The sequence below is a fragment of the Arthrobacter sp. 05N425 genome (assembly GCF_056397125.1).
Genome location: NZ_JBFTMU010000004.1, coordinates 278438 through 336108 on the forward strand (window position 1 = coordinate 278438; position 57671 = coordinate 336108).

Annotated in this window: 48 protein-coding genes, 2 tRNA genes and 1 pseudogene (2 of these 51 running past the window's edge); 31 read left to right on the forward strand and 20 right to left on the reverse strand. The window is 66.0% G+C overall.

Annotated elements, in window-relative coordinates; all coding sequences use genetic code 11:
- Both AC1DGE_RS08965 and AC1DGE_RS08970 read left to right on the forward strand, forming a co-directional pair.
- Window positions 1–125, forward strand: partial view of a hypothetical protein gene (locus AC1DGE_RS08965; protein WP_476917302.1) — the 3' portion only. 814 nt of this gene lie to the left of the window's left edge; only the last 125 of its 939 coding nucleotides appear in the window; the start codon falls outside the window, past its left edge; it ends in the stop codon at window positions 123–125.
- A gap of 155 nt (window positions 126–280) precedes the next feature.
- Entirely contained in the window at window positions 281–1156 is an 876-nt protein-coding gene (locus AC1DGE_RS08970; RefSeq protein WP_441419126.1) for a glycosyltransferase family 2 protein, read from the forward strand.
- A 42-nt stretch (window positions 1157–1198) separates the two neighbouring features.
- Here the strand turns inward: AC1DGE_RS08970 and AC1DGE_RS08975 are convergent, their stop codons facing one another.
- The 12 genes from AC1DGE_RS08975 to dnaA form a co-directional block, all read right to left on the reverse strand.
- On the reverse strand, window positions 1199–2113 hold the full coding sequence (locus tag AC1DGE_RS08975) for a DMT family transporter (protein ID WP_441419127.1): 915 nt from the start codon (window positions 2111–2113) through the stop codon (window positions 1199–1201).
- A 120-nt stretch (window positions 2114–2233) separates the two neighbouring features.
- Window positions 2234–2309: transfer RNA gene (locus AC1DGE_RS08980), tRNA-Ala, on the reverse strand.
- A gap of 71 nt (window positions 2310–2380) precedes the next feature.
- Window positions 2381–2524 (reverse strand): DLW-39 family protein, encoded by a 144-nt coding sequence (locus AC1DGE_RS08985; RefSeq protein WP_476917303.1) that lies wholly within the window; start codon window positions 2522–2524, stop codon window positions 2381–2383.
- Window positions 2525–2556: 32 nt separating this feature from the next.
- Window positions 2557–2630, reverse strand: a tRNA-Ile gene (locus tag AC1DGE_RS08990).
- Between the two features lie 98 nt (window positions 2631–2728).
- A complete protein-coding gene (locus AC1DGE_RS08995; protein ID WP_476917304.1) occupies window positions 2729–3355 on the reverse strand; it encodes a DUF3566 domain-containing protein in 627 nt (208 codons plus the stop codon).
- Window positions 3352–6060, reverse strand: a complete 2709-nt coding sequence (gene gyrA, locus AC1DGE_RS09000; protein WP_476917305.1) for a DNA gyrase subunit A — start codon at window positions 6058–6060, stop codon at window positions 3352–3354. The genes AC1DGE_RS08995 and gyrA overlap by 4 nt, the downstream gene beginning before the upstream one ends.
- Window positions 6061–6118: 58 nt before the next feature.
- A complete protein-coding gene (gyrB, locus tag AC1DGE_RS09005; protein WP_441419130.1) occupies window positions 6119–8206 on the reverse strand; it encodes a DNA topoisomerase (ATP-hydrolyzing) subunit B in 2088 nt (695 codons plus the stop codon).
- Window positions 8207–8627: 421 nt separating this feature from the next.
- Entirely contained in the window at window positions 8628–9185 is a 558-nt protein-coding gene (locus AC1DGE_RS09010; protein ID WP_476893471.1) for a DciA family protein, read from the reverse strand.
- A complete protein-coding gene (gene recF / locus AC1DGE_RS09015) occupies window positions 9182–10384 on the reverse strand; it encodes a DNA replication/repair protein RecF (RefSeq protein WP_476893472.1) in 1203 nt (400 codons plus the stop codon). Before recF ends, AC1DGE_RS09010 begins: the two co-directional genes overlap by 4 nt.
- Before the next feature lie 22 nt (window positions 10385–10406).
- Window positions 10407–11291, reverse strand: a complete 885-nt coding sequence (gnd, locus tag AC1DGE_RS09020; RefSeq protein WP_441419133.1) for a phosphogluconate dehydrogenase (NAD(+)-dependent, decarboxylating) — start codon at window positions 11289–11291, stop codon at window positions 10407–10409.
- A 126-nt stretch (window positions 11292–11417) separates the two neighbouring features.
- Window positions 11418–12542, reverse strand: coding sequence for a DNA polymerase III subunit beta (gene dnaN, locus AC1DGE_RS09025; protein WP_175323034.1), 1125 nt, complete (start codon window positions 12540–12542; stop codon window positions 11418–11420).
- Between the two features lie 589 nt (window positions 12543–13131).
- Window positions 13132–14553 carry a chromosomal replication initiator protein DnaA gene (gene dnaA, locus AC1DGE_RS09030; protein WP_441419134.1) on the reverse strand — a complete coding sequence of 474 codons (1422 nt, stop codon included), beginning with the start codon at window positions 14551–14553 and terminating at the stop codon, window positions 13132–13134.
- 466 nt (window positions 14554–15019) lie between these two features.
- Between dnaA and rpmH the strand changes: the two genes are divergently transcribed.
- From rpmH to AC1DGE_RS09070, 8 genes are all read left to right on the forward strand, one after another.
- A complete protein-coding gene (rpmH, locus tag AC1DGE_RS09035; RefSeq protein ID WP_003800212.1) occupies window positions 15020–15157 on the forward strand; it encodes a 50S ribosomal protein L34 in 138 nt (45 codons plus the stop codon).
- A 41-nt stretch (window positions 15158–15198) separates the two neighbouring features.
- On the forward strand, window positions 15199–15609 hold the full coding sequence (gene rnpA / locus AC1DGE_RS09040) for a ribonuclease P protein component (protein ID WP_175323036.1): 411 nt from the start codon (window positions 15199–15201) through the stop codon (window positions 15607–15609).
- Window positions 15602–16009 carry a membrane protein insertion efficiency factor YidD gene (gene yidD, locus AC1DGE_RS09045; protein ID WP_441419135.1) on the forward strand — a complete coding sequence of 136 codons (408 nt, stop codon included), beginning with the start codon at window positions 15602–15604 and terminating at the stop codon, window positions 16007–16009. The genes rnpA and yidD overlap by 8 nt, the downstream gene beginning before the upstream one ends.
- A gap of 16 nt (window positions 16010–16025) precedes the next feature.
- Window positions 16026–17000 carry a membrane protein insertase YidC gene (yidC, locus tag AC1DGE_RS09050; RefSeq protein ID WP_441419136.1) on the forward strand — a complete coding sequence of 325 codons (975 nt, stop codon included), beginning with the start codon at window positions 16026–16028 and terminating at the stop codon, window positions 16998–17000.
- A complete protein-coding gene (locus tag AC1DGE_RS09055) occupies window positions 17000–17611 on the forward strand; it encodes a Jag family protein (protein ID WP_441419137.1) in 612 nt (203 codons plus the stop codon). The genes yidC and AC1DGE_RS09055 overlap by 1 nt, the downstream gene beginning before the upstream one ends.
- A 17-nt stretch (window positions 17612–17628) precedes the next feature.
- Window positions 17629–18279, forward strand: a complete 651-nt coding sequence (rsmG, locus tag AC1DGE_RS09060) for a 16S rRNA (guanine(527)-N(7))-methyltransferase RsmG (protein WP_476893473.1) — start codon at window positions 17629–17631, stop codon at window positions 18277–18279.
- A gap of 85 nt (window positions 18280–18364) precedes the next feature.
- Window positions 18365–19432 carry a ParA family protein gene (locus tag AC1DGE_RS09065; protein ID WP_441419139.1) on the forward strand — a complete coding sequence of 356 codons (1068 nt, stop codon included), beginning with the start codon at window positions 18365–18367 and terminating at the stop codon, window positions 19430–19432.
- 67 nt (window positions 19433–19499) lie between these two features.
- Window positions 19500–20834: a ParB/RepB/Spo0J family partition protein gene (locus tag AC1DGE_RS09070; RefSeq protein ID WP_476893474.1), complete on the forward strand. Its 1335-nt coding sequence runs from the start codon at window positions 19500–19502 to the stop codon at window positions 20832–20834.
- Window positions 20835–26330: 5496 nt separating this feature from the next.
- Here the strand turns inward: AC1DGE_RS09070 and trxA are convergent.
- The 5 genes from trxA to AC1DGE_RS09095 form a co-directional block, all read right to left on the reverse strand.
- Window positions 26331–26657 (reverse strand): thioredoxin, encoded by a 327-nt coding sequence (gene trxA / locus AC1DGE_RS09075; RefSeq protein WP_441419141.1) that lies wholly within the window; start codon window positions 26655–26657, stop codon window positions 26331–26333.
- A gap of 37 nt (window positions 26658–26694) precedes the next feature.
- A complete protein-coding gene (gene trxB / locus AC1DGE_RS09080) occupies window positions 26695–27651 on the reverse strand; it encodes a thioredoxin-disulfide reductase (RefSeq protein ID WP_476893475.1) in 957 nt (318 codons plus the stop codon).
- A gap of 189 nt (window positions 27652–27840) precedes the next feature.
- The gene (locus tag AC1DGE_RS09085; protein ID WP_476917306.1) at window positions 27841–29406 is read right to left on the reverse strand and encodes an ABC transporter substrate-binding protein; all 1566 of its coding nucleotides are present in this window, start codon (window positions 29404–29406) and stop codon (window positions 27841–27843) included.
- Between the two features lie 171 nt (window positions 29407–29577).
- Entirely contained in the window at window positions 29578–31671 is a 2094-nt protein-coding gene (murJ, locus tag AC1DGE_RS09090; RefSeq protein WP_441419181.1) for a murein biosynthesis integral membrane protein MurJ, read from the reverse strand.
- A gap of 117 nt (window positions 31672–31788) precedes the next feature.
- Window positions 31789–32337 (reverse strand): NUDIX hydrolase, encoded by a 549-nt coding sequence (locus AC1DGE_RS09095; protein WP_441419144.1) that lies wholly within the window; start codon window positions 32335–32337, stop codon window positions 31789–31791.
- Window positions 32338–32507: 170 nt separating this feature from the next.
- Between AC1DGE_RS09095 and AC1DGE_RS09100 the strand changes: the two genes are divergently transcribed.
- From AC1DGE_RS09100 to AC1DGE_RS09120, 5 genes are all read left to right on the forward strand, one after another.
- Window positions 32508–33980, forward strand: a complete 1473-nt coding sequence (locus tag AC1DGE_RS09100) for a CCA tRNA nucleotidyltransferase (RefSeq protein ID WP_441419145.1) — start codon at window positions 32508–32510, stop codon at window positions 33978–33980.
- Window positions 33981–34565 carry a histidine phosphatase family protein gene (locus AC1DGE_RS09105; protein WP_441419146.1) on the forward strand — a complete coding sequence of 195 codons (585 nt, stop codon included), beginning with the start codon at window positions 33981–33983 and terminating at the stop codon, window positions 34563–34565.
- A gap of 665 nt (window positions 34566–35230) precedes the next feature.
- Entirely contained in the window at window positions 35231–35371 is a 141-nt protein-coding gene (locus tag AC1DGE_RS09110; RefSeq protein WP_441419147.1) for a hypothetical protein, read from the forward strand.
- Window positions 35372–35520: 149 nt separating this feature from the next.
- Window positions 35521–37002 carry a glycosyltransferase family 87 protein gene (locus AC1DGE_RS09115; protein ID WP_476909576.1) on the forward strand — a complete coding sequence of 494 codons (1482 nt, stop codon included), beginning with the start codon at window positions 35521–35523 and terminating at the stop codon, window positions 37000–37002.
- Window positions 36995–38467, forward strand: coding sequence for a phytoene desaturase family protein (locus AC1DGE_RS09120; protein ID WP_476909575.1), 1473 nt, complete (start codon window positions 36995–36997; stop codon window positions 38465–38467). Before AC1DGE_RS09115 ends, AC1DGE_RS09120 begins: the two co-directional genes overlap by 8 nt.
- On the opposite strand, the gene AC1DGE_RS09125 is transcribed toward AC1DGE_RS09120, so the two are convergent.
- A complete protein-coding gene (locus AC1DGE_RS09125) occupies window positions 38464–39162 on the reverse strand; it encodes an ABC transporter ATP-binding protein (RefSeq protein ID WP_476909574.1) in 699 nt (232 codons plus the stop codon). The two genes, AC1DGE_RS09120 and AC1DGE_RS09125, sit on opposite strands and share 4 nt — an antisense overlap.
- A gap of 59 nt (window positions 39163–39221) precedes the next feature.
- The gene (locus AC1DGE_RS09130) at window positions 39222–40319 is read right to left on the reverse strand and encodes an ABC transporter permease (RefSeq protein WP_476917307.1); all 1098 of its coding nucleotides are present in this window, start codon (window positions 40317–40319) and stop codon (window positions 39222–39224) included.
- A 199-nt stretch (window positions 40320–40518) separates the two neighbouring features.
- Between AC1DGE_RS09130 and AC1DGE_RS09135 the strand changes: the two genes are divergently transcribed.
- The 11 genes from AC1DGE_RS09135 (at window position 40519) to AC1DGE_RS09185 (ending at window position 54837) form a co-directional block, all read left to right on the forward strand.
- On the forward strand, window positions 40519–41790 hold the full coding sequence (locus AC1DGE_RS09135; protein WP_476917308.1) for a sensor histidine kinase: 1272 nt from the start codon (window positions 40519–40521) through the stop codon (window positions 41788–41790).
- Entirely contained in the window at window positions 41787–42443 is a 657-nt protein-coding gene (locus AC1DGE_RS09140; RefSeq protein ID WP_476909572.1) for a response regulator, read from the forward strand. Before AC1DGE_RS09135 ends, AC1DGE_RS09140 begins: the two co-directional genes overlap by 4 nt.
- A gap of 77 nt (window positions 42444–42520) precedes the next feature.
- Window positions 42521–44500: a penicillin-binding transpeptidase domain-containing protein gene (locus AC1DGE_RS09145; RefSeq protein WP_476917309.1), complete on the forward strand. Its 1980-nt coding sequence runs from the start codon at window positions 42521–42523 to the stop codon at window positions 44498–44500.
- Window positions 44501–44538: 38 nt separating this feature from the next.
- Entirely contained in the window at window positions 44539–46221 is a 1683-nt protein-coding gene (locus tag AC1DGE_RS09150) for an ABC-F family ATP-binding cassette domain-containing protein (protein WP_441419155.1), read from the forward strand.
- A gap of 65 nt (window positions 46222–46286) precedes the next feature.
- Complete coding sequence (locus AC1DGE_RS09155; protein ID WP_476917322.1) at window positions 46287–47060, forward strand: DeoR/GlpR family DNA-binding transcription regulator; 774 nt, start codon at window positions 46287–46289, stop codon at window positions 47058–47060.
- Window positions 47057–48244 (forward strand): MFS transporter, encoded by a 1188-nt coding sequence (locus AC1DGE_RS09160; RefSeq protein ID WP_476917310.1) that lies wholly within the window; start codon window positions 47057–47059, stop codon window positions 48242–48244. The genes AC1DGE_RS09155 and AC1DGE_RS09160 overlap by 4 nt, the downstream gene beginning before the upstream one ends.
- Before the next feature lie 66 nt (window positions 48245–48310).
- Window positions 48311–49813 carry a bifunctional phosphatase PAP2/diacylglycerol kinase family protein gene (locus AC1DGE_RS09165; RefSeq protein WP_476917311.1) on the forward strand — a complete coding sequence of 501 codons (1503 nt, stop codon included), beginning with the start codon at window positions 48311–48313 and terminating at the stop codon, window positions 49811–49813.
- Window positions 49814–49945: 132 nt separating this feature from the next.
- Complete coding sequence (locus AC1DGE_RS09170) at window positions 49946–50890, forward strand: ABC transporter ATP-binding protein (protein WP_476909568.1); 945 nt, start codon at window positions 49946–49948, stop codon at window positions 50888–50890.
- A gap of 3 nt (window positions 50891–50893) precedes the next feature.
- The gene (locus AC1DGE_RS09175; protein WP_476893488.1) at window positions 50894–51799 is read left to right on the forward strand and encodes an ABC transporter permease; all 906 of its coding nucleotides are present in this window, start codon (window positions 50894–50896) and stop codon (window positions 51797–51799) included.
- A gap of 239 nt (window positions 51800–52038) precedes the next feature.
- Window positions 52039–53481: an amino acid permease gene (locus AC1DGE_RS09180; protein WP_441419160.1), complete on the forward strand. Its 1443-nt coding sequence runs from the start codon at window positions 52039–52041 to the stop codon at window positions 53479–53481.
- 24 nt (window positions 53482–53505) lie between these two features.
- On the forward strand, window positions 53506–54837 hold the full coding sequence (locus tag AC1DGE_RS09185; RefSeq protein ID WP_476893489.1) for a M18 family aminopeptidase: 1332 nt from the start codon (window positions 53506–53508) through the stop codon (window positions 54835–54837).
- On the opposite strand, the gene AC1DGE_RS09190 is transcribed toward AC1DGE_RS09185, so the two are convergent.
- On the reverse strand, window positions 54834–55520 hold the full coding sequence (locus AC1DGE_RS09190; RefSeq protein ID WP_441419162.1) for a DUF1345 domain-containing protein: 687 nt from the start codon (window positions 55518–55520) through the stop codon (window positions 54834–54836). The genes AC1DGE_RS09185 and AC1DGE_RS09190 overlap by 4 nt on opposite strands.
- Before the next feature lie 248 nt (window positions 55521–55768).
- Here AC1DGE_RS09190 and rpsF point away from each other — a divergent pair, with 248 nt between their 5' ends.
- The 5 genes and pseudogenes from rpsF to AC1DGE_RS09215 form a co-directional block, all read left to right on the forward strand.
- The gene (gene rpsF / locus AC1DGE_RS09195) at window positions 55769–56074 is read left to right on the forward strand and encodes a 30S ribosomal protein S6 (RefSeq protein WP_056428835.1); all 306 of its coding nucleotides are present in this window, start codon (window positions 55769–55771) and stop codon (window positions 56072–56074) included.
- Window positions 56075–56128: 54 nt separating this feature from the next.
- A complete protein-coding gene (locus tag AC1DGE_RS09200) occupies window positions 56129–56698 on the forward strand; it encodes a single-stranded DNA-binding protein (protein ID WP_476893490.1) in 570 nt (189 codons plus the stop codon).
- A 125-nt stretch (window positions 56699–56823) separates the two neighbouring features.
- Window positions 56824–57063, forward strand: coding sequence for a 30S ribosomal protein S18 (rpsR, locus tag AC1DGE_RS09205; RefSeq protein WP_003800144.1), 240 nt, complete (start codon window positions 56824–56826; stop codon window positions 57061–57063).
- Window positions 57064–57080: 17 nt separating this feature from the next.
- On the forward strand, window positions 57081–57533 hold the full coding sequence (gene rplI / locus AC1DGE_RS09210; protein ID WP_441419164.1) for a 50S ribosomal protein L9: 453 nt from the start codon (window positions 57081–57083) through the stop codon (window positions 57531–57533).
- Window positions 57534–57649: 116 nt separating this feature from the next.
- A pseudogene (locus tag AC1DGE_RS09215) lies at window positions 57650–57671 on the forward strand (PhzF family phenazine biosynthesis protein) (it continues 832 nt past the right edge of the window).

The window sequence follows — 57671 nt, forward strand, 5'->3', positions numbered from 1 at the left end:
CGGCGGATGCCGCTGACGCCGCTGCAGCCAAGTCGGGGGATTCCTCCGCGAAGGTTGCGACCGACGCCAAGACCGCGGTTCGCAATATCGCAGCGAGCCTGAACGGCGACGACAAGAGCAAGTAGCTCCTGGGCTGCCGGTGAACCAGCCGGCAGCCTGAGGACTGCACTTCAAGGAGGGGTTCCGCCGCCGGCGGGGTCCCTCCTTTTGGTTTGCCTTTAGCGGCCCGGGATGCCCGTCAACAGGCCGCAAGAACGGTGCAGGTGCTAAATTTGGGGGGATGTCACCCGATGAACCCTCTGTGGATGCCCCACACGATGCTGAGCAGCCCCCGGCTGTCTCCATCGTTATTCCGGCGTACAACGAGGAAAGCGTCATCCGGCAGTGCCTGATTGCCGCCGTCTACCAGTCCGTCCCGGCGCACGAGATCATCGTGGTGGACAACATGTCTAAGGACCGCACCGCGGAGATCGTCCGCCAGATGCAGCTGGAGTACCCGGAGAGCCCGATCATCCTTCTCAGCCAGGACACAGACCAGGGCCTCATCCCGACCCGGAACTTCGGCCTGGACCACGCCAGCGGGGATGTCCTGGGCAGGATCGACGCCGACTCGGTGCTGGAACCGGACTGGGTGGAACAGGTCCAGCAGGCCTTCGCGGACGCGTCAGTGCATGCCGCCACCGGGCCCGTTGTCTACTACGACATGCCAATGCGACGCTTCGGCCTTAAGGCCGACGACAAGATGCGCCAGCTCATGCTCAAGCTGGCCAAACACCAGTACCACTTCCTGTTCGGCTCCAACATGGCCCTGCGCCGTTCCGCGTGGGAGACCATTCGGCTGGAGACCTGCCGCGATGAGAAGGATGAGATGCATGAGGACATCGATCTCTCCCTTCACCTTGCCGACCACGAGCTGCGGATCCAGTACTGGCCGCAGATGGTGTCCGGGATGTCAGCGCGCCGGCTCGAGGATTCGCCCCGCGACTACCGTTACTACGTCACACGCTTCGACCGCACCTACAAGGCGCACAACGTCAAGAAAATGGCTCTGAAAGCGCCCATGGTGGTCTTCTTCTCGGTGTACTTCCCGGCGAAGCTGCTGCGCGCCATCCACACCGTCAACACCGCCCAGCCGGCCCGCCGCGGCGGCCAGTAAGGCCCCTAAGGCCCGCCGGCGCACCCGCGGCCGCCGCCGTCGTCAGTCCGTCCCCAGCTCCGCCAGCCGGGCGGCAGCACGCCGCACCGCGCGGGAGCGTCGCTGGCCCATCACGACGACGGCGAGTCCCACCAGGATCATGCCCAGGCCGGCATAGGTTCCGGCCGGCAGCGTCTCGCCCAGGAAGGCCGCCGCCAGCAGCGCCGCCCCCGGGATCTCCAGCAGGATGATCATTGAAACCAGCAACGGGCTCATCGTGGCGAGCAGGTGGTTGAACGCCGTGTGGCCCACCAGCTGCGCGCAGACAGTGATGGCCAGGATGCCCAACCAGCCGGTCGCGTCGAAGCCCGCGAGCGGCTGCCCGGTGGCCAGGGCCAGCACCGCCACGACGGCGGCACACATGCCGTAGCAAAGCGTGGTGTAGACGCCGGTGCCCATGGTCTGGCGGGCCTTGCCGCCGGCCAGCGTGTAGATGCCCGCCAGCACGCCCCCGGCAACGGCGAGAAGATCCCCAACCAGGGCCTGCGGCGAGCTGCCCATGTCGAAGCCGGTGATGGCCACAACACCGCCGAAAGCGAGGCCGAGACCGGCGAGGACCTGCCAGCGGTGCCGGACCCCGCGGAAGAGCTGGAACACGGCGATCCAGCCCGACTGCAGGCAGACCAGGGCGGTCGCTGCCGCCACCGACGTGAGCTGCAGGGACGTGATGAAGCAGGCGAAGTGCAGTGCCAGTGCCACCGCGGCCGCCAGCGACCAGCGGAACTCGCTGCCCGTGACCCGGCCGAACTGGCGGGGCTGGCGAACCAGCACGGGCCCGGCCATCACGGCCGCTCCGATGGCGTTGCGCCAGAAAGCGATTGCGAGGGCGCTGACGGACGTGGCGCCCAGGGTGGCGGCGATCAACGGGCCGGAGGAGGCGACACCCAGCACGCCGAGGGCGGCGAGGAAGAAGTTCACGCTCCAACAGTAGTGTGCCGGCGGGGGCGTCCAGGTTCCGCGCCGGCCCGTTACGGGAAGCCTCGAGGGCTTAACGCAAAAGGTCCCGGCCAGCGTTTCCGCTGGCCGGGACCTTTCTTATGGTGGAGGCACGGGGACTCGAACCCCGAACCCCCTGCTTGCAAAGCAGGTGCGCTACCAATTGCGCCATGCCCCCATAAGAAGCAACCCGTCAATCATACCCCGCTGCCGGAGAGCCGTTGCCAGCTTTCCTGCCGGGGTTCCGGGCTAATCAACCGTGTCGGTCGACTCGCTCCAGACTGCCTTCCGGGCTTCGGATTCCTGCACCTTCCTGTAGAGCAGGACGCCTGCGATCGTGGCTGCAACAACCAGCAACTTCTTCACATGCACCCCGTTCCGGTCCCGTTTCACGTGGACCTTTACAGGAACCAGTACAGGTTCCGTGGGCGTACCAGGACTTGAACCTGGGACCTCTTCGTTATCAGCGAAGCGCTCTAACCGCCTGAGCTATACGCCCCGATGCCTCATCGGGCCGAGATATGACTTTACAGCACATCCCGGCCCGATCTCAAATCGAGGCATTTCCCCGGAGAATATCCGGGAAAACTACGGGTTCTAGTCGTCCGTAAGGGTGACGCCGATGCCGCCCACGAGGGTGGCGGCGATGTTGTACAGCACCGCCGAAAGCATCGACAGGGCCGTCAGCAGCACCACGTTGATCACCGCGATGATCACCGCGAAGGAGGCAACCTGGCCGAGGGACGCGACCTTCTTCAGTTCGAAGCCGCCGCTTTCGGAGCCGGCCAGGGTTCCGAGGAGCCCGTCCACCTGGTCGAAAATGCCGGTCAGGTCCAGGACGGTCCAGAGCACGATCGCGGCGACGACGGTCACGATGCCGAGCGCCACCGAGAGCAGGAAAGCCATCTTGAGCACGGACCAGGGGTCGACCTTGCTGATCAGCAGGCGCGCGCGGCGGACTTTCGCCTTCGGCGCCGGCTTAACCAGTCCCGGAGTTCCCTGGGCAGGGCGCTGGCCGGAGGCTTCCGGGCGCTGTCCACCTGCTGCGGGACGCTGGCCCGGAGCGGCCGGCCGCTGTCCTGGGACAGCGGGACGCTGGCCGGGGACGGCGCCGGCCGGTCGCTGCTGCGGACGCGACGGGGCGTTCACCCGCGGGGCGGCAGCCGGCTGCCGCATCCCGCCGGGGCCGCTGCTCGACTTGGGATATGAGTCGGAATTGCTCACGCGTTACCTCCGGTATTGTCTTCGTCCAGCTCGGCATGGCCTGATGACTCATCTGACTCCGGGGCCGGTACTGATTCTGTCTCTGCGGACCCCTCGTGTGATCCGGTCTCTCCAGCCAACGTTACGTCATCCTGCTCCGTAGCCCGACTTTCATCCCCGCTTTCGAGGGCTGTTTCGTCGGTCTCGAGGCCGCGTTCGCTGTTGCGGGCCACCGCGATGATGCGGTCGTTCTTGTCCGGTTTGGCAAAGATCACGCCCATGGTGTCGCGGCCCTTTGCGGGGACCCCGGTCACGGAGGAGCGGACCACCTTGCCGCCTTCCATGACCACCAGGACTTCGTCTTCCTCGTTGACGATCAGGGCACCGACGAGGTGTCCGCGTTCTTCCTGGTACTTGCCGACCTTGATACCGAGTCCACCGCGGCCCTGGAGACGGTATTCCTCCACCGCGGTCCGCTTGGCGAAGCCGCCTTCGGTGACGATGAAGACGAACGATCCGTCCTGTACGACGTCGGCCGCCAGCAGTTCGTCGTCCTCGCGGAACTTCATTCCGGTGACGCCGGACGTTGCCCGGCCCATCGGGCGCAGTGCCTCATCCGTGGCCGTGAAGCGGATCGACTGGCCCTTGCGGGAGACCAGCATCAGGTCATCCGTTTCGGACACCAGCTGTGCCGAGACCAGCTCATCGCCGTCGCGCAGGTTGATGGCGATCACGCCGGCGGAGCGGTTGGTGTCGTAGTCCTCCAGCCGCGTCTTCTTGACCAGGCCGCGCTTGGTGGCGAGCACCAGGTACGGGGCGTGCTGGTAGTCGCGCAGGTCCAGCACCTGGGCGATGTGCTCGTCCGGCTGGAAGGCCAACAGGTTGGCCACGTGCTGGCCCTTGGCGTCGCGGGCCGCTTCCACCAGTTCGTACGCCTTGGCACGGTACACACGGCCCAGGTTCGTGAAGAACAGCAGCCAGTGGTGCGTAGTGGTGACGAAGAAGTGCTCCACGACGTCGTCGCCGCGCAGCTGGGCGCCCTTGATGCCTTTGCCGCCGCGCTGCTGCGACCGGTAGTTGTCGCTGCGGGTGCGCTTGACGTAGCCGCCCCGGGTGATCGTGACGACCATTTCCTCTTCGGGGATCAGATCCTCGATCGACATGTCGCCGTCGTAACCCATCAGGACCTTGGTCTTGCGGTCGTCGCCGTGCTTGGCCACAATTTCGGCCAGCTCGGTGCTGATGATCTCCCGCTGGCGCTCCTCGGAGGCAAGGATCGAGTTGTATTCGGCGATCAGGGCCTCGAGTTCCGAGTGGCGGTCCTGGATCTTCTGCCGCTCCAGGGCGGCAAGCCGGCGCAGCTGCATGTCCAGGATGGCCCGGGCCTGCAGTTCGTCGATGTCCAGCAGTTCCATCAGGCCGTCGCGGGCCGCTTCGGTGGTGGTGGAGGCCCGGATCAGGGCGATGACCTCGTCCAGAGCGTCCAGCGCTTTGAGGAGGGCGCGCAGGATGTGCGCTTCCTCCTCCGCCTTGCGCAGGCGGTACCGGGTGCGCCGGGCGATGACGTCCATCTGGTGCGTGACCCAGTGCCGGATAAACGCGTCGAGGCTGAGCGTGCGCGGAACCCCGTCGACGATTGCAAGCATGTTCGCCGCGAAGTTGTCCTGCAGCTGGGTGTGCTTGTAGAGGTTGTTCAGCACCACCTTGGCGACGGCGTCGCGCTTGAGCACAATGACGAGGCGCTGGCCGGTGCGGCCCGAGGTCTCGTCGCGGAGGTCGGCGATGCCGGAAATCTTGCCGTCCTTGACGAGTTCGGCAATCTTGATCGCCAGGTTGTCCGGGTTGGCTTGGTACGGCAGCTCGGTGACCACGAGGCAGGTGCGGCCCTGGAGTTCCTCGACGTTGACGACGGCGCGCATGGTGATGGAGCCGCGGCCGGTCCGGTAAGCGTCCTCGATGCCCTTGTGGCCCAGGATCGTGGCGCCGGTCGGGAAGTCGGGACCCTTGATCCGCTGGATCAGTTCTTCGAGCAGCTCTTCGCGGCTGGCGGTCGGGTTGGCCAGGTACCACTGGACGCCGTCCGCAACCTCACGGAGGTTGTGCGGCGGAATGTTGGTGGCCATGCCGACGGCGATGCCGGACGAACCGTTAACCAGCAGGTTCGGAAAACGCGCCGGCAGAATGGTCGGCTCCTGGTTCTTGCCGTCGTAGTTGTCCTGGAAATCAACGGTTTCCTCATCAATGTCCCGGACCATTTCCATGGCCAGCGGTGCCATCTTGGTTTCGGTGTACCGGGGAGCCGCGGCGCCGTCGTTGCCGGGCGAACCGAAGTTGCCCTGGCCGAGTGCCAGCGGGTAGCGCATGGTCCAGTCCTGGATCAGGCGGACCAGGGCGTCGTAGATCGCGGTGTCGCCGTGCGGGTGGTACTGGCCCATGACCTCGCCGACCACGCGGGCACACTTGTTGAAGGACCGGTCGGGGCGGTAGCCGCCGTCGAACATCGCGTACAGCACGCGGCGGTGGACGGGCTTGAGTCCGTCGCGGACGTCCGGCAGCGCTCGTCCGACGATGACGGCCATGGCGTAGTCGAGGTAGGAGCGCTGCATTTCGGTCTGCAGGTCAACCTGTTCGATGCGGTCGGTCAGCACATCGGTGTCAAGAACGGTGCCTTCGAGCACGGGTTCCGCACCGGATGCGGCTGGAACCTCGGGTGTTTCGTCACTCATAGTCTATATTTTCCGTTTCAGGTATATATCGGTTCTGGAATATGTAGGGGCTTGGCCGCTAGATATCGAGGAACCGAACGTCCTTGGCGTTCTGCTGAATGAAGTTTCGGCGGGATTCGACGTCCTCGCCCATCAGGACGGAGAAGGTCTGGTCCGCCGCCAGGGCGTCGTCCATGGTGACCTGCAGGAGGGTGCGGTGGTCCGGGTCCATGGTGGTGTCCCAGAGTTCCGTGTAGTCCATCTCGCCGAGGCCCTTGTAGCGCTGGATGCCGTTGTCCTTGGGGATACGGCGGCCGGCGGCTTGGCCGGAGACCAGCTTCGCGTCGCGTTCCCGGTCGCTGTAGACGTAGTCGTGCGGGGCGTTGGACCACTTGATTCGGTACAGCGGCGGCTGGGCCAGATAGACGTAGCCGTTCTCGATCAGCGGGCGCATGTATCGGAACAGCAGCGTCATCAGCAGCGTGGTGATGTGCTGGCCGTCGACGTCGGCATCGGCCATCAGGACGATCTTGTGGTACCGGAGCTTGGCCAGGTCGAAGTCCTCGCCGATGCCGGTACCGAACGCGGTGATCATGGACTGGACTTCGGCGTTGCCGAGGGCTTTGTCGAGCCGGGCACGCTCGACGTTCAGGATCTTGCCTCGCAGCGGCAGGATGGCCTGGGTCTCGGGGTTGCGCCCGCGCTTCGCCGACCCGCCGGCCGAGTCACCCTCCACGAGGTAGACCTCGCACTTCTGCGGGTCCTTGGAGGAGCAGTCGGACAGCTTGCCGGGCATGCCGAACGATTCCAGCGGGCTCTTGCGGCGCGCGTTGTCGCGCGCCTTGCGGGCGGCCATCCGGGCCTGGGCCGCGGAGATGGCCTTGCGGATCACGTCGCGGGCCGGGCCGGGGTTGCGTTCCAGCCAGTCGCCGAGACCGTCGGTGACGACGCGCTGCACGAAGCCCTTGACCTCGGAGTTGCCGAGCTTGGTCTTGGTCTGACCCTCGAACTGCGGTTCGGCGAGCTTGACCGAGATGACTGCGGTCAGGCCTTCGCGGATGTCGTCGCCGGTGAGGTTGTCGTCCTTTTCCTTGATGATGCTCTTCTCGCGCGCGTAGCGGTTGATGAGCGAGGTCATCGCGGCGCGGAAACCCTCTTCGTGGGTTCCGCCCTCGTGGGTGTTGATGGTGTTGGCGTAGGTGTGGACGCTCTCGGAATAGGCGTTGGTCCACTGCATCGCCATTTCCAGGGCGATGTGCCGTTCCGTGTCCTCGGTTTCGAAGGCGATGACGTCCTCGTGGACGACGTCGACCTTTTTGCCGGAGTTCAGGTGCTTCACGTAGTCCAGCAAGCCGTCGTCGTACTGGTACACCACGGTGTGGAACTCCGCGGGGACTTCACCTTCGGTCTCGACGACGTCGAGATCCAGGTCGTCATCGTCGGACGGCTCCGCGGCCGCGCGGCGCTCGTCGGTCAACGTGATGCGCAGTCCCTTGTTCAGGAACGCCATCTGTTGGAAGCGGGCCCGCAGGGTTTCAAAATCGAACTCGGTGGATTCGAAGATGGTGCCGTCCGGGTAGAACGTCTGGGTGGTTCCGGTTTCCTGGGTTTCCTCGCCCTTGACCAGGCTGCCCTGGGGCTTGCCGCCGTCGGCGAAGGACATCCGCCAGACGTGGCCCTGCCGGCGCACCTCAGTGTCAACGCGGCTGGAGAGCGCGTTCACCACCGAAATGCCGACGCCGTGCAGGCCGCCGGAGACCGCGTATCCGCCGCCGCCGAACTTTCCGCCGGCGTGCAGGATGGTCATGACAACCTCCACCGTGGGCTTGTGCTCGGTGGGGTGCATGTCCACGGGGATGCCGCGGCCGTTGTCGACGACCTTGACGCCGCCGTCGGCCTGCAGGACGATCTCGATGTGCGTGCAGTACCCGGCCAGCGCTTCATCGACCGAGTTGTCCACGACTTCATAGACCAGGTGGTGCAGGCCGCGCGGACCGGTGGAACCGATGTACATGCCGGGGCGTTTCCGGACCGCCTCCAGGCCCTCAAGCACCGTGATGTCGCTGGCGCCGTACTCGCGGGGGGTCACCGCCTCCGCAGGGGTGGCCGCTGAAGCACCTTCCGCCGCTGGGTCCGCTGCCGGGAAATCTGTATTGTCGTTAGCCACAGGCGCTTTCGACTCCTCTATGTTCGTTGAAGGCCGGCCGTCGCCGCTTCCGAAGAGGAACGGTTACCGCCAACAGGCACGTCACTGTTGGCACCGCTGCATGGATCGCCTCAGCCAATTCCGCGCAAAGAAATTGCGTCGGAAACGGACTCAGTCGACGTTTCACCGGCGCCCAGTTATCTACCACGATTCTACCGTGTTATAGGAGGGATTCCCGCATTCCAGAGGCCCAAACGGCAGCTAAAGTGCCGCTGAGAGGCCGTTGGCTCCGGCTGCACGGCTCCCGGGGTCCTCCGGTTGGGTTCCTATACGCGTCTGGGGCGTTGGAGCGCCCTACACGGCGCTTGCGGATTTTTCAATAGTCTTGGAAGAAGTGCTTCATACCCGGCGGTGCTGACTGGACCGCGGACCGCGCCGCGGGCTATCCGTAAGTGTCGCGCGGGCCGCGGCCGTTGACCGTCCGGGCACCCTTGCGCCAGCTTGGCGCCGCGGGACCGAGCACCTGAATGCTGGTCACGACGCCCTCACCCAGTTCCATGCGGAATTTTTCCAGCAGACTCAAGCTGAGCAGGCGCAGCTGGGTGGCCCAAGCCGTGGAATCGCAGCGCACGTGGAGGGTCGTGTCGGTAAAGCTCTCCGGTGTGCAGTGTGCGGAAATTTCCGGTCCCACCAGGGCCGGCCATTGCGCCATTACGGAACCGACAGCCACAGGTGAGCTCCAGCCCCGTTCCGCGACGAGCCGTCCCACCACCTTGCCGAGCCCCAGCGGGTCCCGTCCGGTGCCGTGGAACTGGCTGAATCCGCGGGTGCCGGCACTGCGGGCCGGCTTTTGGGTGCTGCCCGGCCTTGGGGGCGCCTTCCGGCGGATTTCTCCCCGGGCTGCCGCGGCATCGCGCATCCGGTTCAAAGCTGCCTGGGCGGCGTCGATGTCATCGGGGTCGCGGCCCGGCTGCAGGCCTCCGTCGGTATCCTTATTCATCGCTTGTCCGGCTCATCGATTCCTCCCGGAATGACCTTCACCCGCCGTCCGGCCAATTCTGCCGGGATGTCCTCCTCGACGGCGGCGGTCACCAGGACCTGTTCCGCGCCGGATACTATTGCCGCCAGTTTACGCCGCCGCTGGACGTCCAGTTCGGCAAAAACGTCATCAAGGATCAGGATCGGCGCGGAGCCGCCGGTGCGTGCGTCGTCCAGCATCACATAGTACGAGGCGAGGCGCAGGGACAGGCACATGGACCACGTTTCCCCGTGCGAGGCATACCCCTTGGCGGGTGCCTGCCCCAGGACCAGTTCCAGCTCGTCGCGGTGCGGGCCCACGAGCGAGATTCCGCGTTCCAGTTCCTTGCGGCGCGAGGCCGCGAACGCTTGGATGTAGCGTTCGGTGAGTTCCTCCACACTCAGCCGGCGGAGGTCCTCGAGGCTGGCCGGGGCGTCAGCGGCTCCGCCCGCTGACGCTTCGCCGTCGTCGTCGAGCACCCCCTGCAAGGTGGAGCGGTAGACCGCTCCGGCCTCCTTGGACCCGTCAGTGAGCTGGGCGTAGGCGTTCTTAAGATGCGGCTGCAGCAGTTCCACCAGCTCAAGCCGGGCGTGCAGGAGTTCCGCTCCGGCCCGAGCCATGTGCTGGTCCCAGACATCAAGCGTTGCCTCGTGGCCGGCGGTGAACTTGCCGGAACGGCCGGATTTGAGCAGCGCGTTGCGCTGTTTCAGCACCCGGTCGTAGTCGCCGCGCGTGGCGGCGTGCCGGGGAACGAGACTGACCAGGAGCTCATCCAGGAAACGGCGCCGGTTGGACGGATCGCCCTTGACTAGGGCGAGGTCTTCCGGGGCAAAGAGAACCGTCTGGCAGATCCCCAGGATGTCCCTGGCCCGGACCGGGTTGCTTCGGTTGATGCGTGCCCGGTTGGCGCGGCCGCCGTTGATTTCCAGCTCCAGCACGGTGGACTCTTCGCCGCGGACCAGTTTGGCGCGGATCATTGCACGCTCGGTGCCGAACCGCAGCAGCGGGGCATCGGTGCTGACCCGGTGCGAGCTCAGCGTGGCCAAGTAGCCGATGGCTTCCATCAGGTTGGTCTTGCCGATGCCGTTGGAGCCCACAAGCACCGTGACACCGGGTTCCAGGCTGAGGTCAACCTGGGCATAACTGCGGAAGTCTGTCAGCGAAAGTTGTTCGAGGTACACGCCGGTTGCAGGATTCCAGGGACTACTTGGCCGGCCGGGTCGCGTGGCCGCCGAACTGGTGGCGCAGGGCGGACACCATCTTCATGGCAGGCGAGCTGTCTTCGCGGGAGGAGAAGCGTGCGAACAGCGCCGCCGTGATGGCCGGGGCTGGCACCGCGTTGGCAATGGCTTCCTCCACCGTCCACCGTCCCTCGCCCGAGTCCTCGACGTAGTCGTCAATGGATTCCAGTCCGGGATCCTCGTCCAGGGCTTTGACCATGAGGTCCAGCAGCCAGGAGCGGACAACGGTGCCCTTCTGCCAGGCCCGGAAGGTGCCGGGCAGGTCGGTCACGATGTCCTTCGCCGCAAGGAGTTCGTAGCCTTCCGCATAGGCCTGCATCAGGCCGTATTCGATGCCGTTGTGCACCATCTTGGCGTAGTGTCCGGCGCCGACGCCGCCCACGTGCACGAAGCTGTCCGCGCGGTCGCCTTCCGGGCGGAGTGCGTCAAAGACCGGGAGTGCCCGTTCGATGTCGGCAGGATCACCGCCGGCCATCAGTCCGTAGCCGTTCTGCAGGCCCCAGACCCCGCCGGACACCCCGCAGTCCGCAAAACGGACGCCCTTTTCGGCCAGCGCAGCCGCGTGCTTCTGGTCCTCGGTGAAGCGGGAGTTGCCTCCGTCGATCACCAGGTCACCGGCGTCGAGCTTGTTGCCGAGTTCGCTGATGACGGCGTCGGTGATCTCGCCGGCGGGAACCATGACCCAGATCAGACGCGGCGCCGGCAGTGCGGCAATCAGCTCGTCAACGGTGGCCACGTCGGTGACATCCGGATTGCGGTCGAAACCGGTGACCTGGATTCCACCCTTGCGCAGGCGTTCGCGCATGTTGAAACCCATTTTTCCAAGGCCGATCAGTCCAATGTGCATAGTGCGGGTTCTCTTTCTGCATTGGGTGTCGGTTGTCGATTTGGGGCCCAGAACGACAACAACTGCCTGGGCCCACGCCGCCAGGGTTCCCTGGCCGAGCTTGCGAGGCGAGGGTGGCGGTGGGGGCTAGTTGGGCAGACGGACCGGCATGACCAGGTAGCGGTAGTCGTCCTGGTCCTCGCCGTCGGCGTCCTGCTGGGCGGTGATCATCGCCGGCTTTGGCGCCGTGGTGAAGGAGAACCGCACAAACTTGGTCTCGATGACGCTCAGGCCCTCGATGAGGTAGTGGGGGTTGAAGGCCACGGTGATGTCTTCGCCGGTCAGCTGGGCTTCGAGCTCTTCTGAGGCCTGCGCGTCTTCACCGGTTCCGGCGTCAAGGTGCAGCTGTCCCTGGGTGAAGGCAAGCCGGACCGGGGTGTTGCGTTCGGCCACAAGCGAGACGCGGCGGACGGCTTCGACCAGTTCCTGGGTCTGCACGGTGGCGTGGATCGGGGTGGAATCCGGGAACAGCGACCGGATTTTCGGATAGTCGCCATCGACCAGGAGCGACGTCGTGGTGCGGCCGCCGCTCTCGAAACCGATCAGCCGGCTGTCGTCATCGGCGAGGGCGAGGTTGATATCGCCGCTGCCGCCGAGTGTCTTGGCCACTTCGTTGAGGGTCTTGGCTTTCACCAGGGCGCTGGTGGAGATGCCCGGAGTTGCGGGCTTCCAGGGCACTTCGCGCATGGCGAGGCGGTAGCGGTCGGTGGCGAGCAGCGTGATGAGGTCGTCCTCGATCTCCATCCGGACGCCGGTGAGAATGGGCAGCGTGTCGTCCTTGCTGGCCGCGATAATCACCTGGGAAACGGCCTGCGCGAACGAATCGCCTGGCACGGTGCCACTGATCGGGGGCAGCGCGGGCAGCGGCGGGTATTCCGCCTCCGGCATCGTGGCCAGGTGGAAGCTGCTCCGGCGGCAGGTCAGGGTGACTTTGTTGCCGTCGGTTTCGATTTCGACCGGGGCGGAGGGCAGGCTGCGGCAAATGTCCGCGAGCAGGCGGCCGGAGACCAGGATCGTGCCCTCGGTGGTGATGTCAGCGGGGATTTCCAGGCGTGCCGAGGTCTCGTAGTCAAAGCTGGAGAGGCTGACAGTGCCGGCTTCTGCCTTGAGGAGCAAACCGGAAAGCACGGGAACAGGCGGCCGCGGAGACAACGACCGGGCGGTCCAGGTCACGGCTTCGGCCAGGACGTCCCGTTCGACTCTGAACTTCACGGAAGGGTGCCGCCTTTCATTGCTGCTGACAAAAGCTAAAACTCACAGGGCCATGGCGACCCCGGCGCGCTGCCGGATCCGCCAAAAAGGTAAGTGCATGCACTCCAGGTCTTTCTCCGCCGCTGTCCGTTTCCGGGTTGCGAATGACAAGAGAGTGTCCGGGACGGACGCACTGCAGACAGCTTAGCCCCAAGATCCTAGTTCTCCCATCCCCGGGTTACACCAGTGTGGTTCCGGAGCGGGCTTCCGGGCCGGGCTTCCGGAGGGCCTGTGCTGGCAGGTGGGGGGTCGGAAGGAAACTGTTGTTTGAGGGAATTTCATTTTCTTGGGATTAGTAGTGTTAATAACTGCTGTGGAAACTGTGGATAACTCGGTCTGGCCGTGCGTTTCCGGGGTTAAGCCCTGTTCATGGACTGTGGGTGGAGCAGGTTTTAAACAGGGTGTGGATGGGGACAACATTTTCGGGCGTTGCGCCGATCCACAGGCGCCTTAAGGGTTTTAAGCCCATTAACCGCGGTTGTCCCCTTAAGTATCCACAGGGTTGTCCACAGGCCCCTGTTAATAAGGTAAGAGTGCGCGGCGCCGATACTCAGGAATTGCGCTGCTGCTGCTTGATCCGGTTGGTCAGTTCAGTAACCTGGTTGTAGATCACGCGGCGCTCCGCCATCAGTTCGCGGATCTTCCGGTCCGCGTGGATGACCGTGGTGTGGTCGCGGCCGCCGAGCTCCTGGCCAATCTTGGGCAGGGACATGTCGGTGAGCTCCCGGCACAGGTACATCGCGATCTGCCGCGCGGTGACCAGGGTCCGCGTGCGGGACTTGCTGCAGAGTTCTTCCATGCTGAGCTTGAAGTAGTCGGCCGTCTGGGTGAGGATCTGCGCAGAGGTGATCTCCTGGGCGCCGTCGTCGGTGATCAGGTCCTTGAGCACCATTTCGGCCAGGGCCACATCCACCGGCTGCCGGTTCAGGCTCGCGAACGCCGTGACCCGGATCAGCGCACCCTCAAGTTCGCGGATGTTGCTGGAGATCTTCGAAGCGATGTACTCCAGTGCGTCGTCCGGGGCGGACAGGCCTTCGCTCAGCGCCTTCTTGCGCAGGATAGCGATGCGCGTTTCCAGTTCCGGCGGCTGGATGTCGGTCAGCAGGCCCCACTCGAAGCGGGACTTCATGCGGTCTTCGAAGCCGGCGAGCAGCTTGGGCGGCTGGTCGGAGGTGATGACGACCTGCTTGTTGTTGTTGTGCAGGGCGTTGAAAGTGTGGAAGAACTCCTCCAGCGTCCGGTCCTTGCCGGCCAGGAACTGGATGTCATCGATCAGCAGAACGTCCACGTTGCGGTAGGTGGTCTTGAAGCTGGTGCCTTCATCGTCGCGGATGGAGTTGATGAAGTCGTTCGTGAATTCCTCGGAGTTCACATAGCGGACCCGGATGCCGCTGTAGAGCCGGCGGGCGTAGTGGCCGATCGCGTGCAGCAGGTGGGTTTTGCCCAGACCTGAGTCCCCGTAGATGAACAGCGGGTTGTACGCCTTGGCAGGCGCTTCGGCGACGGCGACGGCGGCCGCGTGGGCAAAGCGGTTGGAGGAACCGATCACGAAGGTGTCGAAGACGTACTTCGGATTGAGCCGACCGAATTCGTGGGAAGTGCTCGGCAGCATTGGCTGCGGCTTCAGTTCCACCATGGGGTCGGCGACCAGGGACAGTTCGGCCGTTGGTTCGGGCTCGACATGCAGTGGCACCAGATCGGTGTCGACGTCGATCGCGCAGCGGATTTCGTCGGAAAAGACATCCCGCAGGGCGTCGTCGAGGGCTTCCTTGACCTGGGTCTGGAGTACCTCGCGGGTGAGTTCGTTGGGTACGGCCACCAGCAAGGTTGAGCCGATCAGTCCCTGGGCCTGGGCGAGGATCACGAAGCCACGCTGCCGGGGAGTGACCCGGTGGTCGTTCTCAAGAAGGCTGACAACCCGCCGCCAGGAACTTCCGACGGTGTTTGCTTGGTTGGCTTCGTCTACCGTCATCAATCAGTTCCTCAAACCTTGCTTGCCTGCGTTACCTGCAGCCACGAGGCCTGAACCAGACTGCTGGCCCCGGCTTAATCCACAGGGTTGTGCACAGTCCGTGGATAATCGGCTACTGGGACACTCTAGGGGATGAAAAGACTAGAAGATAGCTGGGATCAGCCCTGTGGATAATTACACTGGTGTGGTTCCAAATGCGGGGGCGTGACCCACTTCATCCACAGGCTGGCGACCGGGTTAACCACAGCTGGGGACAGGCGGCTGAACACCTCCCGGTTTGACTCTGGGGGCGCTTTTCCCCTAACGTTGTGAAGTCCTTTGTGTCCGCTTTTCGCCTCATTGAATCTCTCCCCGACGCCTGCGTCTTGCGAGTCGAGGGTAGCGGCACATACAAAACTTAGCGTCGGCCAGTTCTTCCCCTTTTTTGATCGGGTGGGCGCACCTTTGATCCACTGGAGTAACTAACGTGAGCAAGCGGACTTTTCAGCCGAATAACCGCCGTCGAGCCAAGAAGCACGGCTTCCGCCTTCGTATGCGTACCCGTGCCGGCCGTGCCATCCTGGCAGCCCGTCGTGGCAAGGGCCGCACCGAGCTGTCGGCCTAAATAACTGACTCGTCGGTCACCATCCCTATGCGAGTTGAACGGTGCTAGCCACCCGGAACCGTCTGAGGACCCCTACCGATTTTTCAACAACTGTACGTTCCGGCGTCCGCAATGGACGCCGGAACTTAGTGTTATATACGGCAGCTCTCGCTGCCGATGAACCAAGCCGGATCGGTTTCATCGTTTCCAAGAGTGTTGGGAACGCTGTTGTCAGGAACCTCGTTAAGAGGAGACTAAGAGAAGCCGGCGCCTTGTCGCTGCAGAAATATCCCAGCGGGTTCGCTATCGTGGTCCGGGCACTGCCCGCCTCTGCGGCCGCCGGCTGGGATGATCTGTGCAGCGACTATGACGCCGCTTTGGAGACGACCATGAAACGCTTGGGCAGCCGCCTTCCACAGGCCGCTTCTACAGTTTCTTACGAGACAACACAGGAAGGGACCCCGCGTGCGTAACTCGACTGCCGCCGTCGTCCCTGTTTCTGAATCCCGCGTCAAAGCGGCCGTAGCCTGGCTCGGCCTTGCGGTCTGGAACCTGCCCCGCAACATCTTGATCCTGCTGCTGATGGCCTACCGCAAGGTGGTCTCGCCGCTGTACGGGCAGGTTTGCCGGTTTTTCCCCAGCTGCTCGGCGTACGCGCTGGAAGCGGTCACGGTGCATGGCGCCGTCAAGGGAAGCTGGCTCGCGGCCCGGCGCCTGGCGCGCTGCCACCCATGGAATTCCGGTGGAGTGGACCACGTCCCCGCCGGGCACCGGGAGTGGCCGGATGGCCACACCCCCAGAATTGTTGTGCTGAACAACCCGGATAAGTACCTGGCTGCTCAGTCTGATGGAGAAGGCCGCTCGGCGGCCTGACGAATAGGGATATCGTATGGACTTCTTTGAAACAATCATGTTTCCGTTCAAGTGGCTGGTTTCCATCATTATGGTGGGCTTCCACGATGGACTGAGCGCCATCGGCCTCCCGGCCGCCAACGGCTGGACCTGGACGCTGTCCATCATCGGGCTGGTGCTGGTCATCCGCGCCGCCCTGATCCCCGTGTTCGTCAAGCAGATCAAAGCCCAGCGCGGCATGCAGCTGCTCCAGCCCGACCTGAAGAAGCTTCAGGACAAGTACAAGGGCAAGACCGACCAGCTCTCCCGCCAGGCCATGGCACAGGAACAGATGGCCATGTACAAGAAGCACGGCACCAACCCGTTCTCGGCCTGCCTGCCGATGCTGATCCAGATGCCATTCTTCTTCGCGCTCTTCCAGGTTCTCTCCGGCATCAGTAACGCCAAGACCACCGGCAAGGGCATCGGCGCGCTGAGCCACGACCAGGTGGTGCAATTCGACGAATCCAGCATTTTCGGTGCCCCGCTTTCGGCATCCCTGCTGCACGGCGGTGGCGGCAACCAGATGGCGGTCTGGATCCTCTCGATCGTGATGATCCTGGCGATGACAGCCTCGCAGTTCATCACCCAGAAGCAGATCATGGCGAAGAACATGTCCGAAGAGGCCATGGCGAGCCCGTTCATGAAGCAGCAGAAGATGATGCTGTACGTCCTGCCGCTCGTCTTCGGCGTCGGCGGCATCAACTTCCCCATCGGTGTCCTGATCTACTGGACCACCACGAACCTTTGGACCATGGGCCAGCAGTTCTTCGTGATCCGCCGGATGCCGACGCCGGGCTCCCCCGCCGCGAAGGCCCTGGCCGAGCGCCGTGCCGCCAAGGGACTGCCGTCCCTGCCCCTGATGGGTGCCAAGAAGGCCGACGCCGAGGCTGAAGCGGCCGCCGCGGCGGCCGCCGTCGCCGCGAAGAGCCAGCGCATCCAGCCCCAGCGCAAGAACAGGAAGAGGAAGTAATGTCTGCCGAGAGCACCGAACACGCTATTTCCGCCGAAGCCCCCGATCAGGACACTTTCCAGGACGACGTGCAGGTAGACAGCAACCAGGAAGCCGGGGACGAGTCCCAGGACGCCGCTGCCGGTTCCGGAAAGGGCACCTCGGCAAGCCGCCTGGAGGAAGAGGGCGACGTCGCCGCGGACTACCTCGAGGAGCTCCTGGACATCGCCGACATCGACGGCGACATCGATATTGAGGTCCGAAACGGCCGCACCTACATCTCCATCGTTGCCGAGGAAGACTCCTCGGGACTGGAGAGCCTCGTTGGCGCCGACGGCGAGGTGCTCGAAGCCCTTCAGGAACTCACCCGCCTTGCGGTGCTCTCCGCCACGGAGAACCGCTCCCGCCTCGTGCTGGACATCAACGGCTACCGTGCCGACCGCGCCGGTGACCTGCAGCAGATCGCCGAAGACGCCATCGCTTCGGTCAAGGACACTGGCAAATCCGTCGCGCTGGCACCGATGAGCGCGTACGAGCGCAAGATTGTGCACGACGCCGTTGCCGATCTCGGATTCGTCAGCGAATCCGAAGGCGAAGGCGCCGACCGGCACATCGTTGTCTCCGCAGACTGAATCCGCGGAGTAGCTTGATGGTGGAAATTACCGCGGCCGAACTGAAGGCCGCAGAGTCTATTTTTGGCGACCGGCTTGAACTGGCAAAACGCTACGTTGAGCACCTGGCCACGTCCGGCACCGAACGCGGGCTGATCGGGCCCCGCGAAGTGCCCAGGTTGTGGAGCAGGCACGTGCTTAACTGTGCCGTTATTGAACGCGAGATTGCCCAGGGAAGCCACGTTGCCGACGTCGGCAGCGGGGCCGGGCTCCCGGGTCTTTGCCTGGCCATTGCGCGGCCGGACCTGGAACTAACGCTGATCGAACCGCTGGAGCGGCGGGTGATCTGGCTGCAGGAAGTCGTCGATGACCTGGGGCTCGAAAACGTCACCGTGATGCGGACCCGTGCGGAACTGGCCGTGGGCCACGTGAGCGCCGACGTCGTCACTGCCCGGGCTGTTTCTGCCCTCTCCAACCTCGCCGGGCTCACCATTCCGCTGCTCGGAGGCAAGGGCGAGGTCGTCGCCATCAAGGGGCGTAGCGCCGGCGAAGAGATCGAGAAGGCCGCCAAGGTCATCCGGAAACTCGGCGGGGTGGAGACCTCTGTTGTGGTCGTCGGCGAAGACCTCCTCGAGGAACCCACGACCGTAGTCCGAATCGTTGTGAACAAGCCTCGAAAGATTGCGTAGCACCCGCCCGGTGCCCTCGGTCTTGTTTAGGAAGAGGTTAGGCTAGTAACCGGCAGCAAAAGCCGAATGAGAGCGAGAGTGTCAAGTGAGCAGTAGCGAAGCCTCCACACAACGGATCCCCCCGTTTGTGTCCCTGGGGTCAGCACGGGCCTTTTCCGCGCCCGCGGTCGCTCACAATATCTCGTCCAAACAAGCTAAATCGGTTGCGGACGTCACTGTCGCCGCCGGCGTTTCACGTGAAACCTCCGTCGCTTCCGTCGGCAACGTCTTGGACTCGATCGACGATTCCAGCCCGATTGCCCGCGAGCTTGCGCATGAGAACAAGCGTCGGGAACGACTGCTGGGCCGTGAACTGCCGAAGCCGGAGAAGACCCGCATCTTCACCGTGTCCAATCAGAAGGGCGGGGTGGGTAAGACAACCACCACGGTCAACATCGCCGCTGCCTTGGCTGCCGCTGGCCTGAATGTGCTGGTGATCGACATCGATCCGCAGGGTAACGCCTCTACCGCCTTGGGTATAGAACACCACGCCGACGTCGACAGCATCTATGACGTCCTCATCAACGATGTGCCGCTGCAGGACGTCGTGGCACCGTGCCCGGACATCGACAAACTAATTTGCGCGCCGGCCACCATCCACCTTGCCGGCGCTGAGATCGAGCTCGTCAGCTTGGTCGCCCGTGAGCAGCGACTCCGGCGGGCCATCGATGTCTACGCCAAGGAACGCGCCAAGAACGGCGAGGAACGCCTCGATTACATCTTTATTGATTGCCCGCCGAGCCTGGGACTTCTGACAGTCAACGCCTTCTGCGCGGCCGGTGAGGTCCTCATCCCGATCCAGTGCGAGTACTACGCCCTTGAGGGACTGAGCCAGCTGCTCAAGAACATTGAAATGATCCAGAAGCACCTCAATGCCGATCTGGTGGTCTCCACCATCCTGCTGACGATGTACGACGGGCGTACCAATCTCGCGGCCCAAGTGGCAGCGGAAGTCCGTGAACACTTCCCGGAGCAGGTGCTCGGAGCTGTGGTTCCTCGGTCGGTGCGAATTTCCGAGGCGCCGAGCTATCAGCAGACCGTGATGACTTATGATCCTTCCTCCAGCGGCGCTCTTTCCTATTTGGAAGCCGCAGCGGAAATTGCTGAACGTTAGAATCTTCTCAACATTGCACTAGCCAGAGCCGGGTTGAGCCGGGCTCTTCCACTGGAGGGATTTATCCATGAGCGATAAGCGACGCGGCCTTGGCCGTGGACTTGGCGCACTGATTCCAAGTTCCGCCTCGGCTAACGCCTCCGGAAGCGGTTCTGCCCCGTCCCGGCCGGTGGATCTGTTTTTTCCTGAGGCCAGGAAGCGGACCCCCGACACAATGCTGACGGAAGAGACCCCGGAAGCGACGGAAGCCGCTGCAGACAAGACGACGGCGTCTTCTTCTGCGACCGCTGCCGCGGCTACGGCTGCCCCGGACGAAACTGCCGGCACGGACGAAACCGCTGCGCCGGCTGGAAAGCCTGAGCCGGTTCGCTCCGGGACGAAGACTGCGACGAAGCCTGCGACAAAGGCTGCGACAAAGAACCAGCCTGGCCCGGCCCAGACCGGCGGCGCGGCTGCGAAGAAGGCCGCAGCGCCCAAGGACTCCGCAGCCCGGAACGACTCCCGGACTGCGGGTAAGACCGACTCCCGGCCGATGCCCGCGGCGGACGCGGTTGCCGATGACAACGGCGTTGATCTGATTGAAGTTCCTGGCGTCCGTTTCGCGGAAATCCCTGTTTCGGACATCCACCCCAACCGCAAACAGCCGCGCTCCGTCTTCGATGAGGACGATATGGCGGAGCTGGTGCACTCGGTTCGTGAAATCGGCGTGCTCCAGCCAATTGTGGTGCGTACATCAACCGAAGAAGGTGGCGAACCCTACGAGCTCGTCATGGGTGAGCGCCGCTGGCGTGCCGTACAGGCCGCCGGACTCGACACCATCCCGGCGATTGTCCGCGACACCACTGATGATGACCTGCTTCGTGACGCCCTGCTCGAGAACCTCCACCGAAGCCAGCTGAATCCCCTGGAAGAGGCTGCGGCGTACCAGCAGCTGCTGGAGGACTTTGGAACCACCCATGAGCAGCTTGCTGATCGGATCGGCCGCTCCCGGCCCCAGGTCTCGAACACCCTCCGCCTGCTGAAACTCCCGCCGCTTGTTCAGCGTCGTGTAGGCGCCGGCGTGATTTCGGCCGGCCACGCTCGTGCCCTCCTTGCTCTTCCTGACGCCGCTGCGATGGAGCGGCTTGCCCAGAAGATCGTGGCAGAGGGTATGTCGGTCCGCGCCACGGAAGAGGCTGTGACGCTGTACCAGAGCCCCGCTGCGCCGACGAAGAACAACATCCCCCGTCCGGGGGCACGCCACGAACGACTCGATTACCTGGCGTCGTCGTTGTCCGACCGCCTGGACACTAATGTGAAGATTTCCCTGGGGGCCCGTAAGGGCCGCGTCAGCATCGAATTCGCCAGCGTTGAGGATCTGAACCGGATCATGGACGTTCTCACCCCTGGTGCACCGAGCTAACTCTCAGCGCATTTGCTCAAGATGGGGCCTGTTTCACGTGAAACAGGCCCTTTTTTGTGTGTTTGCCGGCATACAGTTTCCCGAATTGCCATTCTGGGCAACCGCTCGGTTTGTGCGCACTTGGACGTTCCAGGTGTGGATCATCCACCCACAGATACCTGCCAACGCTGGCGGGCCGGCCCGGTGACCCCTCTCGGCCCTCCCGTGGGCACGCAGGGCCCGTCGGTTCCGTTCGTGGCGCTCCGCGTGTGCTCGGCGGCAGCTGGGACGTCTCCATTGCCCTACAGGGCGCGCGCCGGGACGGCCTGTGCTCTGGGATGGTCTCAAGTACGGGCCAAGGTGCTGCAGAACGCAGGAACGCACTGCAGAGCGGAGCAACGTACGTAAGGCCCGTGCGGGGCGGGAGTGATGGTCCCTTTAGCGCCTTCGGTCGTTCATCGGGCCCGGTTGTCGAGCCCGCCGGCCAGGCGGCTGTGAACTTGCATGAACAACAACGCGCCGCAATGACCTCAGCTGCCAGGTGGAGGGGTTACATATTTGCGCGGGCCCACACAGTATGTTTCACGTGAAACACGTGGGACGAGAGGGGCAATGTAGCCGCGACGCGCGCAGTCCCGCAGTGTGGGACCAACGGGGCAAGGCGGACCACCAAAAGTACCGGGTTGGCGGCACCTTCGGCATTATGTCGCGACGTTAGCAAGTCCTGTGTGGGCGGGTGGCAATAGTTGGATACGCCCAAGTCGCACCAACGGCCCCGGTGTGGTCGGTACGAGCCGATCACGAGGCCGGATCGGCGTCCTGCCGTCCTTACGAGCTTGCTTTGGCCTCCCGATGGATGCCATGATGGGGGCTCAACCGCAGCGGCTTGCCTGTTTGATTGTCTTGCTGTTGTTCCCCTAGCAGCCCAACTTGGGCATCTCCGTTGCGTTGCTCGGTCCACGTTGGGCGGCTGGCGCAGCCTCCTAACCGCAGTAGTAGTGAGCCGCGGTCGCTCTCGCCGGCAGTCACAGCTCACGGTAGGAGCGCCGCGGAGGGGATCGGACGTTGGCCGCCGTCGCTCCATTATCTTCGGGTGTTTCACGTGAAACATTCCGAGGGTGCGGACTCCCAATAACGAGGGCTGGATCAGGTTCGCCGACGACATTGTGTCGGTTGATGGAATCACGCCAACGGAAACTATCCCCGCAAGTCTGAGTGGCACCACGTTGAGGGCGGTTTGGACTTAGCGCGGCCCGAGCTCAGCCGAGAAAGGGCCCCGATGCCGCATTGGGGCCGGGTACGGTGCTCAATCGCGTCTGCACTCCCCCTCCCGTACCGGAACCTGGGTATGCGTTAGTGTTCGTCGAATGTCGGTGAGCATGGCTCAATCCGTCGAGGTGGCGCCCAAGCGCCTGGGCTACGACCTCTTGGCTGGCCGCATTAGACATGCGCCAACCCACGGACCCGGCCTTGGGAGATGCATTTGCGCCGGCCCAAGGACCCGGTGGTAGGAGGTGCGTGCGTGGCGCCGAACGAACCCCGCCGCAGGAAAAGCTTTTCGGCGGTATGGGGTCGCGCGTGTCGTGAGACCTCACCGGCCCTACCGCGTGCTCTTCCTGGCCATGACGAAGCTCCCCACTCCGCCGGTAGACGGCAGGTGGCTGCTGACTTCGCTGGATCGTCCAGTACGGCAGGCGGAGATGCCCGGATTCAGGCAGCAGCTGAGCCTCCCAGGCGCAGTGGCGACCCGTGGTGACGGCACAGACTGGATGTGTGGGACGATGCTGCGCGGTGTGCGGGGCAGTAGCTATTGACTCCCCCGTCCTCCCCCTCGCACCGTAGACTGTCCCGTCGACCAGCCGCGACGCCGGGTCGAGCGTCAATGTGGCATCCGGCCGGAGCGGGAGCAATGCATCTCTTAGACACCCTCTTGGCACGGCCGGGCATATTCCTGGATCGGGTATATCCGCTGTGAGTCGGTCGGCTTTCCTCGATGCGGGCTGCGAAGCCATCGTAGGTCCACTCTCCCCAATGCCGTTGCCGGCAGGGCTAGTGCTCTACTTGATAGCTCTCCGGTCGGAGATTCCACTGCTGGCGGTGCACCGGCACTCGTCGCAGGCTGTAACTGGAGCGGTGGATATCGCTGTGGATAACTTTGTGGATTAGTTCCCGGCGTCAGTGGACAGTGGGACCTGGAGGCAGGTCTGCGTCTTGGCCACATAACGCGCCGGTCGATGGCCCGCCGTGTTTGGCCATATTGTTTCACGTGAAACACAGCGCTCCACATGCGGTCGCCACGGATGAAGACCGAAAATGCTTATAAAATCCACATAGTCTGGTTAAATTTACGGCCGTCCAGCGCAATGCTGAGTGGTGAAGCAGGCCGTCCGATGTCTCCGGATCTGGCGTGCTGAAAGCAGGGTGCCTGTCGACGCCTACATTTGAGCCTTGACAGCCCAGAGGCTGGTGCCAAAGGCCCTGTGGATAGCGCTGTGCGTAATGTCTCAGTGCTCTGTGGATAACTGTGTGCATAACTTCTGTGGGGAAGAAGCTGTGAACTCGCTCGTTCCCTCTCACTCAACACCCGGTCAGTACTACAGCGATCGGGATCTCAAGATCATGGGCAGGCCCAGCCAGGTAGGACAGCGTCCGCAGCTGCTGTCCCAATTCGATCGTAGGGACGCTCTCGGTCCCGTAGGGGCTATGACAGATCGTGGGACCCCGCCCGGCAGGAACGGTCGCTTCGCCATGGGTCCTACTGCACACGGACACTCCAGACCTCGAGCACGGTTCCTGCGCTCGTACCTCTCTGGGCTGGCCATTTGGCGGAGGGGTTGCTACGGCTTCCGCCCAAGGATGACGTCCTCCCCAGTGTCTGGCGTCGTGTACTTGCTTCCCGAGGAGCATGTGAGTCCCGTGCCGGCCGCGTACGCGAGGGCGCACTGGGCGATGCCTGCGCTGTTGCTTCGCCGTACAGAAGTCCTCCGGGAGCAATTCAATGCACGTCGTCGGGCTGGCGTCCGGGCCCGTGCCGGAGGGCCGCAGTCGCCCAGCTGACGAGAGCGATCCGGGCCTGCACTTGTCCTGGTGAGCTTTCGGGCCTGGCTCCCGGTAGTGGCCATAGTCTTCTTCGTTGAGTCCAGATTCTGGCTGCGAGATTTGGTATAGATCGTCGGACTATAACGGCCGGTCGATTGGTTTGAGTCAGACCGCGGATCCCTCACGGTGCTTGCGAACGCAGGTAGCCAAGCGCCGAAGATGCCTTCCGCAGCCACCACGGCCCGCTCTCCGGAGTGTCGCCGGAAATCATTGCGCGCCCCGCCTTCCGATCATGTCCGTCCTGTCAGCGGGCCCTCCCCAGAGTTTCCTGCCCGAGTGGCAGGCCAGCGCGTCATATCCCCATCGATAGCCTTGCGGTGAACATAGCGCCTGCCAGGGTGCGGATGGTGCTGCGCAGGAATGGGACCGAGCGGACCGTAGTCCCCTGGCGCCGAGGGCAGGTGTCTTCCCAGCAAGATATTCATCCGCCTATCCAAGGAGCCTAGGAGGTGTCGAACGTAGGGCGGTCGCTTGAGCGCTACCACCCCGAAGCTGACCGGTAGCCGGAAGGTCTCTTCGGCGATTCATCCTAGAGGCTGTGCGTCGTGGAATGCGTTTGCTGGCCGACCCATGGCGGCTGCTCGTTGCTGCCCTGGCGGAGACCCAATGGGCGGAAGAGAACTGCCAAGGGGTTCCTAGGCGGTGGTAGTGGGGGTGGGCGAGCGGGCGTTTCACGTGAAACATCGTCGGATGGGCCTAGGGTTGCGAAGCGGTGGGATGCCTGTGATCGGCGCTGAGGTACATCCGCAACGCGGAGGGAAGGAAGCTCAGTGGGCAATTTGCTGCGTAGACGGGTCACTACGCTGGGTGTTGCTTGTTTCGCTTTCGCTGGCGGTTGGCCGCATCGCGTGGGATGGGACCGCGATCCGGCGGCCGGCTAGGAGCTGCATTGCGGGTGAGCGCACGGTGCCACTACGCGCCCGAGAACCCATAGCTAGGTATCGATAGTGAACTACCGTTACAGCTCCAATAGAAGAGCGGAAGGATGTAAGTTTGTTCTTCTTCTGGTCTCCTGGGGTAGCGGAAATAGATTGTTCGACGTGTCCGGAGGATCATGTTTCACGTGAAACATGATCCGGCGGCGTGGAACGTGCATTGATGCGGTACATGGGGCCCGTCACGAGGTTTTCGGCCCTGTGCCATCGGCTAGCAACACCTTCATCAGGGAGACAGATCGCCGTTTCCGCGCTACGACCGGCGGAAGGGCTGCGTGCGGTGACAGTTTGTTGAGATGCGGGAGCGCCAATTTTGGACAGCATCTCTGTCCTTCTCCAACGTCCTGGCGTCCGGTGCAATAGAGACCCTGCAGCACAGGGATTCGCGGGTGGCGCGACGAAGAGGCGCAAAACGTGACACATCTTGGAACCAGCAGCTGAGCGTCGGTTTCACGTGAAACATACCCATGTTCGGCGGCGGTGGCATTTCGTGTAGAGTACGGGGCTGCGTAATCTTGGCTCCGATCAAAATGAAGTTGGAAGGGTCGGTCAGTGGGCCAATCCCGACCCGGATTGGTTTCTTTTGCACCACACCCGCCCCACCGGCACGTGAAGGTCGTGTTTCACGTGAAACATTGCCCACGGCGCACGAATTCGTACCGCGCAATGCGGGAAGCGCTCCATTCACACGAGTCACCAAGCACACTGCTGATCTAGCCGGAGGATGCCGCAGCTTGACGTCGCGCAGCTCGGGGTCGGAGGCGCCGACACAACATTGGGATTCCGAGCCCGCGCGGTCGGCCAGCCACTGCCGGCCCCCCGGATGAACCATTCGAACAGCAATATCGCGCCTACCCCTGGTTGGGCCGGCACGTGCACAGATTCGCGTGCTGTTTAGGCTAAAACCACCGCATCAATCAACGGGATAATGTTGCTTTCCAGCAGTAGGCGCAAAGATCGGCACGGAGGTGGCGTGGGACAGGCCCGGGGCGGTCCGGAGGTATACGGGCGAACTCCTCAAGAGGGGCAGCTCCGGCGGCGGCAGGCAAACCCTGCCCAACTCCGGCATGCACCCGGCGGTCTAGTCCGCCCGGCGGCCTAGTCCGCCTGGCCGCCTAGTCAGCCCGACGGACTAGGCCTGATGCAGACTCGGCCCGGCCATCCAACGGCCGACCTGGTCCTCTGTCCGCCCAATCCCCGCCCGCCCGGGCATCTACCTGCCGCCAAGACTCCGTGGCATAAGCCCAGGATCTTGATCGCCGCACGCACCCAAGTAATTGCTCCCTCCGGCACTCAGCCGCAGAGTGGGTTACCCCGTCAGACGCGGCGTCCCGAGCTTCGGCCCTTCAATCCGGCTGGCCGGCACAGGACAGTGCGGAGCCCCGCAGTGCCGGGAACCAAAAAACGCTGGCCCCTACTCAGTGAGTGGAGGCCAGCGTTACGGCCGGCCCCATAATCGGGCCGGCCGGAAGTTCGTTACAGGCTAGGACAGCACGTCTGCGAATTCCTTTTCAAAGAACTGCTTCGGCCTGGCGCCGATGACTGTGCTCTTCACTTCCCCACCCTGGAACAGGTACACGGCCGGGATGGAGGTGATGCCGTACTCAGCAGCGATGGCCGGGTTGTCATCGACGTTCACCTTGACGACGTTGACCTTCTCGCTGTACTCGACCGAGATCTCGTCGAGGATCGGCCCAAGCTTGCGGCAGGGACCGCACCATTCGGCCCAGAAGTCCACGATGACGGGCTTGTCGGCTCCCAGCACGTCGGTGCTGAAGCTAGCGTCTGTTACATCTTTAGCGTTGCTCATAACCTTGTCTTTCTCTTAGATGCTTGCCGTTCGCCGATCAGGCGGGGAGGTCTGCGAGGTAGTGTTCGACGTCGAGCGCGGCGACACAGCCCGAACCCGAAGCGGTGATGGCCTGGCGGTAGGTCGGGTCGATGACGTCACCGGCAGCGAAGACCCCCTTGACGCTCGTCTTGGAAGTACGGCCCTGGACGGCAATGGTGCCTTCGGGTGAAAGATCCAGTTTGCCTTTGACGAGGTCAGTGCGGGGATCATTCCCGATCGCAACGAAGACTCCAGTCACGGCGAGCTCGGTTTCGGTGCCGTCAATGAGGTTCTTCAACCGCAGGCCGGTGACCTTGTCGCCTCCCAACACGTCTTCTACGCCGCTGTTCCAGATGAAGTTGATCTTCTCGTGGGCGAGGGCGCGGTCGGCCATGATCTTCGAAGCGCGGAGGGTGTCGCGGCGGTGAACCACAGTGACGGACTTCGCGAACTTTGTCAGGAACAGGGCCTCTTCCATTGCCGAGTCACCGCCGCCGATGACGGCAATGTCCTGATCCTTGAAGAAGAAACCGTCGCAGGTTGCGCACCAGCTCACGCCGTGGCCCGAGAGTCGTTTTTCGTTCGGAAGGCCAAGCTCGCGGTAGGCAGAGCCGGTCGACAGAATGATGGACCGCGCCTGGAAGGTCTCCCCCGTGCCGATGGTGACGGTTTTGATGTCGCCCTCGAGATCCAGTTCGGTGACGTCCTCAAACTGGATTTCCGTGCCAAAGCGCTCGGCCTGCTTTTCGAAGTTTTCCATGAGGTCCGGGCCCATGATGCCATCCGGGAAGCCGGGGTAGTTCTCGACGTCGGTGGTGTTCATCAGCTCTCCACCGGCGGTGACGGAACCTGCCAGGAGCAGCGGCTTCAGGTTGGCGCGCGCCGTGTAGACCGCGGCGGTGTAGCCTGCGGGCCCGGAGCCGACGATGATGACATCACGTACTTCGGACGCGGTGTTTTCTGCGTTGCTCACTAAACGGTGAACCTCTTCCTTTGTCGATGCGCCCGCCTGGGTGGCCGGCCACATGGCACAACTGATGTGGGCAGCTGAATATTCCACCCACACCGGGCGCGGCACAGCCGCGCCCACCACTCAGGGTACCGGTAGCCACGGGTTTGGACCGTTTGCTTTCCTGCGGTTACGGCCTGGAACGTGGGGCAGTTACTGGATCTTGATCTCGGCCAGGCGCAGGCCGTAGCCGTAGCGGGTCTTGGGTGCGGCCAGCTTGGGCAGGCTCTTGATGGCAACGATCACGTACTGTGCCTTGACCGGTTCCTGCAGCGGCATGGTGAGCTCCGGGGACGTGAAGCTGTTGCTGCCCACCTGCTTGGCGCCGTCGAGCGTGGGACGGTCGTTGGTAAAGATGCTGATGTTGCCGCCGGACGCGCCGAGCTGGCTCAAGGTCACCGAGGAGATCTGGGCCGGGCCCTTCAGCTTGACGACGAGCGGCACGCCGTCGGGAGCGAAGCCGCCCCAGCCGTCGGTGGCAAATTCCATGTCGGACCAGTAGCTGGCGGCGTTGCCGTCGTAGGTCTTGACCAGGTCGCCGTCGTAGGTAGCGGCGAAGTCGAAGTTGCCCTGCCGGGTGACTGACTCGATAGCGGGGGGAACCGCGGCCGGCGGCGCGCTCTGGGTAGCGGAGGGCGTGTCCGACTTCGTAGGCGCGCTGGTGGACGCCGTGGTCTTGGCGGCCTGGGGCGTGCTGCCCTTGAAGAGGCCGCCAAGGTTGGTGACGGCGAAGATCAAGCCAATGACCAGCACGGCGGCCAGCAGGGCGCCGACGAGCCAGCGCAGGGACCGCGGTTCGCGCCGGGGTGCGTCGTCGTCATCATCGTTGTCGTAGTCGTCGTAGCGGTCCTCGGAGGCACTCTTCTTCGCGAAAGCCGGGAAGCTTCCCGCCGCGCGACCTTCGCCGGCGCCCTTCGCACTGGCTGCCTGCATCGCCATCGTCCGCTGATCAGGCTGGGCGTCGTCGTAGTCGTCGTCCTCCCAGCGGGAGACCTTCGGCGCCTCGGGGGCGGCCTCGCTCGGGACGGGCTGTGCGGCCTGAACGGGCTGGGCGGCCGTTGGCTGCGCGGTAGCTTCCTGCGGCGCAGTCTTCGGGGAGCTCGAAGCGTTGGCCGCGGCAGCACCGGCGGCCGCGGCAGCACCGGCGGCGGCCCCGGCAGCTGCCGCTCCGGCACCACGGGCGCCGGCGGCCGGCGAGGCCGTCGGCGGAGCAGGAACGCGCTGCGCGGGCGCCGCCGACGTCGGGGGCAGCTGCCCGGCCTGGCGCTGCTGCTCTCCGTAGTTGATGTACCCGGCGTCGACTTCCTCGTCGTCGTAGAGTCCGTCGTAGGTCTCAGGTTCGTTGGAGCGTGGCTGGCCGAAGATTTCGCTGCCCAGCGTGTCGGTGAAGAAAGGCTCGACGTAGGGCGGGTTGGAACTCACCACGAGGTCCAGCAGGTCCGCGGCCGAAGTGTGGTTGGTGATCAGGTAGGTGGCAGCGTCGCTGACTCCAAGGTCAAGGATCTGGACGTGGCCGGGCCGCTCGCCGGTCGCCACTTCGCGGGCGCTCTGGGCGACCTGGTCGGCGTTGCCCGGGCCGGCTACGAGGATGCTCACCGGCCGATTCAGTACCTGATCCACTCCGTCCAGCACCAGATCCTGGTCATGCGAGGTCAGAACCATGGCAGTGACCTTGTAGCGGCCGCCAAGTACTGATCCGACATCGATCGGGTGGGACACGGGCTCCTCCTAGACTGTCCGGGAACTGCCGGCCTCGGCGACTTCGTCAGTCACCTAAGGCCCCCGGTAAAGCCGGTTGACCCTTGGTCTGCAACTCCCCTTGTTAGTCTTCGATCCTAGCCGATGCAGTGTCCGCGCCGCGTGATCCCGGCGCCGGGCGCATGAAAGGCGTCATTTCTTCCTTCGCCGGTCGAACGGGAAGTAAGGGTTGTGACCGGCCTGGCCCTGGTAGGTCCGGCGCCCCGGCAGCGGAATTTCGGCACGGCCCTGGCTGCCCTGGGCGGTGCCGGGGAGTTCCTCCTCGGGAAGGTAACCGCCGTCGGCCGCCCAGCCCCGGACATCCCCGCTACCCAGGTCGGGGCCGGCACGGAAGGAGGCGGCGTCGAATTCGCCCGAGATCCGGGGAATCAGGCCGGTATCCACCGATGTGGTGGCGCGTTCCGGCGCCGGGCGGGGCGGTGCCGGAACTTCGCGCGCGACGGCTTCACCGGCGCCCGCTTCGGCTCCAAGCTCCGGCGCGGTTTCCGGGCCGGGGGCGGCGGGAGTGCGCCGCAGGCGGCCCAGCAGCGGCTGCAGCAGGTCCTGCAGTTCCGTAACCCGGAGGACTTTCAGCAGGACAAAGTAGACGGCCAGCATGACGGGCCCGACGACGACGACCGTCACCAGGGCTGCGGGCCGGCTGCTCCAGGCGAAGCCGTCGGCCTGGTAGCTGCCCATCAGCCACAGGGCGCCAGCGCCGGCGATGGCCGAGCCGAGCGCGGCGTAGCCCATGCGGATATAGGAGCTGGCCACACGCGGACCGTCGAGGTGCCCGAGGAGCCGGCGCAGGAAGAAGGCGCTGACCATGACCGAGAGGATGTTGCCGCCGGTGTAGAGAACCGCGATCGCGAAGATGATCTGGTCAAAGGGCAGGAACTGGATGAAGAACGCCGACACCACGTTGACCAGGGCCAGCACCAGCTGGATGAAGAACGGGGTCCGCGCATCCTCGTTCGCGTAGAACACCCTGGACATCATGAAGTTCGCGCTCATGAACGGGGTGCTGAGCGCCAGGATGGTGAGCGTCTGGGCCAGCATGACGCCGTCCTGTTTGTGGCCGCCCGAGAAGAACATGCCCAGCGGTCCCGCGAGGGCGAAGAGCGCCAGTGCGCCGAAGACCGTGGCGACGGCCATGGTGCGCAGGCCATGGGACAAGGCCCGCCGGAGCTCGGCCCGGTTGCCGTCCTGGGAGGCGCGGGTCATGCGGTTGAACAGCACCGTGGCCAGCGAGAGCGCAATGATGGAGTGCGGGAGCAGGTAAAGCTGGCTGGCCACTTCGAGCACGGCGTTGCCGGGCAGGGTTGCCGCCGTGGCGTGGTCCCCCGCGCGTTCCAGCCGGAGCCGCTCGGCACCCGGGATCGTGGCGATGCGCATGACATAGAGGAACGCCAGCTGCCCCGCGGCCGCGGTGGCCAGCGTCCACACACTCAGTTTCGCTGCCTGGCCCAGGCCCACCCCGCGCCAGCCGAAACGCGGCCGCAGGCCCAGCCGCAGCCGGAAGACCGGGACCAGCAGGATAGCGGTCTGCGCCACCACGCCAATCGTGGAGAACCCCGCCACCAGGAAGGTCTGGAAAGAGCCCCAGTTGTCGAGCGTGTGCGGATTTATTTCGTTGGCGCCAAGGATTCCGATGAACATGCCCAGGCCGGCAATCGCGACAATATTGTTCAGGATCGGCGCCCACATGGCCGGACCGAAGGCGCCGTTGGCGTTGAGTACCTGGGTGAGCAGGGCGTACAGGCCGTAGAAGAAGATCTGCGGAAGGCACCAGAACGCAAAGGCCACAGCCAGCGACTTCTGCTGCGGCGAATAGCCCTGTGTGGTCAGTTCAATCACCCACGGCGCAAGGAGGGTCACCAGCAGCGTCAGGGAAAGCAGCACGACAACGGCCAGGGTCAGCAGGCGGCTGATGTAGTCCGCCCCGCGGTCCGGCGCCTTGCTGGCCTTGATGATCTGCGGCACCAGGACGGCATTGAACACCCCGCCGGCCACCAGCAGGAAGATCAGGTTTGGCAGGTTGTTGGCGTTGATGAAGGTGTCGGTGACCGTGGAGCCGAGGCCCAGGGCGGCTCCCAGCATCCAGGTCTTGCCGAAGCCCAGGAAACGCGAAACCAAGGTTCCGGCGGCCATGACGGCGCTGGACCGCGCCTCTCCGGCGTGGGCGGCCTGAGGGGCGGCAGGACCGGAGGTGACGGACTTTTCGGAATGGGGCTTGGCGGCAGACATTATCTTCATCGTCTCACCCGGGCGCGCCTTTGTGCGTAATCCGGCCTCCCGGGCGGCGCGGGTTGCCGGCCGTCCGGCCGCCGGTGGTCCGGCGCGGAGAGGCCGCAGCCGGAAGCCTTAGCGGTGTTCGGGCAGGACTTCCCGGGCGAGGTCCGCGATGCGGCGCTCATTCGGAAAGGAGAGCTTGCGGGCGAGCTCGTGGATGGGGACCCAAGCGACGTCCACGGCTTCCTGGTCCGGATCGTTCTCGATCGTCAGTTCCCCGCCGGTGGACTGCAGCAGATAGTGATGGACGGTCTTGTGGACGCGGTGCCCGCTGACGGTAAACCAGTAATCGATGCTGCCGAGCGGTGCGAGGATCTTGCCCTCGATCCCGGTTTCCTCCGCAATTTCACGAACCGCGGCTTCCTCGTTGCTTTCCTTGCCCTCCGGGTGGCCCTTCGGCAGGCACCATTCGAGGCGGCCGCCCCGGTTGAGGCGCGCGATGATGGCGACCCGCAACTCGGCGTCGGAGGTGTCCACCACGACGCCGCCGGCGGAGATTTCCTCGACGGTCGGCAGGGAAGCCTGTCCCGGGTGCTGCGCAGGCGCGACGTTGGCACCGATTGCCGATGGCAACGGTGCGTTTGTCCTCCTGCCGGGAGCGCTCGGTACGGGATGGGCCATGAAGTCCACTCTAACGACTCTTGCCCGGACTTGATGACCTAAACATGACAGGAAAGTGGCCGGGCGGAAAACTGGATTGACGCATCCGCCTCTTCGCACCGTGGCCACCGGCGGATCGGGGACCGCCATGGTGTGGTGCTGGCCGGGATTTCTGACAAGCTTAAGAGACTATGGCGCACGCACATCACCAGACTGACTCCCACACTGTCGATTTCCAGGTAGATCCGGTGGTCCTCGAGCTTGGGCAGCGCTTTGTCGACGCCGGTCACGAACTCTCCCTGGTGGGCGGACCCGTCCGCGATCTCTTCCTAGGCCGGGTCTCGCCGGACCTGGACTTCACCACGGACGCGACGCCGGACCAGACGGTTGCACTGATCAAGAAGTGGGCGGACAACTACTGGGAGATCGGGCGCGCCTTCGGGACGATCGGCATGCGCAAAGCCGGGTTCCAGATCGAGATCACCACCTACCGCGCGGAGGCCTACGATCCGGAATCGCGCAAGCCCGTGGTGGCGTTTGGATCCTCGCTCACCGATGACCTGCTGCGCCGCGACTTCACCATCAACGCCATGGCCCTGCGGCTGCCGACGCTGGAGCTGGTGGATCCCTTCGGCGGCGTCCGGGACCTGCACTCCTCCACGCTCGCGACTCCCGGCTCGCCGGAGGACTCCTTCTCCGATGACCCGCTGCGGATGATGCGCGCCGCCCGCTTCGCCGCCCAGCTGGGCGTGAGCGTGCACCCGGACGTGCGCCAGGCGATGACGAAAATGGCCGAGCGGATCAAGATCATCTCCGCCGAGCGCGTGCGGGACGAACTGGTCAAGCTCATCTGCGCCGCCCGGCCCCGGACCGGCGTGGACCTGCTGGTGGAGACGGGGCTGGCGGAGTTCGTGCTGCCCGAGGTCTCCGCACTGCGCCTCGAATCCGATGAGCACCACCGCCACAAGGACGTGTACCAACACTCCCTGCAGGTCCTGGAACAGGCCGCGGCGCTGGAATCGGAGGCTGACGGGCCGGTGCCCGGCCCTGACTTCGTGTTGCGGTTCGCTGCCCTCATGCACGACGTCGGGAAGCCCGCCACGCGCCGCTTCGAGCCCGGCGGCGCGGTGAGCTTCCGCCATCACGACATGGTGGGGTCCAAACTCACCTCGAAGCGGATGAAGGCGCTCCGCTTCGACAACGACACCATCAAGGCTGTGGCCAAGCTGGTGGAGTTGCACATGCGCTTCTACGGCTACGGCGATGCGGGCTGGAGCGACTCGGCGGTCCGCCGCTACGTCACCGACGCCGGCCCGCTGCTGGAGCGCCTGCACCGGCTGACCCGCTCGGACGTGACCACCCGCAACCAGCGCAAGGCCGAGAGGCTCGCCTTCGCCTACGACGACCTTGAGGCGCGCATCGCCGCCCTGCGCGAGCAGGAGTCCCTCGAGGCCGTGCGCCCCGACCTCGACGGCGGCCGGATCATGGCGCTGCTGGGGCTCAAACCGGGGCCCGTGGTGGGGCGGGCCTACAAGTTCCTGCTGGAGGAACGGATGGAACACGGACCGCTGGAGCCAGCCGTGGCCGAAGCCAAGCTGCACGAATGGTGGGCGGCGCAGCCGGAAGCTGCCGCCGTCGACGTTTCCCCAACAGAGGAGTCCTAAGTGATTGCACCTTCCAACGCCCCCCGCCCGCAGCTCTGGATCCTGCGCCACGGCGAAACGGAGTGGTCCAAGAGCGGGCAGTACACCGGCCTGACCGACCTTCCGCTCACGGTGGAAGGCGAGCAACAGGCCGTGGAGGCGCGGAAGGTGCTCGACGCCGTCGACTTCGACCTCGTCCTGACCTCGCCGCTCCGCCGGGCACGACGGACCGCGGAACTCGCGGGATTCCCGGATGCCCAGCAGGAGCCACTGGCCGTGGAGTGGGACTATGGCGAGTACGAGGGCATCAGTTCCGACCTGATCCGCAAGGACAATCCCGACTACCTGATCTGGACCCACGGGGTTCCCAACGGGGAGTCCCTCGACGACGTCGCCGCCCGCGCTGACAAGATCGTGGCCCGCGTGCTCGAGTCCGGCCTGGACAATGTGCTGATCGTGGCGCACGGACACTTCTCCCGGATCCTTACCGCCCGCTGGCTGGGACTCGACGCCCACGAGGGCCGGCACTTTGTGCTTGGAACCGCGAAAGTCTGCACGCTTGGCTGGGACAAAAAGACACCCGCCGTCGTCAGATGGGGACTATAAAACCCCGCTTGGAAAAGTTTTTGCAGAATCTTTATGAATTCGGTGGCCAACGGGCACATTCATGATGTATTTTTATTCCTGACCCCAGAGCGACTTGCCGGGGTCACGGCGCGCGTCGCCCGGCCAGTCAGCCGGAGCCACGGCAGAACAGAAAAGGAGGTTGGGAAAATGATTACTTTGACTAGCGGATGGATGTACACCTTCACCGCCACCCCGGCCTCTGTCGCTGCCGCGCGCCCGAAAGTCGGACTGCCCGCCTGCTGATTTCCGCGCTCCCGGCCTGAAGCCGGCGCAGAAGGATTGCCAGGTCCATCCCTCCGGGGTGGCCTGTACGGAACGGTCTGACCCAGCGGAACCACGCGGTTGCGCAACATCCCCATAGTTCGGAACCCAGCTTCTTGTTGGGGTTGCGGCGCCATGCGTCCAGGGGCCATTCTTCCGCTTTGCGGAATCCCTCAATTAATACCGGGCATTTCTTTGCCTAATTAGGGTCTTATTCTTCCATTTTCAGGGGCCTTAATTGTCATGCCCAATTACTTTCCATTTCCGAAAGCAACGAAAGGTCAACCGTGACTATCGCAACGAGCTCCACCGCCCGCGCCGCCACCCGTCGGGGCCCGCGGAACCAACGTCTCCACCATGACTTCCGAGGGGAGGTGACCACCATGATCCGAAAACTGCAGGACGTACTGATCTTCAACTCGCACCCGGTGCGCAAGGACAAGACGCAGTTCAACGCCCAGCTGCTTGAGCAGCGGCGCGAAGACATCTTCCTCGCCATGCACCAGATGGGACTGATCCGCTGATGACAAGCATCGGAACCGATCCGCAAGGAGCCCACGCGGCGACGCGTGGGCTCCCCCATTTAACCGCCGTTCTTGCCGCCGTGGCCATCCACGGACTTGCATCCGGGTCCTGCCGCCGCACAGTACGGCGGCCCCGGTAAGCTCGAGGCATGCAGGAGACAATGCCGCCGGAGAACCGCAAGCGGACCCGACTGGTAGTCCCAAGCCGCAGCGACCTGCTGCTGCGGAATTTCACCGAACTCATCGGTGGCCCGCTCGGCCGCCGCACGGCCCCCGGCGTCGTCTCCCCCGGGCTCTTCACCGTGGAACGGGTCCTCGTCCTGCTCACCGTCCTGGCCGCCCTGGTGGGGCTGCTGCTGAAGGGGTACTGCCGCAGCAAGGGCTGGGAATCCCCCGGCCAGTTCTACGCGACCTGCTACTCGGACTTCCCCGAGCTGTTCAAGAACCGCGGTCTGGGCGACGGGGCTTTCCCTTTTGTCACCGCAGGCAGCTTCTTCGAATATCCCGTGCTGATGGGCTTCATCGCCGGCGCCACTGCACTCCTGGTTCCCGGTGAGGGCGTCAGCAATTCCCGCGTCCTGGCCTACTTCGACGTCAACGCGACCCTGATCGCCGCCGTCTGGATCGTCACCGTGCTGGCCACCGCCCGCACCGCCCGACGCCGGTCCTGGGACGCCGCCATGGTGGCCCTGGCCCCGGGCATCGTCCTCGCCGGCTTCATCAACTGGGACATGTGGGCCGTCGCGCTGCTGGCGCTGGGCATGTACTTCTTCTCCAGGAACAAGCTGCTTCTTGCCGGCCTATTCATTGGCTTGGGCACCGCGACCAAGCTCTACCCGCTGCTGATCCTGGGCGCGGTCCTGCTGCTGGCGCTCCGCACCGGCAAGATTCGCGCCTTCCTGGTCACCGCCGGCGCCGCCGTCGCGACCTGGCTGGCCGTAAACATCCCGGCCGCCGCGGGCGACCCGGCCGGCTGGAAGTACTTTTACCAGTTCACCGAATCACGCCCGGCGGGCTACAGCTCACCCTGGTTCGCCTACAACCTGGTGGCCGGACGCCTGGGCTGGAAGCCGCTGGAAGCCGAGGTCATCAACGGCCTGGCCCTCAACCTCTTCCTATTCGCCTGCGTGCTGATCGCCGCCCTTGCCCTCGCGGCGCCGCGGAGGCCGAGGCTGGCCCAGCTGGTGTTCCTGATCGTGGCCGCCTTCATCCTCACCAACAAGGTGTATTCGCCGCAGTTCGTGATCTGGTTGATACCGCTGCTGGCGCTGGCACGGCCCAGATGGCGGGACTTTCTGATCTGGCAGTCCATTGAGGGCCTGCACTGGGCCGCCATCTGGATGTACCTCGGCCAGGTGACCAGCGGCGGCGCCACACAGCACAACATCGACATGCCGTACTACGTCCTTGCCGTCCTCGCCCACATGCTCGCCACCGGCTACCTCATGGCGCGTGTGGTGTGGGACATCCTCGACCCGAGCTACGACGTCGTCCGCCGCGGCGGCACCGATGACCCGCACGGCGGCCCCTTCGACGGCGCCGCCGACTGGCTGCGGCTGGACGTGCGGCGCCCCGCAGCGTCCGTGCTGCCGTGGCGGCGCGCCCATGCGGACGCTGAGTCCCGTGCCTGACGTCGCCGTCGTCGGTTCCGGTCCCAACGGGCTGGCCGCAGCAGTGACAATGGCCCGGGCGGGGCTCGCGGTGCACGTCTACGAGGCGGCTCCTTCCGTTGGCGGCGGCCTCCGGACCACGGAACTCATCGAGCCCGGACACTTCCACGACGTGTGCTCGGCGGTGCACCCGATGGCCCTGGCCTCGCCCTTCTTCCGCGAGTTCGAGTTGTCCGGGCGGATCCGGCTGGAGGTACCCGAACTCTCCCATGGTGCACCGCTTGACGGCGGCCGGGCGGCGCTGGGTTACCGCTCGCTGGAGCGGACGGTGGCGGCCCTGGGCCGCGACGGCGAAGCTTACCGGCGGCTCATGTCCCCGCTGGTGGACCGGCTCGAGGGCGTTGCCGATCTGACGCTGAACCAGCTGCTGCGGATACCGCGGCAGCCGGTGGCGGCCGCCATGTTCGGACTACGCACCCTCGAGCAGGGTACCCGCTGGTGGGGCGCGAGGTTCCGGGACGAGCTGGCTCCGGCCCTGCTCAGCGGGGTCGCCGCGCATGCCGTGGCCCCCCTGCCGACGCTTCCCGCGGCCGGCGCGGGCCTGCTGCTGGGTGCGCTGGGGCACGCTGGCGGCTGGCCGATCCCGGTGGGCGGATCCGCAGCCATCGCGCGGGCGATGGTGGCGGACATCGAGGCCCACGGCGGTGTGGTGCAGACCGGGGTGCGGATCGGCTCGTTGGCGGAATTGCCTCCGGTCCGGGCCACCCTGCTGGACGTGGCACCGCCCGGACTGCTTCGGATTGCCGGCGACCGCCTGCCGCCCGGCTATACCCGCGCCCTTGAGTCGTTCCGCTTCGGCAACGCCGCGTGCAAGGTCGATTTCATCCTCTCCGGTCCGGTTCCGTGGGCCGCTGCGGAACTCGCCGACGCCGGCACCGTCCACGTGGGCGGCACCCGGGCCGAAACCGCCGAGGCGGAACACCTTGTGGCCGCCGGCCGGCACCCGGAACGGCCGTATGTCCTGGTCTCGCAGCCCTCCCGCTTCGATGCCGGCCGCGCCCCCGCCGGCCGGCACATCCTCTGGAGCTACTGCCACGTTCCGGCCGGGTCCACGGTGGACATGGGCGAGGCCGTCACCGCGCAGCTGGAACGCTTCGCCCCCGGCTTCCGGGAGCTGGTGGTGGCCTGCCGCGTGACGACGGCGGCGGGACTCGCCGAGTACAACGAGAACTATGTCGGCGGCGATTTCAGTGCCGGGGCGATGGACCTGCGGGGCATGTTCCGCCGGCCGGTGCTCAGCCCGGTGCCGTGGCGGACCCCGGTTCCGGGCTTGTACCTCTGTTCCTCGTCGACGCCGCCCGGACCGGGAGTGACCGGCATGCCCGGCCTCCACGCCGCCAGGCACGCCTTGAAAGACATCTTCGGGATGCCGGTCCCTGGGCTGGGCCGCCAAGAGGCCAGTCAGGGCCCGGCCGACCCCGCCTAGGGTGCCGGCGCGAGCATTCCGGCGGCCGAAAGGCGGCCGTCACGCATCGTCGCCACGGCATCGGTGTAGGAAAGCATCCCGGTGTCGTGCGTGACCATCAGGGTCGCCACGCCGAACTCATCCGTGACCTGGCGGAGCAGCCGGACGATCTCCGCGCTCCGCTCGTGGTCGAGCGCCGCCGTCGGCTCGTCGACCAGCATCACCGCGGGGTCGGCCATCAGGGCACGGGCAATGTTCACGCGCTGGCGTTGGCCGCCGGAGAGCTGGTGCGGGCGTTTGTCGAGCACGGATCCGAGGCCCACCCGTCCCAGCAGTTCCGCGGCCCTGATCCTCGCAGCGCGCAGCGGCTCGGCCCGCAGGTGGGCGGCGATCACGAGCTGTTCGGCCGCGGTAAGGGACGGCAGGAGGTTCGGCTGCTGGAAGATGATGCCGATGCTGTCCCGTCGCAGTGCGGTCCGCCCCGCATCCGGAACGGCGCCGGCGTCGCGGTCCGCCACGATGACTGACCCGGCCGTGGGCCGGACCAGGGTGGCGGCCACGGCCAGCAGCGACGATTTTCCCGAACCCGAGGGCCCCACCAGCGAGACGAATTCGCCACGGTGCACCTCCAGGCTGACGTCGTCGAGGGCCCGCAGGACCCCCTCGCCATCTGGGTATTCCAGCGTGACGTTGCTGAGCTTCAGTGCGGTTTCCATACATATGCCTTTCAAGGAATGTTCGTGTGCTCGGGGAAGGGCGGTGTGCGCCGGGGTTTTCAGTTGCCGCCGAGCGCCAGCAGCGGGTCGATGCGGGTGATGCCCCGCACCGCCAGCGCGGCGCCCGCGAGGCCCAGGACGACGATCCCGGCGATCGGCAGCAAGGTGGTTTGCGGTGTGGTGAGGAACGGGGCGGCCCGCGCGGCGAGCAGGCCGCCGAGTGCACCCGCCGTGCCTCCGGCGGCTGCCCCGGCCACGAGGACGACCGCGGCCTGCACCATGGCGTCCTTCAGCACATAGTTCGAGGAACCGCCCAGGGCCTTGAGCACAGCGATGTCCCGCGTGCGTTGCACAGTCCACACGGTCAGGAAGGCCACGATCACCAGCGCGGAGATGCCGTAGAGGAATGCCTGCATGAGCATGAGCGAACCGTTCTCGCTGCGGTAGGCGCCAAGCGCCTGGAAGGAGCCCTCCCGGGTGGCGCTGACTGTTCCGGCGGCCTGGTTGGCTGCGGCGACATCGACGTCGGCGCCGTCGTCGAAGCTGACCGCGATCACGGTGCCGAGGGCTTCCTTCCCGGCAAGGTGGGCCAGCTTCCGCCAGTCCGCCAGCGTGGTCCAGACGACGCCGGTGTGCGAGTACCACTGCTCCGACACCACGGCCGATACCCACAGTTCGGTGCCGCCCACCGCGACCCGGCTGCCGACGGTGAGGCCGAGCTCCTTGGCCAGAGCGGCCCCGACGGCCACGGTGCCCTCGGCCGCCGGGGCCGGGGAGAGGCTGCTGCCGGCGCCGGTGCCGAAGACGGCCACATTCGCCGTCCCGGCCGGGACTCCCCCGGCACCGAGGACCTGCAGCCGGCCCTGGCTGATGCCCAGGGGCTCGGCCTTGCTGACGCCGTCGCGGTCGGACCAGCCGGCAACTTGGGCGCCGGTGACCTCGGATTCGGTGAAGGAGGCCTCGGGGCTGCTGCCGGCGGGTGCGCCGAAGACAAGCTGGTCCGCGGGCAGCCCCGCGATGGCGGAGGTCGACTGGTTGCCGAGCCCGGCGGTCAGTCCGGAGAGCATCACCAGCAGCAGGGTGATGAGGGCGACGACGCCGCCCATCAGGGCGAAGCGGCCCTTGGCGAAGCGGATGTCGCGGATGGCGAGAAACATGGGTGTCCTTTTTCTGGTGGTTGTTGGCCTCCCTTCCACTCTCCCGGCGCGGGGCGGCCGTGCCATCAGGCCTGGGGATGGTCCGCCGCGGCCGTCGGGTTGGTCCGGCAGTCAACCAAAAGGTTGATCCTGGCCCGCCGGGCCCCGGTTCCGGCCCGTTTTCGGAGAACTGGCGGCCGCCCGGCGCTAGGCTGAAAGCATGGACGGCAGAAGCAGCGGGGCGGAGGAGAACCCCACGGACGCGGCCGTCATCCTGCGGGTCCTGCGGGTCAGCCTGCACGTGGGATTCGCCGTGCTGCTACTCGTGGCGCTGGTCAGGCTGCTGGCGGCCGGGATCCACGGCGCCGGCTGGCTCAGCCTGGCCCTGGTCCTGTGCCTTGCCGGTGTTTACCTTGCGGGCACGGCGCTGGAGAAACGCCACTCGGTCCGGCCGGGACGCTTCGATCCGCGGCCCTACTCCACCTGGTGGCTGGCTGCTGTCTGCCTGCTCTGGCTGCTGCTGGTCTGGGGCAGCGCAGACTTCGTCTGGCTCGCCTTCCCGCTGTTCTTCCTTCAGCTGCACCTGCTGCCCAGGGGTCCGGCTCTGGCCGCAATCGCCGCCAGCACGCTGCTGGTGGTCACGTCGCTTTGGTTCCACAACGGCGGTCCGGGGAACGCCCTGCAGCTGCCGATGCTGCTCGGACCGGGTTTCGGAGCAGCATTCGCCGTCGTCACCGGCCTGGCCTACCGTGCGCTGTACTCGGAGGCAGAAAATCAGCGTCTCGCGGCTGAGGAACTGCGCCGCACCCGCGCGGAGCTTGCCCGCAGCCAGCACGACGCCGGAACCCTGGCGGAACGGAGCCGCCTGGCCCGCGAAATCCACGACACCCTGGCCCAGGGCTTCTCCAGCATCATCCTGATGGGACGCTCGGCCGAGCAGGCGCTGGAAGCCGGAGACACCGGGACGGCCCGGAACTGGCTCCGGACCGTCCAGGAAACCGCGGCCGCCAACCTGGCCGAGGCCCGCAACTTTGTCCGCGGCCTGCAGCCCCCCGAGCTTGAACAAAACCCGCTCGTGGACAGCCTGCGCCGGCTGTGCGAACAGACCGAAACAGAGGCGGCCGCCCGGGGCAAGGCCCTGCGCTGCCGCCTGGAAATCGACGGAACCCCGGCGGAACTTCCCAACCCGTACCGGACCACCCTGCTTCGCGCCGCGCAGGCCAGCCTCGCCAACGTGTGGGCCCACGCAGACGCCCGCACCGCCGTCGTAACCCTGTCCTTTTTGGGCACCGAAGTGGCCATGGACATATTCGACGACGGCGACGGCTTTGACCCCTCTGCGGTGCCGGACCGGGCCGACGGATCCGGCTACGGGCTGAAATCGTTGCGGGACCGGGTTGCAGCGCTGGCCGGGACCATCGACCTCGAATCCGCGCCCGGGGACGGCACGGTAGTGGCCATCCGGCTGCCGCTCGGGAAGGAAGAACCGTGAACCAAATCCGCGTCCTCCTCGTCGACGACCACCCCGTCGTCCGCGCCGGCCTGCGGGCCATGCTCACGGACTTCGAGGGCATCACCGTCGCCGCGGAAGCGGCGGACGGAGCCGCCGCCCTGGCTGCGCTGGCGCGCCTGCGCACCCTGGGCGAGCCCGTCGACGTCGTACTCATGGACCTGCAGATGGGCGCCGGCATGGACGGGGTCACCGCGACGGGCAGGATCAAAGCCGGCGAGGCCGGGACGCCAGGGCCGCCCGTGCTGATCCTCACCACCTTTGATTCCGACGCGGACATCCTTGCTGCCGTGGAGGCGGGCGCGAGCGGGTACATGCTCAAGGACGCGCCGCCGGAGCAGATCCGCCAGGCGGTCCTGGCTGCCGCTGCGGGCCAGACAGCGCTGGCGCCGGAAGTAGCCGCGCGGCTGCTGGGGCGGATCCGGAACCCCGAGCCGGCCCTTTCCGCCCGGGAGATCCAGCTGCTCGAGCTGCTGGCCACCGGCCTGGGAAACCGGGCCATCGCCAGGCAGCTGTTCATTTCCGAGGCGACGGTGAAGACGCACCTGGTGCACATCTACGGGAAGCTGGGCGTGGACAACCGAACGGCCGCCATCGCTGTGGCCGCGCAGCGGCGGATCATCCGCCGGGGCTAGCCACAGGTGGGCGGCCTGCCCGGCGGGCCTGGTCCCTATGACACGGAGCTGTCCGTGCCGCGGGGCATAATGGCGCCATGGGGAAAATTCAGAAGCTCTCGCTCGCTCTTGTCGGTCTGGTCCTTGGCGCCTCGCTCGTGGCATGCGACGACGGCCGCTCCGGCGCCCAGGATGCGGCGAAGCAACTGGCCTCGGCAGTCGCGGCGCTCGACGTCGGTTCCGTGGCCTTCGACGGCAGGGATTCCGGCCAGGCGAACGAGCGGCTCAAGGCGGTCTTCAAGGCGCTTGACCCGGCAAAACCCACCGTTACCGCCGGGGACCTGGTGCTGGAGAAGGACACCGCCACGGTCCCGCTGGACTACAGCTGGAAGATCGGCGCAGGCGAGTGGAAGTACACCGTGTCCGCACAGCTGAAAAAGGCGGACGGCAAATGGCAGACCGTGTGGAGCCCGGAGCTGCTGGTGCCGGGCCTCGCGGACACTGAAGTCCTCGGAACCTCCAGCGATTCCCCGCAGCGGGCCGATATCCTCGGCGCCGGCGGCGCAAAGCTGGTCACCTACCGGCCGGTGGTCCACGTCGGCATCGACAAGGCGCAACTGGAAGCCGCGGATCCGGCCGGCCCCGCGGGCAAACTGGCGCGGCTGGTGGGCGTGGACCCCGCCGCCTACACCAAGCAGGTCACGGACTCCGGACCGTCGGCCTTCGTCGCGGCGATCACGCTGCGCCAGGCCGGCCGGACCATCACGGATGAACAAATCGCCGCGATTCCCGGCGCCCGGGCCATCCCGGACTCGTTGCCACTCGCCCCCACGCGCGGCTTCGCCCGCGCCGTGCTGGGCACCGTGGGTGAGGCCAGCGCCGAGCAGATCGAAAAGTCCGGCGGTGCACTCCGGGCCGGAGACACCACCGGCACCGGCGGCCTCCAGCAGCAGTACGACGCCCAACTGCGCGGTACCAGCGGCATCCAGGTCTTCGCCCAGACCGAGGGCCTGACCGCGGAACAACGGCAGGAACTTCTCAACAACGGCCGCCGCGTCCTGTTCCAGGAACCGATGAAGCCCGGAACCCCGCTCAAGACCACCCTGGACCCGCGGCTGCAGCAACTGGCCGAGGACGTGCTGGCCGACGTCGGTCCGGCGTCCGCCGTCGTCGCCCTCCGCCCCTCCAGCGGCGCGGTCCTGGCCGCCGCCTCCGGCCCCGGCAGCAACGGCTACGACACCGCCCTGCTCGGCCAGTACGCCCCCGGATCCATCTTCAAAATCGTGGACTCGCTCGCGATGTTCCGCAACGGGATGACCCCGGACTCCAAAGTGGACTGCCCGCCCACCCTCACCGTAGACGGCCGGACCTTCAAGAACGCCGAGGGCTACCCCGCCTCCTCGCTGGGGTCGGTAACCCTGCGCGACGCCTTCGCGCATTCCTGCAACACCGCCTTCATCAACGCCCGGGGCAAGGTCAGCCAGGCCCAGCTCGAGTCTGCGGCCACCTCCCTCGGTGTCGCCGTGGAGGCGCCATCGCTGGGCGCTGCGGCCTTCCTGGGATCGGTCCCGGGCGAGGCTGAAGGCACCGAACACGCCGCCTCCATGATCGGGCAGGGCAAGGTATTGCTCTCCCCGCTGGCGGCCGCCGTCATGGCCGGGTCCGTCGCCAAGGGCGCGCCGGTGTCGCCGCAGCTCGTGCTCAACCCGAACGCGGCGGCCGCGGGAAGTCCGGCACCCTCTGAGGGACCGACGGCGGCGCCGTCGTCGTCCGCCCCGGCACCCGCAAAGTCGTCCGGCAAACCGGTGACCGCCGCGGAAGCGGCGTCCCTGGCGGACATGATGCGCGCCGTGGTGACCTCGGGCCACGCCGGCTTCCTCGCCTCGGTGCCCGGTGCCCCCGTCGGCGCCAAGACCGGGACCGCCGAATTCGGCAAGGACAACCCGCCGAAGACCCACGCCTGGATCGTGGCCGTGCACGGAGACCTCGCGGTCGCCGTGTTCGTGGAAGACGGCGGCCTCGGCGCCACTACCTCCGGGCCGCTGCTCAAGGAATTCCTGACTTCCGCCGCCGGCTAACGGCGGACGGTCCGAAAGGGCCGTGGGAAGATTGCCGTGTGGCTCATATTGACGTTTCCGGCATCGACTACTTCCTCTCCGACGGCACCCAGCTGCTCAACGGGGTGACGTTCAAGGTCCCCGACGGCACCAAGACGGCGTTGATCGGGCCGAACGGAACTGGCAAGACGACGCTGTTCCGGATCATTTCCGGCGACCTCGTTCCGGACGAAGGCGTGATCGGCCGCTCCGGAAACATGGGCATCATGCGCCAGTTCGTCGGCCAGGTGCGGGACGACTCCACGGTCCGCGACCTGCTGGTCTCCGCCGCCCCGCCCGCACTCGCGGCCGCCGCGCGCGCCGTCGACGAGGCGGAACTGGCGATGATCGAGCACGACGACGAGCCCACCCAGATGAAATACGCGCAGGCGATCGTGGACTGGGGCGACGCCGGCGGTTACGACGTCGAGACCGTCTGGGACGAGGTTTGCATGGCCGCCCTCGGCCTGCCCTTCGACCGCGCGCAGCACCGGCCGGCGTCGAGCCTGTCCGGCGGCGAACAGAAGCGGCTGGTCCTGGAGGCGTTGTTTGCCGGACCCGACGAGCTGCTGCTGCTCGACGAGCCGGACAACTACCTTGACGTCCCGGGCAAGCGCTGGCTGGAAGCCAAGCTCAACGATTCCAAAAAGACCGTCTTCTTTATCAGCCACGACCGCGAGCTGCTGAACAACGCCGCGGGCCGCATCGTGACCCTGGAGCCCGGCATCAACGGCGCCGGCGCCTGGATCCACGGCGGCGGCTTCGGCTCCTACGTCGACGCCCGCGCTGACCGCAACGCCCGCTTCGAGGAGCTGCGTAAACGCTGGGACGAGGAGCACGTGAAGCTCAAGGAACTCGTCAACATGTACAAGAACAAGGCCGCGTTCCGCTCCGACATGGCCAACCGGTACCACGCCGCGCAGACCCGGCTGGCGAAGTTCCTCGAGGCCGGCCCGCCCGAGGCACTGCCGATCGAGCAGAACGTGCAGATGCGGCTCAAGGGCGGCCGCACGGCCAAGCGCGCCATCGTGGCCGAGAAGCTGGAGCTCACCGGGCTGATGAAGCCCTTCTCCACCGAGGTCTGGTTCGGCGACCGGGTCGGGGTGCTCGGCTCCAACGGTTCCGGCAAGAGCCACTTCCTGCGACTGCTCGCGACCGGCGGCACCGACCCGGAACGCGAGCACCTGCCCGTCTCCGATGTGGAAATCGCCGAGGTCCCGCACGAGGGCGCCGTGAAACTCGGCGCCCGGATCCGGCCCGGTTTCTTCGCCCAGACCCACGTCCGGCCCGACCTGCTCGGCAAGACCCTGCTGGAGATCCTGCACCGCGGCGACGAACACCGCTCCGGGCTGGGACGCGAGGCGGCGGCCGGGGCGCTGGACGGCTACGGCCTGGCGTCGCAGTCGGAGCAGAAGTACGAATCCCTGTCCGGCGGCCAGCAGGCCCGGTTCCAGATCCTGCTGCTGCAGCTCTCCGGCGCCACCCTGCTGCTCCTCGACGAGCCCACGGACAACCTGGACCTGCACTCGGCCGAGGCACTGGAACGCGCCATCGACCACTTCGAGGGCACGGTCCTGGCCGTCACGCACGACCGCTGGTTCGCCCGCACCTTCGACCGCTTCCTGGTTTTCGGCTCGGACGGCAAGGTCTACGAATCGGCCGAGCCGGTGTGGGACGAAAAACGCGTCGAGCGCGTCCGCTGAGGTAGAGCCAGCCGATGAAGTGATCATTTGATGATCAAATGATCACCGACTGGTATTATTTGCTCATGAACACGGATGAGCGGCATCGCTATATCGGCGAGCTCCTTCGCCACCGGGAACGCGTGAGCGTGGATGAGCTAATGGCCGCCTGCGCAGCCTCCGGCGCGACGATCCGGCGCGATCTGGACGTTCTGGCCGGTCACGGCGTCCTGCGCCGGGTCCACGGCGGGGCAGTCAGTCTGCTGCTGCAGGGCGAGAACCCCGGGTACGGGCAGCGCGAGCTGGAGGAGCACGCAGCCAAGGTGCGGATTGCCGCCGCGGTTGCGGCGATGCTCAAGGACCGTGGCCGTATCTGGCTCGACAGCGGCACGACGGCCACGGAGATCGCCCGACAGCTCCAGCAGCGCGACATGACGATCATGCCAATGTCGCTGAGGGCCGTCAGTGAACTGGCCGCAGACCAGGTCCCGGCCGGGCGCCGCCCTGAGCTCCTGTTGCCCGGCGGGAGCCTTGTTCCGGGCGAATTGTCCTTCCGCGGACCCCTGACGGAGGCAAATATCCGCTCACTGCGCTTCGACACAGCCGTGGTCACCCCCTGTTCGCTGGATCTCCGGGATGGACTGCTGGCCCATGATCTCGACGACGCCGCGGTGAAGCGCGCAGGGCTGGAATCGGCAGCCAGAGTGATCGTTGCCTGCTCCGGATCCAAATGGAACGCCAGTGGCATGGCCCTGGTGGCGCCGCTGGACGCTGTGGACGCCGTCGTCACCGACAAGGCTCTCAGCTCCGACGAACTCACCCTCCTTGCCCAACACTCAGTGGAAGCAGTGATCGTATGACCAGGACCTCAACCGCCCCGCAATTGAAGGCGGCGGCCGCAGCGACCTTCCTGATCTTCGGGATCAACGGCCTCGTATTCGCCAGCTGGGCCGCCCGCATCCCCGCGGTGACCGAGATCCTGCACATCTCCTCCGGACAGATGGGAAGCCTGCTGCTGTGCGYCGCGGTCGGCTCGCTGATCGCGCTGCCGACCGCCGGGCTCGTGGTAGGCCGGCTCGGAACCGCCAACACCGTGCGCGCAGGCGGTCTGCTGGCCGCCGTGGCGGGCGCAGGGGTGGCGCTCTCGCTTGGCGCCGCAGCCGTCCCCGGTACGGCCATCTCGCTCTTCTTCCTCGGCATCGGCATCGGACTCTGGGACGTGTCCCAGAACATCGAAGGGGCCGACGTCGAACACCGGCTGGGCCGGACCATCATGCCGCAGTTCCACGCCGCGTTCAGCGGCGGCGCGTTCGTGGGCGCGCTGGTCGGCGCCGGTCTGGCGACGCTCGGCGTCGGGCTGCCGGAACACCTGCTCGCCATCACCGCCGTGGTGACCGCCGCGACCCTGATCGCGCCGCGGTACTTCCTGCCGCACACACCGGAGCAGGCACCTGCTGCCGGCGAGGCCAGGCCGCCGCGGGCCGCTTCCGCCTGGCGGGACGGCCGCACCCTGCTGATCGGCGTCGTCGTCCTCGGCGCCACCCTGACCGAGGGCGCCGGCAACGACTGGATCGCCAAGGCCTCCGTGGACGGCCTGGGTGCCGAGCAGTCCACCGGAGCCCTGCTGTTCGCCGTCTTCGTGCTGGCGATGACGGCCATGCGTTTCTTTGGCGGCCGGGCGATCGACGTCTACGGACGGGTCGCGGTGCTGCGGGCCAGCATGGCAGCCGCCGCGGCCGGGCTGGCATTCTTCGTCTTCGCCGGCAATATCTGGCTCGCGACGGCCGGCGCGGCACTCTGGGGCGTGGGAGCGGCCCTCGCCTTTCCGATGGGCATGTCCGCCGCGGCCGACGACCCCCGGCACGCCGCGGCCCGGGTATCGGTCGTGTCCACCCTCGGCTACATCGCGTTCCTTGCCGGGCCCCCGCTGCTGGGCTACCTCGGCGACCTGACGGGGATCCGGCTGGCGTTGCTGGCTATCGGGGCGCCGATTCTGGTTGCTCTGCTGCTCGCCGGCGCCGCGAGGCCCTTGCGCGCCAGCTGAGCAGCGGCCCGGGATCCAGCACCCGGGTCAGCGCCTCATCCAGGGGGCCCGCAGTAAGGTGGGGAAATGCGAAGCATACTGGGGAAAACGCCGCACCGACTGGAGAAGCTGGACCGTCGACTGGTCCAGTCCCTCTCACGGGTTCCCGGCGGCGGCCACGACGACTTCTTCCGGCGGCTCTCCGCGGCCGCCAATAAGGGCAAGCTCTGGTTCGGGATTGCCGCGGTGATGGCGCTCTTCCCCGGCAAGACCCGGCGTGCTGCCCTGCACGGCGTGCTGGCGCAGGGTGTGGCCTCCGCGGTTACCAACCTTGTCTTCAAGACCCTGCTGCCCCGGGCCCGCCCGCTGCCAGAGCACCTTCCGGTCTTCCGCTTCGTTCATCCGCAACCGAGCAGTTCCTCCATGCCTTCCGGGCACTCCGCGTCGGCCGCCGCGTTCGCCCTCGGCGTGGGGCTGGTCCGGCCGGCGCTCGGCACCGCGCTGGCACCCGTCGCCGCCGGCGTCGCCTACTCCAGGGTGCACACGGGGGCGCACTGGCCCTCGGACGTCTTCTTCGGCTCCGCGATCGGGGCGGGTGCGGCCCTCGTGACGAGGAAGTGGTGGCCGGTCCGTCCCCCGTTCCCCGCGGTTCGGCGCACCCCGGTCGGAGCTGCCGCACTGCCCGACGGCGAGGGGCTGGGCATCGCGGTCAACACGCTCGGCGGCTCATACGCCGATGAGACGGCCGAGGCCCTGCAGAAAGTATTCCCTAAGGCGTATATAAAGGAAATTGCCCCCGACGAGGATGTGGCGGCCGGAATCGAGGCGGTGGCAACCCGTCCCGGCGTCGTTGCCCTCGGAGTCTGGGGCGGAGACGGGACGGTGGGCACCGCCGCGGCGGCCGCCGTCGAGCATTCCCTGCCGCTGCTGGTGCTGCCGGGCGGAACGCTCAACCATTTCGCCCGTGACGCGGGCACCGGCACCCTGAAGGCCGCCATCGAGGCCGCCGCCAAAGGGGAGGCGGCGCGAGCGGACATCGGGCACGTGTCGGTAGAACGGGGGCTGCCGGACAGTCCGGAGAAGCTGGAGCTGTCGATGCTGAACACTGCCAGCATCGGCCTGTACCCCAACCTGGTGCGCCGGCGCGAGCAGCTCCAGCCCGCGCTGGGAAAGCCGCTGGCCGGCGTCGTCGCCATGTTCCGGACCTTCGCCGCGGGCACCCCGAGCACCCTGGTCGTGGACGGGGTGCGGCACAAGCTCTGGATCCTTTACGTCGGCCGCGGGCGCTACTACCCCCGCGACCATGCCCCGCTGGTCCGGCCGGTGCTGGACGACGGCGTGCTGGACCTGCGCATGATCACGGCGGACGAATCCTTTGCCCGGCTGCGCCTGCTCTGGTCGGTGCTGACCGGAACCGTGGCGACCTCCCGGATCACCCACCTGCGCGAAGCCAGCCGGATCCGGGTGGAACCGGGCGACACGACCATGGTGCTGGCGGTGGACGGCGAAGTCATGCCGGGCGTCCGCGCCGTCGAGTTCTCGGTCAAGCACGGCGGGCTGGTGTACTACTCCCCGCAGCCGGAGGGCTGAGCGGCGGCCATGCAGCCATTGTCCGGATTACCCTGATTCAGCCCTGAATCAACCCTTAAAGCGGCGCATTCGCGCGGCGGCGTCGGTAGCGTGGTGGGTACACAACCACACGCGACGCAAAGGAACGCTTCCATGATCGAAGCACGAGGCCTGACCAAGGTATACGGCGAAAAAACCGCCGTCGCCGGAGTCAATTTCACCGTCGAGGCGGGCCGGGTTACCGGCTTCCTAGGACCCAACGGAGCGGGCAAGTCCACCACGATGCGCATGATCATGGGACTGGACCGGCCGACGTCGGGCTCCGTCACGGTCAACGGGGTGCCGTTCAACCGGCACCACGCGCCGCTGCGGGACGTCGGTGCCCTGCTGGACGCCAAAGCCGTCCACACCGGCCGCTCGGCCTACAACCACCTGCGGGCCATGGCCGCCACGCACAGCATCCCGAAAAAACGCGTGCACGACGTCATTGAAATGACGGGTCTGGCCGAGGTCGCCAGGAAGAAGGTGGGCGGCTTTTCCCTCGGCATGGGCCAGCGCCTCGGCATCGCCGCCGCCCTGCTCGGCGACCCGCAGACGATCATCCTGGACGAGCCGGTCAACGGACTGGACCCGGAAGGCGTCGTCTGGGTCCGCAACCTGGTCAAATACCTCGCCTCCGAGGGCCGCACCGTGTTCCTGTCCAGCCACCTGATGAGCGAAATGGCGGTCACCGCGGACCATTTGATCGTGATCGGACGCGGCCGGATCATCGCCGACGCGCCGATCCAGGAGATCATCACCGGCAAGGGCCAGGGGCGCACCCGCGTCCGCACCGACCAGCCGGACCAGCTGATGCGCCTGCTGGCAGGCACCGGCGTCACCGTGCAGGTGCAGGACAACGAACTCCTCGAGGTCACCGGGCTGGAGCCCCGGCAGATCGCCCGCACCGCCCTCGACAACCACGTCATGATCTACGAACTCACCCCGCTCCGGGCCAGCCTCGAGGAGGCCTATATGGAACTGACCAAGGATGAGGTCGAATACCACTCACTGATCACCACGGGCGGCCACGCCCCCGCCCAGGCCGGAGGCAACTAAGCCATGAGCTCGACCACCCTTGAACCCAATCCCTCGAGCCGCGGGCCGCGCTCCGGCGCTGCAAACAACCAGGCAGGCGACCGGGCTGGCGACAGCCTCAGCACCGGCCCGGGCCCCAGCTTCCTGCGCGTCCTGAACTCCGAGGTCATCAAGTTCCGCACGCTGCTGTCCACCCTGATCCTGCTCGGCGCCACCATCGCCGTCATCATCGGGGTGGGAGCCCTTGCCGCCTGGGGCATCGGCCAGGCACTGCAGGCCTCCAACTCCGATCCGCAGCGCTCAGCCGCGCTGGCCGCGCAGGGCGACATCGCCGCGTCGGCGCCCAGCGCCGGCATCTCCTTCGCGCAGCTGATCCTTGGCTCACTGGCCGTCCTGATCATCAGTTCCGAGTTCACCACGGGAATGGCGCGGTCCACGTTCACCGCCGTCCCGAAGCGGATTCCGGCCTTGGCGGCCAAGCTCCTTGTTGTTGTGGTCTCCGCGTTCCTGGTCACGGCACTTTCGCTCTACCTCGCCGGCCTGGTGGCGGTTCCGATCCTGGACCAGTACGGCCACACCCTGGACGTCTCCAGCGGGCACTACTTCCGGACGCTGCTGGTCAACAGCGCCTACGTTGCCGCCGTCGCTGCGATCGGGATGGCCCTCGGCGCCCTGATCCGGAACTCCGCCGGCGGCATCATGACGCTCGTGGGAATCTTCTTCGTGCTGCCGATCGCGCTGCAAATTATCCAGGGCGACTTCGTCACGGAACTGCGCAAATTCATCCCGTCGAACACGCTGGCACCGTTGACCGCCGCCGAACACGTCCCGGACACGCTGGAAAGCTGGCAGGCCGCCCTGGTCCTTGGCGCGTGGGTGGTCATTCCGATCGTGCTGGCCGGCATCCTGCTCAAGAAGCGGGACATCTAGTCCGAAGCAGTGGTTTCAGGCACATTTCGGAATTGCCTCCCAGGCAACATCCTTTGCCTGGGAGGCTCTATGGCTGGAGGTCCGTCCCATTTTGGGGGGCGTAATCTGTGTGACTGCACAGAACTAAGCCTCTCTGCGGCGGTCTAGGGTGAAACGACATTGTGGTCCGCCGCACATCCTTGCCTGGCATCGCCGGCACTGGGGCGCGGGCCGACACCACCCACGAAGGACGGCGCTTCATGCAGGCTGACCAGCAACTCTCCAAATCCCTGAAACCCCGGCATCTGTCCATGATCGCCATCGCCGGCGTCATCGGTGCCGGCCTCTTCGTCGGCTCCGGCGCCGCCATCCAGCAGGCCGGCCCCGGCATTCTGGTGGCCTACCTGGCGGCAGGGCTCGTGGTCATCCTGGTGATGCGCATGCTCGGCGAAATGGCCGCCGCCAACCCCGAAACCGGATCGTTTTCCACCTACGCGGACAAGGCGCTGGGCCGCTGGGCGGGCTTCAGTATCGGCTGGCTCTATGCCTGGTTCTGGATCATCGTGCTCGGCATCGAAGCCACGGCCGGCGCCGCGATCATGCACCGCTGGGTTCCCGGCATCGACCAGTGGATCTGGGCGCTGGTCCTTATGGTGCTCCTCACGCTGACCAACCTGGGTTCGGTGAAGTCGTACGGCGAGTTCGAGTTCTGGTTCGCCTCCATCAAGGTCGCCGCGATTGTGCTGTTCCTGCTCTTCGGCGTCGCCGCCATCCTGGGCCTCGTCCCCGGCGTCCCCGCTCCCGGCCTGGACAACCTGACCGGCAAGGGCGGCTTCATGCCCAACGGTCCCGGCGCGGTGCTGGCCGGCATCCTGGTGGTCGTGTTCTCCTTCTTCGGCGCCGAAATCGCGACCATCGCCGCCGGCGAATCCGAGAACCCGGTCGACGCCGTCAAAAAGGCCGTCAAATCGACCGTTTGGCGCATCCTGGTGTTCTACATCGGCTCCATCGCCATTGTCGTGACCCTGCTGCCCTGGAACTCCGCCTCCGTGGCGAAGAGCCCGTACGTCGCCGTGATTGAACTCTTCGGCATCCCCGGCGCCGGCACCATCATGGACATCGTCGTGCTGACCTCGGTGCTGTCCTGCCTCAACTCCGGCCTCTACACCGCCAGCCGTATGCTCTTCTCGCTCTCCCGCCGCGGCGACGCGCCCCGCACCTGGATGCGGATCTCCAAGCGCGGCGTCCCGGCCGCCGCGGTGCTGGCCTCGACCGTCGTCGGCTTCATCACCGTGGGCCTGAACTACATCGCCCCGGACACCGTCTTCCTGTTCCTGGTCAACACCTCCGGCGCCATCGCGCTGTTCGTCTGGCTCGTCATTTCGGTCTCGCAGCTGATCCTCCGCCGCCGGATGGGCACCGCCGCCCGGGATCTGGAGCTGAAGATGTGGCTGTTCCCGTACCTGACCTGGCTCGCGATCGTCAGCATCGTCGCGCTGCTGGTGGGCATGGTGGTGCTGGACACCACCCGTGAATCGCTGCTGCTTTCGCTGGCCCTGGCCGCCGTCGTCGTGGGAATCGGTCTCTGGCGCTACCGCAGGCACGGCGCCTCCCCGGTGGCCGCACCCCAGCCCGCAGGCCTCCCCGCCGACGCCGAAACCCGCAGCGAGGATGCCCCCGCCGGCGTCGGCCGGTCCAAGTAAGCAGGCGGCGCTAGACTCGGAGCCATGCCTTCCTCCGCCACTGCTGCAGACCACATCCAGGACCTCGGCGCGTACGTCAGCGCGTCGCCGTCGAGCTTCCACGCCGTCCACGAGGCCGCCCGGCGGCTGGACGAAGCGGGGTTCACCGGCCTCGACGAACTGCAGCAGTGGCAGGGGGCCGGCGACGCCGGGTCGGCGGGGAAGTTCTACGTGATCCGCGACGGTGCCCTCATCGCCTGGGTGGTGCCCGCCGGCGCCGGACCCACCACGGGGTTCAACATCCTCGGCGCGCACACCGATTCGCCGTCCTTCAAACTCAAGCCCAAGCCCACCACCGGCAAGTTCGGCTGGCTGCAGGCCGGCGTCGAGGTCTACGGCGGTCCGCTGCTGAACTCCTGGCTGGACCGCGAACTGCAGCTTGCCGGGCGTCTGGTGATGCTGGACGGCACCCAGCACCTCACGGCCACCGGGCCGCTGCTGCGCTTCCCGCAGCTCGCCATCCACCTGGACCGGGCCGTGAACGAGGGCCTGGCCCTGGACAAGCAGCAGCACATGAATCCGGTCTTCGGCCTCGGCGATCCGGCCGGCGAGGACCTGCTCGGGCTCCTCGCCGAGCGGGTCTCCGGTGCCACCGTGGATCCCGCGCAGATCGGCGGTTACGACGTTGTCATCGCGGACACGCAGGCCCCGGCGGTGTTCGGCGCCAAGGGTGAATTTTTCGCCTCCGGCCGGCTCGACAACCTCTCCGCCACGCACGCCGGCCTCACCGCGCTGATCGCGCACGCCGCCGGTGAGGTGCCGGCGGACGGGCCTATCGCCGTGCTGGCCGCCTTCGACCACGAGGAAATCGGCTCCGCCTCGCGCTCCGGTGCCTGCGGCCCGGTCCTCGAGGACATCCTGGTCCGCATCTCCGACGGGCTGGGCGCGACGGCGAGCCAGCGGCGGCAGGCGTTCGCGGCGTCGTTCTGTGTTTCCGCCGACGCCGGCCACGCCGTGCACCCCAACTATGCCGAACGCCACGACCCGGCCAACCGCCCGGCCCTGAACGGCGGACCGCTGTTGAAGATCAACGCCAACCAGCGCTACGCCACGGACGCCGCCGGGGCAGCGCTGTGGGCCAGGCTGTGCACCGATGCCGGGATCCCGTACCAGGAGTTCGTCTCCAATAACGTGATGCCCTGCGGTTCGACAATCGGCCCGCTGACGGCCACCCGGCTCGGGATCAGGACGGTCGACGTCGGCGTCCCGTTGCTGTCGATGCACTCGGCACGCGAGCTGTGCGGCGTCGAGGACCCGCACCGGCTGGCGACAGTCACGGAACTGTTCTTCCGCACCGCCTCCCAGGCGGCTGCCTAGGACCCGGCGAGGCCAATCACGAGGTTGACGGTGGCGGCAAGGATGACGGTGCCGAACAGGTAGGACAACAGGCTGTGTTTGAGCGCCTCGGCCCGGATTGCATGGTTTTCCAGGGCAGTGTCCGACACCTGGTAGGTCATCCCGAGGCTGGTGGCGAGGTACGCGAAGTCGGTGTACTGCGGCGGCTCGGCCTGGTTGAAGTTGATGCCGCCCACCGCTGCCCCGGCCCGAAGCTCGGTGCTGTAGTAGAGGCCGGCATAGCGGACCGTGAAGAGTGTCTGCACGAGCATCCACGACAGTGCAACGGAGGCCAGCGCCAGCAGGCCGCTGCCAAGCCGCGATCCGCCGTTGTTGCTGTGCGAGTCGAGGACGACGGCGGCCACAGCCGCCAGGCTGGCGACGTTGGCGGCGAGGATCATCAGATCCGTGACGCTCCGGGACGGATCCTCCAAGGTGGCGTGGGCACGTGTATCGGCGGCGTCCAGCGGACCGATCACAATCCAGACCCAGAGCACGTAGGTGAGGGCGGCACTGCTCCAGGCGATCGCCGGGGCTTCCACCCAGTGTCCGGAGAGCCCCGACGCTGTGGCGGCGAGCAGTCCTGCCAGCACCATCACAGCAAACCGCAGCCGGCTGCGGTGGACGGGGGATGCGAGGGAACGGGGGGCGGAACCGGTGCTCATTCCCCGATCATGGCACAAGCGCCCATGCGGTTATCCACAGCGCCGCCGGGGAGCTTCCACCGACGGCGCGAGGAGTCTAGGGTGGCGGGACAGGAAATCGCGGAAACTGCCCCGGATGCACTAAGCTATTGAAGTCTGTGCTGCGCCCTGCCTCCGTTCCGGGGGCGATGCGCCGCGCAAGCACCGCAAATGAACCTCCTGTTACGGAAATGCCGTAACCGCTTAGCCCAAAGGAGGTGGGTTCACATATGCGTCCTTACGAATTGATGGTAATCATCGACCCCGAGGTCGAAGAGCGTACCGTTGAGCCAACGCTTCAGAAGTTCCTGAACGTCATCACGACCGATGGTGGAACCATCGAAAAGGTTGACATCTGGGGCCGTCGTCGCCTGGCTTACGAAATCCAGAAGAAGTCCGAAGGTATCTACGCCGTGGTGAACTTCACCGCTGAGCCGGCTACCGCCAAGGAACTTGACCGCCAGCTGAGTCTCAATGAGACCATCATGCGCACCAAGATCACCCGCCCCGAAGAGCAGAAGGTTGTTGCTGAGTAATTCAGCTCCACCCTTCAATCTTTAACCCCGCAGGAACGAACAAGGAGGACGTAGATGGCAGGCGAAACCACTATTACGGTCATCGGTAATCTCACCAATGACCCCGAACTGAGGTTCACACCGTCAGGTTCGGCAGTAGCGAACTTCACCATCGCTTCTACGCCCCGCACTTTCGACCGCCAGTCCAATGAGTGGAAGGACGGGGAAACCCTGTTCCTCCGCGCATCGGTATGGCGCGAAGCAGCCGAGAACGTCGCCGAGTCCCTCACCAAGGGCATGCGCGTAATCGTTTCCGGCCGCCTGAAGAGCCGTTCCTACGAAACCAAGGAAGGCGAGAAGCGCACCGTTATCGAGCTTGAGGTCGACGAGATCGGCCCCAGCCTGCGCTACGCCAACGCCAAGGTCAACCGCACCCAGCGCTCCGGCGGACAGGGTGGTCAGGGTGGCTTCGGCGGCGGTAACAGCGGCGGTTTCGGTGGCAACTCTGGTGGAAACCAGGGCGGCAACTCCGGCGGAACCTGGGGCGGCAACCAGCCCGCAGCGCAGGACGACCCCTGGGCAACGCCCGGGGTCAGCAATGCAGGCGGCTGGGGCAACGGCCCGGATTCCGAACCTCCCTTCTAAACAACATCTAAGGTCCGACGTCGTGACCCGCGAGGCAGCCGCACGGCAGCCCCGCGATGACCGCCGCGGATCACCACCATCCCGTGGATCAATATCCACGGGCTCCATCGAATAGGAGCTCCACGATGGCTAAGGCTGAACTCCGTAAGCCCAAACCAAAGTCCAACCCCTTGAAGGCCGCTGACATCACTGTCATCGACTACAAGGACGTAGCATTGCTGCGCAAGTTCATCTCCGACCGCGGAAAGATCCGCGCCCGTCGCGTCACCGGCGTCACGGTGCAGGAACAGCGCAAGATCGCACAGGCAATCAAGAACGCCCGCGAAGTTGCTCTGCTGCCTTACTCCGGCGCTGGCCGCGGCTAAGGAAGGGATTAACTAACATGGCAAAGCTCATTCTGACCCACGAAGTAACCGGTCTCGGTGCTGCTGGCGACGTTGTCGAGGTCAAGGACGGTTACGCACGTAACTTCCTGCTGCCCCGCAACTTCGCCCTGACCTGGTCCAAGGGCGGCGAGAAGCAGGTTGAGTCCATCAAGGCTGCCCGCGCCGCTCGCGAGCACGCTTCCCTGGAAGACGCTCAGAAGCAGGCCGCAGCACTGCAGGCCAAGCCGGTCAAGCTCGTTGTCAAGGCTGGCGAGACCGGACGCCTGTTCGGCACCGTCAAGCAGGGCGACGTGGCGGACGCTGTTGAGGCCGCCGGCCTCGGCCGCATCGACAAGCGCAAGGTTGAACTGCCGGCTCACATCAAGTCGACCGGTTCCTACCAGGCCAACGTCCGTCTGCACGACGACGTTTCCGCTGTGATCGAACTCGACGTAGTTGCAGGCAAGTAGTCTTTTCGACTAACTGAACTGCCGGGAGGCCCCCGCGTCCGGATTCCTTTGGGAAGCCGGACGCGGGGGCCTTCTGCGTTGCCAGCCCGGCGGGGTGCCGGTGATAGCCTTCGGCAGTGACTCCGACTACCGCACCCC

Excerpts from the sequence above, each read along its gene's own strand:
- AC1DGE_RS08970 (WP_441419126.1), top strand. The coding sequence starts at position 281 with ATGTCACCCGATGAACCCTCTGTGGATGCCCCACACGATGCTGAGCAG.
- gyrA (WP_476917305.1), bottom strand. The coding sequence starts at position 6,060 with ATGAGTGACGAAACACCCGAGGTTCCAGCCGCATCCGGTGCGGAACCC.
- AC1DGE_RS09010 (WP_476893471.1), bottom strand. The coding sequence starts at position 9,185 with ATGAATAAGGATACCGACGGAGGCCTGCAGCCGGGCCGCGACCCCGAT.
- gnd (WP_441419133.1), bottom strand. The coding sequence starts at position 11,291 with ATGCACATTGGACTGATCGGCCTTGGAAAAATGGGTTTCAACATGCGC.
- dnaA (WP_441419134.1), bottom strand. The coding sequence starts at position 14,553 with ATGACGGTAGACGAAGCCAACCAAGCAAACACCGTCGGAAGTTCCTGG.
- yidC (WP_441419136.1), top strand. The coding sequence starts at position 16,026 with ATGGACTTCTTTGAAACAATCATGTTTCCGTTCAAGTGGCTGGTTTCC.
- AC1DGE_RS09055 (WP_441419137.1), top strand. The coding sequence starts at position 17,000 with ATGTCTGCCGAGAGCACCGAACACGCTATTTCCGCCGAAGCCCCCGAT.
- rsmG (WP_476893473.1), top strand. The coding sequence starts at position 17,629 with ATGGTGGAAATTACCGCGGCCGAACTGAAGGCCGCAGAGTCTATTTTT.
- AC1DGE_RS09070 (WP_476893474.1), top strand. The coding sequence starts at position 19,500 with ATGAGCGATAAGCGACGCGGCCTTGGCCGTGGACTTGGCGCACTGATT.
- trxA (WP_441419141.1), bottom strand. The coding sequence starts at position 26,657 with ATGAGCAACGCTAAAGATGTAACAGACGCTAGCTTCAGCACCGACGTG.
- murJ (WP_441419181.1), bottom strand. The coding sequence starts at position 31,671 with ATGTCTGCCGCCAAGCCCCATTCCGAAAAGTCCGTCACCTCCGGTCCT.
- AC1DGE_RS09095 (WP_441419144.1), bottom strand. The coding sequence starts at position 32,337 with ATGGCCCATCCCGTACCGAGCGCTCCCGGCAGGAGGACAAACGCACCG.
- AC1DGE_RS09100 (WP_441419145.1), top strand. The coding sequence starts at position 32,508 with ATGGCGCACGCACATCACCAGACTGACTCCCACACTGTCGATTTCCAG.
- AC1DGE_RS09110 (WP_441419147.1), top strand. The coding sequence starts at position 35,231 with ATGATCCGAAAACTGCAGGACGTACTGATCTTCAACTCGCACCCGGTG.
- AC1DGE_RS09115 (WP_476909576.1), top strand. The coding sequence starts at position 35,521 with ATGCAGGAGACAATGCCGCCGGAGAACCGCAAGCGGACCCGACTGGTA.
- AC1DGE_RS09125 (WP_476909574.1), bottom strand. The coding sequence starts at position 39,162 with ATGGAAACCGCACTGAAGCTCAGCAACGTCACGCTGGAATACCCAGAT.
- AC1DGE_RS09130 (WP_476917307.1), bottom strand. The coding sequence starts at position 40,319 with ATGTTTCTCGCCATCCGCGACATCCGCTTCGCCAAGGGCCGCTTCGCC.
- AC1DGE_RS09135 (WP_476917308.1), top strand. The coding sequence starts at position 40,519 with ATGGACGGCAGAAGCAGCGGGGCGGAGGAGAACCCCACGGACGCGGCC.
- AC1DGE_RS09145 (WP_476917309.1), top strand. The coding sequence starts at position 42,521 with ATGGGGAAAATTCAGAAGCTCTCGCTCGCTCTTGTCGGTCTGGTCCTT.
- AC1DGE_RS09155 (WP_476917322.1), top strand. The coding sequence starts at position 46,287 with ATGAACACGGATGAGCGGCATCGCTATATCGGCGAGCTCCTTCGCCAC.
- AC1DGE_RS09165 (WP_476917311.1), top strand. The coding sequence starts at position 48,311 with ATGCGAAGCATACTGGGGAAAACGCCGCACCGACTGGAGAAGCTGGAC.
- AC1DGE_RS09170 (WP_476909568.1), top strand. The coding sequence starts at position 49,946 with ATGATCGAAGCACGAGGCCTGACCAAGGTATACGGCGAAAAAACCGCC.
- AC1DGE_RS09175 (WP_476893488.1), top strand. The coding sequence starts at position 50,894 with ATGAGCTCGACCACCCTTGAACCCAATCCCTCGAGCCGCGGGCCGCGC.
- AC1DGE_RS09180 (WP_441419160.1), top strand. The coding sequence starts at position 52,039 with ATGCAGGCTGACCAGCAACTCTCCAAATCCCTGAAACCCCGGCATCTG.
- AC1DGE_RS09185 (WP_476893489.1), top strand. The coding sequence starts at position 53,506 with ATGCCTTCCTCCGCCACTGCTGCAGACCACATCCAGGACCTCGGCGCG.
- AC1DGE_RS09190 (WP_441419162.1), bottom strand. The coding sequence starts at position 55,520 with ATGAGCACCGGTTCCGCCCCCCGTTCCCTCGCATCCCCCGTCCACCGC.
- rpsF (WP_056428835.1), top strand. The coding sequence starts at position 55,769 with ATGCGTCCTTACGAATTGATGGTAATCATCGACCCCGAGGTCGAAGAG.
- AC1DGE_RS09200 (WP_476893490.1), top strand. The coding sequence starts at position 56,129 with ATGGCAGGCGAAACCACTATTACGGTCATCGGTAATCTCACCAATGAC.
- rpsR (WP_003800144.1), top strand. The coding sequence starts at position 56,824 with ATGGCTAAGGCTGAACTCCGTAAGCCCAAACCAAAGTCCAACCCCTTG.
- rplI (WP_441419164.1), top strand. The coding sequence starts at position 57,081 with ATGGCAAAGCTCATTCTGACCCACGAAGTAACCGGTCTCGGTGCTGCT.